Consider the following 43,034-nt stretch of genomic DNA (forward strand, 5'->3'; position numbering starts at 1 on the left):
GGTGGTCAGCCGACGCGGGTGACGGTCCTCGCGGAGAGGTCGACGATCAGGTCGCGGGTGTCGATCCAGGCCCCGTTGAGGACCTTGGTGACGAGCCGTACGCAGCGGTGCTCGCCGCAACGGGCGAGCTGTGCGGGCACGTTCGCCTCGCGGTAGGTGCGGTAGAGGTCGCCGTTGAACCACAACTGGGCGGTGGAGGTGAGCTCCTTGCCCGTGGCGTCCTTGTAGTCCTCCTTGACGCCCTTGCCGAGCGGGCTCGCGAGGATCAGCTCCAGGGCCTCGCGCAGCTCCTCGGGGTGGGCGGAGGGCTGGACCCCGCGCTGGGCGGCGGACTTCTCGATCTTCCCCGTGGTGAGGTTGACGGTCCGGGTGATGAGCTCGTCGCGCCCGTAGTCGTAGAAGCGGACCTCGGCGCGGCGGGTGCCGTCCCCCGGCAGCGGGTCGGCGAGGCCGGTGCCCAGGTGCTGGGGGCCCCGGCCGCCCTCGACGTTCTGCTGGGCGGCCGCGCCGGGCGGGGCGAGCGCCAGCGTCTCGGCCCGGGCGAGCTCGTCGTCGGTGAGCGGGTCGCTGCCCACGCCCTTCTCCCCCTCGGCGGCCACGGGGGCCTCGGTCGCCGGCGGGGGCGGGGCGCCCTGTGCCTGCGCGTCGCCGCCCTGTGTTCCACCCGTGCTCTGCTGTCCGGTCGCGCCGGGGGCTCCGGTCGATCCCGCGGTTCCGGCCGCTCCCGCCCCGACGGCGGCGCGGCCGCCCGGCGTGTCGTCCGCTCCCGCCGCGCCCGGCAGACTGATCGCGACCGCGACGGCGGTCCCCGTCACCGCCATGGCCGCTCCGGCCACCACCTTCCCCAGGTGGCGGCGCGCTATTTCGTACACACTTCCCCCTCTTTCCCCCTCCAGGTCTGCGGTCACCCGGTAGGACGGGGCGAAGTCCTAGGAGGTTGCGCCTCTTTCGGGCAGGATTCGGCCGAAGAACATCTACAAAACCCGGACAGAAGAGGAAGAGTCGTATCCATGCAGGTCTGGCCGGGACAGGCGTACCCTCTGGGCGCCACCTATGACGGTGCGGGAACCAACTTCGCGGTCTTCTCGGAGGCCGCCCACAGGATCGAGCTGTGTCTGCTCCACGACGACGGCTCGGAGACGGCGGTGGAGCTGCGCGAGACCGACGCGTTCGTGCGGCACGCCTATCTGCCGGGTGTGATGCCCGGTCAGCGGTACGGGTTCCGGGTGCACGGCCCGTACGCCCCGGAGCGCGGACTCCGCTGCAACGCGGCGAAGCTGCTCCTCGACCCCTACGCGCGCGCCGTGTCGGGGCAGGTCGAGTGGGGCGAGGCGGTGTACGGCTATCCCTTCGGGAAACCGGACGCGCGCAACGACCTCGACTCGGGCCCGCACACGATGACCTCGGTCGTGGTCAACCCGTACTTCGACTGGGGCGACGACCGGCGGCCGCGCACCGAGTACCACCACACGGTGATCTACGAGGCCCATGTGAAGGGCCTGACGATGCTCCATCCGGATCTGCCGGAGGAGCTGCGCGGCACGTACGCGGGGCTCGCGCACCCGTCGGTCATCGGGCACCTGAAGGAACTCGGCGTCACGGCCCTCGAACTGATGCCCGTCCACCAGTTCGTGAACGACCACCGGCTGGTCGACGCCGGGCTCTCCAACTACTGGGGCTACAACACCGTCGGCTTCTTCGCCCCGCACAACGCCTACGCCTCCTGGGGCGACCGGGGCCAGCAGGTCCTGGAGTTCAAGTCGGCGGTACGGGCACTGCACCAGGCGGGCATCGAGGTGATCCTCGACGTGGTCTACAACCACACCGCCGAGGGGAACCACCTGGGCCCGACGCTCTCCATGCGGGGCCTGGACAACCCCTCGTACTACCGGCTCGCCGACGACCCCCGCTACTACATGGACACCACCGGCACGGGGAACTCGCTGCTCATGCGCTCCCCGCACGTGCTGCAACTCATCATGGACAGCCTGCGGTACTGGGTGACCGAGATGCACGTGGACGGTTTCCGCTTCGACCTGGCGGCCACCCTGGCCCGCCAGTTCCACGAGGTGGACCGGCTGTCCTCGTTCTTCGACCTGGTGCAGCAGGACCCGGTGGTCAGCCAGGTGAAGCTGATCGCCGAGCCCTGGGACGTCGGCGAGGGCGGCTACCAGGTGGGCAACTTCCCGCCGCTGTGGACCGAGTGGAACGGCAAGTACCGGGACTGCGTACGGGACCTGTGGCGGGGCGAGCCGCGCACCCTCGCCGAGTTCGCCTCGCGGCTGACCGGCTCCTCCGACCTCTACCAGGACGACGGCCGGCGGCCGCTCGCCTCCGTCAACTTCGTGACCTGCCACGACGGTTTCACCCTGCGGGACCTCGTCTCGTACAACGACAAGCACAACGAGGCGAACGGCGAGGGCAACCGGGACGGCGAGAGCCACAACCGCTCGTGGAACTGCGGGGCCGAGGGCGAGAGCGAGGACGTCGGGATCGCCGAGCTGCGCGCCCGCCAGACCCGCAACTTCCTGGCCACCCTGATGCTTTCGCAGGGGGTGCCGATGCTCAGTCACGGTGACGAGTTCGGACGCACCCAGGGCGGCAACAACAACGCGTACTGCCAGGACAACGAGGTGTCCTGGGTGCGCTGGCCGAAGGAGAACAGCGAGGCGGAGGCCACCCTGCTCCGCTTCACCCGGGCCATGGTGCGGCTGCGCCGGGACCATCCGGTCTTCCGCCGCCGCCGCTTCTTCCACGGGCGGCCGGTGGAGGGCACCCACGACGAGCTCACCGACATCGCCTGGTTCACGCCCGAGGGCGAGGAGATGACCTCCCGCGACTGGCAGGCGGCGCACGCCCAGGCGCTGACCGTCTTCCTCAACGGCAACGCCATCTCGGAGCCGGGCACGCAGGGCGAGCGCATCGCCGACGACTCCTTCCTGCTGATGTTCAACGCCTCGTCGAAGGAGCTGGAGTTCGCCGTCCCCGACAGCCACGGGGCCCGCTGGCGCACGGTGGTGGACACCTCCGACCCGGAGGGCATGCCACCGCAGGAGGGCCCGGAGCTGGTGGGCGGCGAGCGGGTGACCCTCGCGCCGCTCAGCCTGACCGTTCTGCGCCGGCCGGCCTGAGTTCCCGTACGGGACCGGGCACCGCCGCCCGTGCCGTCCAGGACAGCAGCGCGCAGGCCACGGCCGCCCCCACCGCCACCGCGAAGGCGGCGGGGGCGCCGTGGCCTTCGGCGAGCCGGCCCGAGACGGCCAGGGCCAGGGCCTGACCGGCCACGACCCCGCTGGTGAGGAAGGCCATGGACTCGGCGAGGCGGGCGGCCGGCACGGTGCGCTCGGTGAGCCCGAAGACGGTGATCAGGTGCGGGGCGTAGGCGGCGCCCAGGACGACGACGACCGCGTACAGGGCGCCGAGGGAGCCGACGAACAGCAGCGGGACGGAGAGGACGACCAGCGCGGCGGTCGCCGCGCGCCAGCGGGTCGTCAGCCCGATCCGGGCGGGCACGGCCGCCATGGAGAGTCCGACGGCGGCGCTCATGACCCCCATCGCCGCGTAGACCAGACCGGCCTGGGCGGGTGCGCCGAGCTCCTCGGTGAGCGCGGTGATCCCGGCCTGCGAGGCACCGAACATCGCGCCCTGGAGGACCATCGTGCCGCGCAGGGCGTACGCGGATCCGGGCAGCCGCGTCCGTTCGGAGGCGCCCGTACGGGTGGACGCCGACGGCTCCGGAAGGGTGGCCCGCGCCGTCGGGTGGAGGGCGAAGGCCGTGCCGAAGACGGCGAGCAGGAGGGCCGCAAGGAGGAGCGCGGCCGCCGGGTGGGCGACGGCGGCGGCGAGACCGACGAACGCCGGGCCGAGGACGAAGGACACCTCGTCGAGGGTGCCCTCGAAGGAGAGCACCGTGCCGACGGTCCGGTCGTCGGCGCCGGAGCGGCGGGCGAGGGCCACCGAGCGGGTCCTGGCGAGCGGCCCGACCTGGGGGACGCTCGCCCCGGCGAGCCCGCCGAGGACCATCAGCCAGGCCGTGGGGGCGTGGGCGAGCGCGGCGAGGACCAGGGCGGTGACGGCGACGGCGTTGGCGAGGGAGGCCGCGAGGACGATCCCGCGCTGGCCGTGCCGGTCGGTGAGCCGTCCGATGACGGGCCCGCCGACGGTCTGCCCGGCCGCGAGCGCCCCGCCCGCCAGGCCGGCCGTCGCGAGGGAGCCGCTCGTCTCGGCGACCAGGAGCAGGCTGCCCAGCTGGCACATGGCGGTGGGCAGCCGGCCGAGGAAGGAGACGACCGGCAGGGCGGGGCCGAGCAGGGAGAGGGTGTCGCGATACATCCGGAGCATCGGGCGAACGTAACGTGATGCACACGAACGGGTGCATGGGGCGATGACACAGAAGCCCTCTCGCGGGGTACGTACGTTCGCATGACCTCCCTCCCGTCCGGCCCGACCCCCTTCCCGTCCGGTTCCGTCCCGCCCCGTCCCACGCTTCCCACCGCCACCTACCGGCTCCAGCTCCAGCCGGAGTTCCCGTTCGCGGCGGCCGAGCGGGCCGTGCCGCACCTCGCGGGCATCGGGGTCTCGCACCTCCACCTCTCCCCCGTCCTGGAGGCGGTCCCCGGCTCGACCCACGGGTACGACGTCACCGACCACCGGTCGGTGCGCACCGAGCTCGGCGGCGAGGAGGGGCTGCGGGCCCTCGCCGCGACCGCGCGGGCGCACGGGCTCGGCCTCGTCGTCGACCTGGTGCCCAACCACATGGCGGCCTCCGCCCGGCACAACCACGCACTGCGCGCCGTGCTCCGCGACGGTCCCGCCTCGCCGTACGCCCGCTGGTTCGACATCGACCTGTCCGCCGGGGACGGCCGGCTGCTGCTCCCGGTGCTGCCCGCGCGGCTCCCGGAGGTACGGGACCGGCTGCGGGTCGCGGACGGATCGCTGCACCTGGACGGCCAGGACTTCCCGCTGCGTCCCGGCACGGAGGGGCTGCCGCTGGACGAGCTGCTCGACGCCCAGTGGTACCGGCTCGCCTGGTGGCGGCTCGCCCGCACCGAGCTCAACTACCGGCGCTTCTTCACGATCTCGGAGCTGATCGGGGTACGGGTGGAGGACCCCGAGGTGTTCGGGGCGACCCACGCGAAGATCGTGGAGCTGGTCCGGGACGGGGTGGTCGAGGGGCTGCGGATCGACCATCCGGACGGACTCGCCGACCCCCAGGGCTACCTGGAGCGGCTCGCCGCGGCGACCGGCGGGCGCTGCTGGACGGTGGTCGAGAAGATCCTCACCGGCCCGGAGACCCTGCCCGCCGCCTGGCCGGTCGCCGGCACCACCGGGTACGACGCCCTGCGGCAGGTCGACGGGGTGTTCACCGATCCGATCGGTGCCCATGAACTGACCGATCTGTACCGCGAGTTCGTCTGTCGAGCAGGCGACAGGGGCGGCCACTGGGAGGCGACCGAGCGGCGCGCCGCGTACGAGGTGGTCGGCCACGACCTGGCCGCCGAGACGGCCGTGCTGACCCGGATCGCGGAGCGTGTCTGCGCCGCCGATCCCGCCCTGCGGGACCACGCGCCGTGGGCGTTGCGCACCGCCGTCCGCGAGCTCCTCGTCCGGGTCCCGGTCTACCGGACCTACCGGACCGGCGGCGAGGAGGTGCTGACCCCGGAGGCGGCGCGCGGTGCGAAGGCGGCCTTCGCGGTGCCGGAGGAGGCGGCGGCGGTCGACGTCGTACGGGGCCTGGCGCTCGGGACGCTCGGCGACGGTCCCGAACACCGCTCGTTCCGGGCCCGGTTCGCGCAGACCTCGTCGGCGCTGCGGGCCAAGTCCGTGGAGGACACGGCCTTCTACCGGTACACCCCGCTGCTCTCGGCGAACGAGGTGGGCGGTGACGCGGGGCGGCCGGCGGTGTCGGTGGAGGAGTTCCACGCGTACTGCGCGCGGATCTCACGGGACTGGCCGGGCACCGGCACCGTCCTGTCCACGCACGACACGAAGCGCAGCGCCGACGTCCGGGCCGCGATCGCGGTCCTCTCACAGTGCCCGCAGGTCTGGGCGGATCTCCTCGGCGAGGTCGCGGGAGTGCCGGCGCCGGACCCGCACGTGGCCTGGACGGCCTGGCAGACCGCCTTCGGCTTCGGCGTCCCCGACCCGGGACGACTCGGCCCGGCGATCCTCAAGTCCGTACGGGAGGCGGGGCTCAGGACCAGCTGGACGGAGCCCGACACGGAGTACGAGCGGGCGGTGCAGGAGTTCGCGGCGGCCGGTCCCGGCCGCATCCCGCTCCGGGCGGCCTCGGAGGCGGCCTTCGCCCTGGAGCCGCACATCCGGGCGCACGCGCTGGGCGCGCTCCTCACGCAGCTGACGATGCCGGGGGTGCCGGAGCTGTACCAGAACACGGAGCGGGAGTACCGGGCCCTGGTCGACCCGGACAACCGGGCCCCGTTCACGATCGGCGCGGACGACGACCGCACGGCCCTGGTGCGGGCGGCGCTGCGGCTGCGGCGCGAGCGCCCAGCGGCGTTCGGCGCCCGGGGGGCGTACACCCCGCTGACGGCCGAGGGGCCGACGGCCGCCCACTGCCTGGCCTTCAGCCGCTCCGACGAGGTGATCACCGCCGTCACGCGACTGTCGCTGCGTCTCTGGGAGGCGGGCGGCTGGCAGGATTCGGAGCTGGTCCTCCCGGAGGGTCGCTGGGCCGATGTCCTGGACGGCGTGCGGGAGTTCATCGGCGGACCGGCGACGGAGCTGAAACTGGCGGAGCTGTTCGCGGAGCGGCCGGTGGCCCTGCTGGCGCGGACGGAGTGAGCCGTGCGCGGCTCCCCGGGCGGGGGGACGCGAGGGACGGGACGCTCCTGGGAGTGCGTCCCGTCCCGTTCCGCTCCGACCGACAGGCCGTCAGGAGCGGGAGGCTCGCGAGACCTCGCACTTGGTGTACTCGGAGCCGTCGCCGGAGCCGGGGTACGGGGTGCTGAGTTCGGCGCTCGCGGAGGCGCCGGCGGCGACCGCGATGGCGGTCTTGGTCGCGGTCGCCGGGACCGCGGTGCCGCCGATGTCGCCCTTGAACTTCATGGTGACGCTGTAGTCGTAGTCGAGCGAGCCGCTGTTGTTCACGGTGACGCGGGCGACGAGGTTCTTGGTCGCCGCGTCGTACTTGCACTCGTTGATGGTCACGTCGCGGACGGCCTTGTCGGCACTGCTGGAGCCGCCGGGCAGGGAGCCGCCGGAGGTGCCGCCGGAAGTGGTGTCGTTGTCGCTGTTGTGGTTGCTGCTGCTCGAACTGCCGGAGCTGCTGCTGCCGCAGCTGCCGCCGTGCGAGCCGCGGGCACCGGTCAGGGCGACGACCGCGATGCCGAAGACAGCGATCGCGCGAACATGACGCATCTTCACGTTTGAATCCCCGTTGGAAGTGGTAAAGAAGAAGGCGCTCTTTGACGAGCACACGTCACCCTAGCAGCGGGCGGGCGAGCCCCTTCCCCACCTCGGACCAGCCACCGGGATCAGCCGCCGGGACGCACGATCAGGCTCCGCGGCGCCCGCGTGATGAGCCCGGCCCACACCGGACGGAAGCCGTCGGCGAGGCGGAGCCGGGGCATCGCCGTGAACAGGGCCCGCACGGCGTACTCGGCCTCCAGACCGGCCAGGATCACGGCCGGGCAGAAGCCGCTGCCGTAGGTGAGCTGCCCCGGGTCGTCGCGGAGCGGGTCGAAGCGGTCGGGCTCGCGGAAGCGCTCCGGGTCGCGGCCGGCCGAGCCGACGAGCAGGGCGACCGAGGCACCCGCGGGAAGGACGCCGCCGCTGACGGGAACCGACGCGGCGGTACGGCGCACGGCGATCTGCACGGGCGGGTCACGGCGCAGCGACTCCGACCAGGCCCGGCCCACGAGGCCGACGGGGGCGTCCCTCAGGGCGGCGACCTGGTCCGGGTCCGAGAGGACGTTGCCGAGGAAGGAGGCGAGGGCCTTCTCCCGTACGGCGATCTGCCCGCCGCACTCCCCCGCGAGAGCCCCGGCGGCCCGGCCGCGGACGAGCCGCATCATGTCGCGGTAGGGCACGCCCACGGCGGCGGCGACGGTCCCCGCGGGGAGCCAGTGGCAGAAGTCGGCGACCAGGTCGGCCTGGGGACGCTCGGCGATCCGGCGGGCCAGGACGTACGCCGTCCGCTCGGTGACCGAGCGGAGCGCGGCCACGTCGACGTCGACGTGGGCCCGTGCGCACGGCGGGTCGCCGGGCCGGTGCCCGTGTGTGAAACGGCTGTCGGTGAGGGCGGTGGCCACGTCCGCGTACCGGCTGAGCACCCAGGCCCGCAGCAGCGGGTCGTACGTCAGCGGGAACTCCTCGCGCAGGGTCCGGTGGATCCCGTGCGGGTCGCGCGAGGCACCGGGGTCGAGGGGGCTCGGCGCGACGACCCGGACCCCGGAGACACCCCGGCCCCCGGGTGCGGTCCGCACCCGCGCCGCCAGCGGCGCGAGACCACCCGGCACCACGGCACCCACGCCCTCACCGGCCCGGCCGTCACCCGCCCGGCCGTCGGCCGGGGGCGTCGCGGGCGCCATGGACGGCAGTCTGGTCCAGGGATCGGCGGGCGGCGCCCCCGGGGGTCGGTCGTCCCCTATGCCTCGGCCCGGCTCGCGGCTCTGCTCGTGGCTCATCGCGCCCCCTGTCGATCGGCGGTGGGTGCCGCGGCCGGAGAACGTGGCGCGCGTCCCCACAGCCCATCACCGCCCGCGCCGCACCGCCCGCCGCATACCGCCGAACGGGTGAACAGTGCGCGGGGCGCGCCCCGTGGCGCCGTGCCGTCCCCTCCGACCGCCCCGACCCGGGGCTCAGACCACCGGCCAGTCCAGGCCGGCGGTCGCCTCGCGCGTGATGCGACGCCACTCGGCCTCCCCACCGGGCAGGGGCAGGCACCACGTCGGACGCGCGCGCGTGCTCAGGTCGCCGAGGAGGCGGGCCAGCTCCGGGCCGGCGGTGGCGGCGCCGTCGGGGACGGTGGGCCCGTGGTCGGCACGGAGCTCGGCGAAGCGTGCCAGTTCGTCCTCGTAGCACCTCACGGCCTCATGGGTGCGCGCGGCCAGGTCGTCGCCCGGGACCGTGCGGTGCAGCTGCAGCAGCGGAGGCTCGACGGACTCGGCGATCGCCGCGGCGAGCCGCGCGTGGCCGTCCAGGACCAGATGGCAGTCCAGGCCGCTGACCCACCACAGCAGGACGGGCGGGAGTGTCCCCTCGCGGGCCTGCTTGCGGTACGCCTTGACCCGGCTGTCGTCCGCGGGGGGCACGGGCCTCAGCGGAAGGACCTCCCCACTCCCGGAATGCACGAACCAGTCGATGTACCCGTCCGTATGGCCTTCCACCAGCATCGAGCTCCAGTGCTCGGCATGCGAGGTGTCGGCAGGGCGCCATCGCGTGAGCGGACTCTCGTGCGAGAGGAACCACCGACCCGCGTGCAGCGGACTCTCCGGCGATTCGACGAGGTGCCCGGCGATGCGGTGGGCCCACCGTTCCGGGCTGCCCGCCAGGGCACGCGCCGTGTCGGCGCGGAGCGGCGGGACGACGGAGCGGTAGGCGTCGGTGCGCCAGAAGTCCACGCCCTGAAGGTGCTCGTCGACGACGGCGAGCAGGACCGGCCGCGACCGCTGGGAGATCAGCAGCCTTCGCCCGGCGCCGAACACGCACAGTCCCGGCTCGTGGCGGTCCCCCACGTCGAGTGACAGGCCCCGCCACGTGCCGTCGTCCCGAGTGACATCCTCACGCCGCATGCCGAGAGCGTAGACGGCCGGACGGCCCGGGCCTGCGGGCGCGTCGGCCGGGCCTGCGGGCGCGTCGGCCGGGCCTGCGGGCGCGTCGGCCGGGCCTGCGGGCGCGTCGGCCGGGCCTGCGGGCAGGGCCGGGCCCTACCCGTGCGACAGGCGGAACGACATCTGGCCGAAGCCGACCACGTCGCCCGACCGCACGACGACCGCTCCCGTGACCCGGCGGCCGTTGACCGTCGTGCCATTCGTCGAGCCGAGGTCGCGGAGGATCCACATGCCGCTCTGCATCGACAGTTCGGCGTGCATCCGGGAGGCCGTCTCGTGGCTGAGGCGGAGGCCGTTGACCGGGTCGCGGCCGATGCGCAGGGGGTGCGGGCCCGGCAGCGGCAGCAGCAGCTTCGGCAGCCGCTCCGCGGACCAGGCGCGCCCCAGCCTGGCCGTGAACGCGGACATCCGCTCGACCGCGCCGACCACCCGGCGGGTCCAGGTGCCCTCGGTCCTCAGATCGGCGGTGAGCACGGCGAGTTCGTCGGGGCGCCGGGCCTGGAGCGCGCGCTCCATCCGGTAGACGAACGTGTCGTGCGAGAGGCGGCCCTGGGCGGCGCCCTCACGGAGCAGCACCAGCGCGCGGTCCCGCTCGGCGTCGGTCAGCCGAGGGGTGTTCGCCGGAAGCTCGAAAGGGGTCGTCACACCTGTGATTGTCGGTCCGTCGGGCCATCAGTGTCCAGAAGGGCCTCCGTCCGGGAAACTCCGTACCCCCTCGTCGATGATCGCTGTTACGGTCTGCCGTCTCCACAGCACAGATCTCCAGGGAGAAACACGACGTGACCACGTCTTCTTCGAGCACCACCACGAGCGCGCCCGGCACCACCACGAGCACGCCCGGCACCACCGGCACGACCGGCACGACCACGAGCACGACCGGCGCGCCGGACACCGTCGGCGCGCACGATCTCGTCATACGTCCGCTCGCCGGACCCGAGGAACTCGACCTGTTCCTCCGCCTCGCCTACTCGCTCGACCACGAGCTCGCCGACGACCTCGCCACCGGCCGCCGCGTCCCCGAGTGGATGTGGGTCGCCCTCGACGGCGACCGGCTCCTCGGCCGGATCGCCTGGTGGACCAACACGGCCGGCTGCGCCCCGCAGGCCCTCGACTTCTTCGACCTCGCCCCGGAGCTGTCGGAGGAGGAGCGCGCCACGATCGGTCTGCGGCTCCTGGAGACCGCCACGGCCGCCGTGATCCCGGCGGGCACGCAGCGCCCCGAGTTCGGCCGCTTCATGCCGGCCGACTGGCGCGAGGTCCCGGAGACCCGGTCCCTCCTGGAGTCCGTCTTCGGCACCCTGGTGGCCACGGGGGCCCGCCCGCTCGTCGAACGGCTGCGCCTGGAGTGGCGGTCCGGCACCCCCGTACCGGAACCGAAGGGCCGTCTGGAGTTCCGCCCGGTGCGGGACCGCGAGGACCTGGTCACCCTGATGACGCCGGTCATGGAGGGCACCCTCGACGCGCACGGACAGGCCGACCTCGCCTCCGGCCTGTCGGCGCGGGAGGCCGCGGAGCTGCACTACGACGAGGAGTTCGCGCACTACTCCTCGCCGCAGGAGTGGTGGCGGGTGGCCCAGCTGCCGGAGAGCGGCGAGCCGGTCGGCTTCGTCGTCCCCGCACGCAACAACTACCACCACACGATCGCGTACGTCGGCGTGCTGCCCGCCCACCGCGGCCACGGCTACATCGACGACATCCTCGCCGAGGGGACGCGGATCCTGGCCGCCCACGACGTGCCCCGCATCCGGGCCGCGACGGACCTGGGGAACGTGCCGATGGCGGCCTCCTTCGCCCGTACGGGCTACATCACCTTCGAGCGCGCGATCAACTATGTGTGGGACGCGCCGGGCGCGGCGGTGTCCTGACTGCCAGGATGGGCACGGTGGTCATGCGTCGACTCGCTGATTCACCGAGTGGCTGGACCGTCGACGAGGGGATTTCCGTGCTCTTCGAGGTGTGGGCGCCGAACGCCCGTGACCGGGTGGCGCTGGAGCTGAACGGTTCCGCGCATCCCCTGGAGCGGGACGCCGAGCGGGAGGGCTGGTGGACGGGTGTCGTACCCGCCGAGGACGGCGACCGGTACGGCTTCTCGCTCGACGGGGGTCCCCTGCTGCCCGACCCGCGCTCCCGCCGGCAGCCCGACGGGCCCGACGGACCGAGCGCGGTCGTCGACCATTCCGCGTACGTCTGGCGGAACGAGTCCCCGAGGCTGCGGCTCCGCAGCAGCGTCCTTTACGAGCTGCACCTCGGCACCTTCACCCCGGAGGGGACCCTGGACGAGGCGGCCGCGCGCCTCGGAGAGCTCGCGGGCCTCGGCGTCACCCATGTGGAGCTGATGCCGCTGTGTCCGTTCCCCGGGGTGCGGGGCTGGGGGTACGACGGGGTGGCGCCGTGGGCGGTGCACGAGCCGTACGGCGGCCCCGGGGCGCTGAAGCGGTTCGTGGACGCGGCGCACGGTCTCGGCATGGGCGTGGTCCTGGACGTGGTGCACAACCACCTGGGGCCCGACGGCAACCATCTCCCGCTGTTCGGACCGTACTTCACGGAGACCCACCACACTCCGTGGGGCGCCGCGGTGAACCTGGACGCGCCCGGCTCGGACGAGGTCCGGGCGTACTTCCGGGGCAGCGCGCTCGCCTGGCTGCGGGACTACCGGATCGACGGGCTGCGGCTCGACGCCGTGCACGCGCTCGCCGACACCCGGGCCCTGACCTTCCTCGAGGAGCTGTCGGCGGCCGTCGACGAGCTGGCGAAGGAGCAGGGCCGCCCGCACTTCCTGATCGCCGAGTCGGATCTCGCCGACCCGCGCACGACCACCCCGCGCGCGCTCGGCGGACTCGGGATCCACGCCCAGTGGAACGACGACTTCCATCACTCGCTGCACACCGCTCTGACCGGTGAGTCCCAGGGCTACTACGCGGACTTCGCCCGCGCCCCGATGGCCGCGCTCGCGAAGACGCTCACCCATGTCTTCTTCCACGACGGCACGTACTCGGCGTTCCGGGGCCGCCGGCACGGGCGTCCGGTGGACCGGGAGCGCACCCCCGCCCACCGCTTCCTCGGGTACGCGCAGACCCACGACCAGATCGGCAACCGGGCCCTGGGCGACCGTCTTTCGGCCTCCCTCTCCCCCGGGCTCCTCGCCTGCGCGGCGACCCTCGTCCTCACCGGCCCCTCGGTGCCGATGCTCTTCATGGGCGAGGAGTGGGGGGCGAAGACGCCCTGGCAGTACTTCACCGACCACACCGACCCGGAGCTCGCGGAGGCCGTACGGCGGGGCAGGCGACGGGAGTTCGCGGAGCACGGCTGGGACGAGAACGAGGTCCCCGACCCGCAGGAGCCCGCCACCCGCGACCGTTCGGTCCTCGACCGGGCCGAGCGCGAGCGGGACCCGCACAAGCGGCTGCTCACCTGGTACCGCCGGCTCATCGCGCTGCGCCGCACCCTGCCCGACCTGACGGACCCGGACCTGGCGGGTGTGAAGGCGGCCTTCGACGAGGAGGCCCGCTGGCTGGTCTTCCGGCGAGGGGTGCTGCGGGTGGCCGTCAACCTGGGCAAGGACCCGGCGGTGATCCCGCTCGGCTCCAACGGCCGCGACCGGGTCCTGGCGGCGTGGGAGCCGGTGGAGACCCCGGCGGGGGACGGGGTCCTGCGGCTCCCCGGCGAGTCGGCGGTCGTCCTGACGGACGGCTGAGCCGACCGGGCGCGGGCGACGACCGAGCCGGCACGGGCCCGGGTGACGACCGAGCCCGCCGCCGTACGCGCCTACTCGACGATCGCCATCTCGTGCGGGGTGTTGTTGAAGCGGCGCCCCGCGCCGTCCTCGGTCGCCGTCACGATGTCCTCGATCCGGACGCCGAAGCGGCCGGGCAGATAGACGCCCGGCTCGATGGAGAAGCACATGCCCGGCACGATCGGGAGCTCCTCGCCCTCGATCATGTACGGCGGTTCGTGGGTGGTGACACCGATGCCGTGGCCGGTCCGATGGATGAAGTACTCGCCGTACCCGGCGTCCTCGATGACCTTGCGGGCCGCCCGGTCGACGTCCTGGCAGGCCACCCCGGGCCGTACGGCCTCGAAGCCGGCCTGCTGCGCCTCCCGTACGAGGTCGTGGACGCGCCGCTCCTCGTCGGTGGGTTCCCCGACGTGGACGGTACGGGTGGTGTCGGAGCCGTACCCGTGCTTGAGGCCGCCGAAGTCGAGGACGACCATGTCGCCGCGCTCGATGACCCGGTCGCCGGCCTCGTGGTGCGGGTTGGCGCCGTTGGGGCCCGAGCCGACGACGGTGAAGTCGACCTGCGAGTGTCCGAAGCGCAGCAGCAGCGCGGCCAGGTCGGCGGCGACGTCGGTCTCCCGGCGGCCGGCGAACCGGACCTGGAGGATCTCGCCGTACGCCCGGTCGGCGGCTGCTCCGGCGGCGGCGATCCGGGCCAGCTCGTGGGCGTCCTTGACGCCGCGGAGCATCGGCAGTGCCTCGGTGAGGGAGACGTACGAGGTGCCCGGGAGGGCCTTCTGGAGGCCGAGGAGGTGCATGGCCCAGGCGTTGTCGCTGACGCCGAACCTGCCGTCGACGGCGAGGAGGGGCGCGGTGACGGCGTACGGGTCCTTGCCGTCGGTCCAGTCCCGCAGGGTCAGCGCGGCGGCCCCGGTGGCCTTCTCCGCGTCGGGGGCCTCCAGGGTGGGGACGACGAGGACGGGTTCCTGTCCGGGGGCGATGACGAGGGCGGTGAGCCGCTCGGTGATCGCTGTGGGCTGGTAGCCGGTGAGGTAGACGAGGTCGGGGCCCGGGGCGACGATCACGCCCGCGAGTCCGGCGTCGGCGGCGGACTCGGCGGCGCGGGCCATCCGGGCCCGGTAGTCGTCCGCGGTGAACGGGACGGGGGTCTCGCCGTGCTCCTCGGCCGCTTCGGGGGCGGGGGTGCTCGACATGGGGTCTCCTTCTCGGCTCCGCTGCATCCTGGACGTACAGCATCCTGCCGGGCGGCGCCCCGGGCCGCGACCGCTCAGCGGAGGTCCGGGCCCTGGGCGATGAGCCGCTCCAGGAGTTCCTGGAAGTCGTCGCCGACGACGATCCGCAGGTCCCCCCGTTCCTCGTCGTGCTCGCTGAGCTGGGTGAGCGTGCCGCCGCGCCACCAGAAGACGTACGGGCTGATGGCGCCCGGCGTGTCCTCGTACCCGGAGGCGGCGAACGAGGCCATCGCGCCGAGGGCCGGGATGATCGAGGTGTCGCGGATGGGGTGGAAGGCGAGCTGGTGCCGGAACGGCATCGCGACCAGGGCGCCGTGCTCGCCTATCGGCAGGCCGGTGACCCGGCGGACGACGCCGTCCAGGTCGAGGACGCGGCTCGCCGTGTAGAAGGAGTCGCCGAGGATGATCTCGAAGCACATGCCGTCGGCGTCACGGACGGTCTCGTGCTCCTCGACGGGCAGCCCGCGCAGATTGCGCAGGGCCCGGTCGCGCAGCTGGGCGTGGTCGCCGAGGCGTGCGAGCGCTTCGTCGGTGAGCATCATGACGCTCTCGGGCAGGTCGAGGGCGAGGATCTCGTAGAGGCCGGGGCCGACGGTCCGCGCGTACCCGAAGGCGGCCGCGTCGATGCCGTCGCCGCTGACGACCCGCGGGTACAACTGGGAGCGGATCTGCTCGGGCGGCAGGGTGTCGAGCGCGGACGGGCCGTCCATGGCGCGGACGACGAGGCCGATGTGGCGGTTGATCATGCCGGGCCAGACGCGGGGGCCCCGCCGGTCCTGGTGGCAGACGGCGGCGAGGTTGCCGAGGCCGAAGCGGCGGCCCTTGTCGTCGACGACGTGGTCGGCGTAGACGCTGACCTCCAGGCCGAGCTCGGCGAAGGTCTCCCGGACGCGGCCGCGGAAGAGCGCGGCCTCACGCTGTGAGAAGTACGCGAACTCGGGGTCCCTCGGTGCGTCGTCGCCGTCCCGCCTGGGTCCTCGTCGCAGCCACCCCACGCCCGCCCGCCTTCCGTCGCCGTTGCGCACAGGGTAGCGACTGCCGGTGTCAGCTCTTGAGCCGTCGGGTGAACTCGGCCACCGGCCCACCGGGTTCGGCCCGCGAACCGGCCGGGAGGAGGAGTTCGGTGCGGTGGACGAGGCGGGGGGCGACCAGGGGGACGGCGGTGGCGCCGGAGACGTCCGCGGCGACCGGCGCGGGCAGCAGGGCGAGGCCGTGGCCGGCGGCGGCCAGCGCGGCGAGGGTACGGGTGTCGGTGCCCTCGTAGCGCAGGGCGGTGCGGAAGCCCCGCCCGGCCGGCCCGCCGTGGACGCCCCGCAGCCGGTCGAGGGGGAGGCCCGCGGCGGGCGCGTCGAGCCAGCGGGCGTCCACGAGGTCGTCGAGGCGGAGCCCCGAGCGCCCGGCGAGCGGGTGGTTCGTGGGCAGGACGACGGCGAGCGGCTCCTCGGCGACGCCGGTCGCGGCGAGCGGGGCGACGTCGGGGAGCCGCAGCGGGTCGCTGGGGGCGGCGATGCCGTCGACGAGCCCGGCGTCGGCCTCGCCGGTGGCGACGGCGGCGGGCACCGCCTCGCGGGGCAGGGCCCGCAGGGTGACGCCGATGGCGGGCAGCGCGGCGAGGGTACGGGCGTGCAGGGCGAGCGGGGAGGCGGCGACGCTCAGGGTGGCGCGGGGCGCGGCGGCGAACCGGTCGAGGTCGGCGCGGGCCGCGTCGAGCCGGAGCAGCAGCGCCCCGGCGTGTTCGAGGAGTCGCTCCCCGGCCGGGGTCGGGGCGACCGGCCGGCGGGTGAGCAGCGGCAGCCCGAGGTCGGCCTCCAGGGCGGCGATGTGCTGGGAGACGGCGGACTGGGTGTAGCCCAGCTCGCGGGCGGCCTCGGAGAAGGAGGCGAGCCGGGCGACGGTGACGTACGTACGGAGGAGGTGCGGGTCCATGGGGTGCGCGCCCGGGGCCCGTCAGGATCCGTCGGGGGCGGTGAGGAGGGCCTGCGCGTAGTGGGTGAGGGAGCGGTTGTAGCGGGGCAGCAGGGGCGCGAGGGCGCCGAGGGCGAGGGCCGCGGCCTCGCGGTCGCGGCCGGTGTCGGCGAGGGCGAGGGCGAGGAAGGCGTCGACGGCGCCGGAGAGCGCGGTCTCGTCGGCGTCGAGCTCGGCGGCGGGGACGGCGCGCTCGGCGGTGAGGAGTTCGACGCTGCGGTCGGGGCGGCCGAGGTTGCGCAGGCTGCTGGCGAGCTGGATGACGGCCCGTCGGCGGCGCAGTCCGGTGAGGCCCTGTTCGAGGGCCCGCCGGTAGAGGCGCACGGCCTCCTCCGGCTCACCGGTGGAGTCGTGGGCGGCACCCCGTTCGAAGAGGGCGGCAGCGTCGTCCTCGGGGCGTTCGGCGGCGAGGGCGGTGACACGGGCCCGGAAGTCGGCGGGCTCGTAGGTGTCGAGCCGCTCCCAGAGGGCGGCGACGCGACCCTCCCAGCCGAGCGGTTCCTGATCGGGGGTCATGTCGGTGGTCATACGGCCACCTTATCCAGGCCGGCATAAGCATTGCTGATGGAGAGTGCAGTGATCATCGTTGGACGTGAACGGGCGGCGGCGCCAAGGATGGTCCCCATGAACAGCGTGAACACCCTCCCGCACACCCCTCGGATCGCTCTGGTCGGCGACCGCTCCCCGCACGTCCGCTCCCACGTCCGGATCCCCGTCCTCCTGGACGCCCTCGCCGAGCGCGACGGCCTCGCCCTCGACGCCTACTGGATTCCGACCGGGGACGCGGAGACACCCGGCGCGGTGCGGGGCTTCGACGCGGTGTGGGTGCTCCCGGGGAGCCCGTACGCGAGCGAGGCGGGGGCGCTGGCGGCGATCCGCACGGCCCGCGAGGACGGCATCCCGTTCCTCGGCACCTGCGGCGGCTTCCAGCACGCGCTCCTGGAGTACGCGCGGGACGTGTGCGGCCTGACGGGCGCGGCGCACGCGGAGAACGACCCGTCGGCGGACGAGGGGGATCTGCTCATCGCCCCGCTGGCCTGTTCGCTGGTGGGCCACGAGGGAGTCGTGCGGGTCACCCCCGGCTCGCTCGCGGAGCGGGCGCTGGGCGCGGAGCGGACCACCGAGCGGTACCACTGCGACTACGGCCCCGACAGCCGTCGCCTGGACACCCTGCGGGCACACGGCATGCGGTTCACGGGCGCGGACGAGGAGGGCGGCATCCGCATCGCCGAACTCCCCTCGCACCCCTTCTTCCTCGCGACCCTCTTCCAGCCGGAACTGGCCGGAGACGGCACCCGCCCGCACCCGCTGATCCGGGCGCTCGCGAGGGCGGCGGCGCGGCACACGGCGGGCTGACCGGCAGGACGGCCCCTGGGCCGGCGTCAGGCCATCGGCACCACGAGGTGGGCGCGGTCGCGGCCGCGGGCGACCAGGCGGGCGTTCGCCTCGTCCGAGTCACGGACCCAGCGTTCGGCGCGGGCACGGTCCTTGCCGAAGCGGACGTGGCGGTCGACGAGCCGGGGGACGCGGCGCCGGGCGTCCAGGTCGAGGTACCAGGCCTCGTCGAGGAGCGGCAGGACACCGGCCCAGGCACCCTCGTCGTGCAGCAGGTAGTTGCCCTCGGTGACGACCAGCGGGATCTCGGGGCCGACGGGTATCGCCCCGGCGATCGGCTCCTCCAGGGCACGGTCGAAGGCGGGGGCGTAGACCGTGGTGCCGGGCGCGGGGGCGCGCAGCCGGGCGAGGAGCGCGAGGTACCCGGCGGCGTCGAAGGTGTCGGGCGCGCCCTTCCTGTCGGCCCGGCCGAGGCGTTCCAGCTCGGCCTGGGCGAGGTGGAAGCCGTCCATGGGGACGAGGACGGCGAGCCCGTCGAGGCGGGCGACGAGCCGGGCGGCGAGCGTCGACTTCCCGGCGCCGGGGGCGCCGGCGAGCCCGAGGACGCGGCGGGGCGGGCGGCCGTCCCCGGGGCGCTCGGCGAGGGCCCGCGCCCGGGCGGCGAGGCGGTCGAACTGCTGCGCGTCCATGCGGGGCATTCTCGCACCGGGCGCGGGCGCGGCCCTGGGGGCGCCCAGGGGCCGCGGAATCCGGTCACCCGCCCCCGCCCCGACCCTCGTCCGGCCCTCTCCGGACCCTCGTTCGGACCCTCCCACAGGCAAGGGTCGTGCCGGGGTCGACACGGGTTGACGCGGGTAGATTCCTGCCGCTTCCACGTATTACGTTGGGGTAATGCCGTCCATCGCACTTGTGACCCTTGTCGTCCGTGACTACGACGAGGCCATCGCCTTCTACACCGACTCCCTCGGCTTCGACCTGGTCGAGGACACCGACCGGGGCGAGGGCAACCGCTGGGTCGTCGTCCGCCCGCGCAGTGCGGCCGGGGTCGGCGGCCTCGGGAACGCGGGCCTGCTCCTGGCCCGCGCCAAGAACGATTCCGAGGAGGCCTCCGTCGGCAACCAGACGGGAGGCCGGGTCGGCTTCTTCCTCCACACCGAGGACTTCGCCCGCGACCACGCGCGGATGACGGAGGCGGGCGTGAAGTTCCTGGAGGAGCCCCGGCACGAGCCCTACGGCTCGGTCGCCGTCTTCGAGGACCTGTACGGCAACCGCTGGGACCTCCTCCAGCCGGCGGACCCGGCCGCGTAGGCCCGGGCCGCCGGCGTCCCGTCCGCCGGTGCCGGTGGCCTCCGCTTCCGCCTAGGCCAGGAGCGCGATCACTTGTCCGACCGCGTCCACGACGGGCTGGCCCACGGTGCCGACGGCGGCGGCGATCTGCACGACGGACGCCAGGACGAGGCCGCGCTGCCGCAGGGCGGCGCGGTCGGGAGTGAGCTCGGGCAACGCCTCGTCGACGGTCTGGGCCTGCTCAGGGGTGAGGTGGGGCCGCAGGCCCTGGAGGAGGTGGGTGAGCTCTTCGACGGCGGCGTGGAGCCGGTCGTCGGCTGCGCCGCCGACGGTGCCGTAGTTGATGCCGACGTTGCCCTGGCCGCCGTTCACGTTGACCACGTTGCCGTAGTTGTTCGCCGTGTCGCCGCTCACAGGTTGATCCCCTTGTTGTTCCGGCCGCCGTTCATGTTGACGACAGTGCCGTAGTTGTTCGTGTTGCTGGTGATCTGCTGCACGACTCTGTCGAACTCGGCTGCCGGGTTGTCGATGGCGCGGGCGATCAGTCCGGCGATGTCCCGCAGTTCGTCCACGCTCGGCAGGGTCACGGCCACGGTGGAGCCGCTGGCCAGCTCGATGTCCAGCACCGGCTTCGCCTTCTCGAACAGCTCCCTGAGGAGGTAGACGGACAGCACGATCAGGAGGACGACGACGAGCGGGCTGGCGTCCTCGACATCGGCATTGCTGCCGCTCCCCTGGTTGATCACGGCGAAAACCACCACGGCCACGGCGAACCATTTGAGGAAGCGCAGGACGGCCGCGGCCCGGTCGGGCTGTTGCTTGTACGCCTCGACGCGGGTGATGTTGTGCAGCGGGAAGGCCGCCGTACCCACCCACAGCATCCGGCGACTGACGAAGAGGCGCAGGACGCGTCCCTTACGGAGATCCAGCTCTGGCGAGTCCGGTGGCTCCGGCGGACCGGACGGCGGACCCGGCGGCGGACCCGGCGGCGGCGTGGACGGCGGACCGGACGGCGGACCCGGCGGCGGACCGGACGGCGGACCCCCCGTTCTTCCTGTGACAGCCATACGTCCCCCGTGTTCTCGCCACTCCCACCCGCACCGTGCGGGAGCACCATTAAGCGCCCGAGCCGACTCACGAGGCAGACGAGATACAGCCAATTCACCTACCCTGGCCGGTAGTTGGCCACCAGCACCCTGTGCCACGCGCTCCGGCCGCGGCACACCGACCCCGGAAAAACCGCTGTCGCGTCTCCCCTCCCCCTCCCTACACTCACGTCTCGCGGCACATCGCCCGATGTGCCGTCCGACGTCCGACCGAGGGGAGACGACCGTGCGTTGCCGTAACGCCGCCGCCGTGTCGTCCGCCCGTGCCCGGTACGACGTGATCCTCGCCTCTCCCTCCGGCCGGTGGCGGCTGCGCGCCCGCCATCGCCGACCCGTGACGCTCCCGCCGTCCTTCTGACGGCCCGCGTACCGGAATCGCGCTGCCCTGTCTCCATCCAGCAGCAGCGAAAGGCACGACACCGTGCGTACCCACCTCGTCGACCGCGTCCGCAACCTCGGCATCCTCGCCCACGTCGACGCCGGCAAGACCACCGTCACCGAGCGGTTCCTGTACCTCACCGGCGCCACCCACAAGCGCGGCGAGGTCCACGACGGCACCACCGTCACCGACTTCGACCCGCAGGAACGCGACCGCGGCATCACGATCTTCGCCGCGGCCGTCAGCTGCGACTGGGCCGGACACCGGATCAACCTCATCGACACCCCGGGGCACGTCGACTTCTCCGACGAGGTCGAACGCTCGCTGCGCGTCCTCGACGGCGCCGTCGCCGTCTTCGACGCGGTCGCGGGTGTCGAGCCGCAGAGCGAGACGGTGTGGCGGCAGGCCGACCGGCACGGCGTTCCGCGCATCGCGTTCGTCAACAAGCTGGACCGCGCGGGCGCGGAGCTCGACAGCGCCGTGGAGTCGATCCGTACCCGTCTCGGCACCGTCCCGCTGCCCGTCCAGCTGCCCATCGGGCGCGAGGACGGCTTCACCGGCGTCGTGGATCTGGTCGCGATGCGGGCGTACGTGTGGGCCGACGGCGCCGACACGTACACCGATCAGCCGGTCCCCGACGAGCTCCGGGACGAGGCCCGGCACCGCAGGCGACTCCTGGAGGAGACCGTGGCGGAGCTGCATCCGGGCGCCCTGGAGGAGTTCTGCACCGAGGGCGCGCTCTCGGCCGGGACCCTCACGGGCGCGCTCCGCGACCTCACCCTCACCGGCGAGGCCGTGGTCGTGCTCTGCGGCTCGGCGTACCGCAACCGGGGTGTCGAGCCCCTGCTCGACGCCGTCGTCGCGTACCTCCCGGCGCCGTCGGACATGCCTCCGGTACGCGGTGAGGTGCCGGCCGACCCGGAGGCGCCGTTCACCGCACTCGCGTTCAAGGTGAGCGCGACGGCCACCGGCCGGATGACCTACGTCCGCGTCTACGCGGGCACGATCGGGAAGGGGGACACCGTGCTCGACGCCGTCAGCGGCCGCACCGAGCGGATCTCCCGCATCCTGCGGGTCCAGGCCGACCGGGCGACCGAGGTCGACGTGGCGCGCGCCGGCGACATCGTCGCCGTCGTGGGCCCGAAGGGCGCCCGCGCCGGGGCGACCCTGTGCTCCCAGGACGCGCCGATCGTCCTCGAACCGCCGACGACCGCCGACCCGGTGGTCTCGGTAGCGGTCGAGGCCCGCCGGAGCACGGACACCGGCCGCCTGGCGACGGCCCTCGCGCGGCTCTCCGAGGAGGACCCGTCGATCGTCGTGCGGTCCGACCCGGAGACGGGCCAGACCGTTCTTTCGGGCCTGGGCGAACTCCACCTGGAGGTCGCGGTGGAGAAGCTGCGGCGCGACCGGGGTCTGGAGGTCACGGTCGGCCGCCCGCAGGTCGCGTACCGGGAGACGGTGGCGAAGGGCGTCACCGGACTGCTCCACCGCCATGTCAAACAGGACGGCGGCGCGGGCCAGTTCGCCCATGTCGTCATCGACGTCGAACCGCTCGCGGACACCGAGGAGGCGGAGTTCGCGTTCACGTCGACCGTCACGGGCGGCCGGGTCCCGCAGGAGTACGTCCGCGCGGTCGAGGCCGGTTGCCGTGACGCGCTCGTCGAGGGGCCCCTCGGCGGCCACCCGGTGACGGGTGTCCGGGTCACGCTCACGGACGGCGCCACGCACTCCAAGGACTCCTCGGAGATGGCGTTCCGCACGGCGGGCCGCTTCGCGCTGCGCGAGGCGCTCCGCGCGAGCGTGATGACCCTCCTGGAGCCGGTGACCGATGTGACGGTCACCGTCCCCGCGGAGTCCGTCGGCTCGGTCCTCGGCGACCTCGCGGCCCGCCGCGGCCGGGTCACGGACCAGACGACCCGCTCCGGTACGGCGGTGGTGGAGGCGACGGTGCCGCTGGCCGAGCTCTTCGGCTACGCGTCCCGCCTGCGCGGCCGCACCCAGGGCCGGGGCACGTTCACGACCCGCCCGGCGGGTTACGCCCCCGCACCCCGGGGTCAGGTCGACTGAGTGAGGGGTGTCCGGTCCGTGGTGACCCCACGGACCGGACACCCGCTCAGGCGCCGCTCCCCGTCGCCCCGGCCTCGGGAACGGGAGTCTGGCCGGCCTCCGTGCGCCGTTGCCGCCTCAGGTGGACCAGCGACCACACCAGCGCCAGCGCGAAGAGCACGGCACCGGCGCCGAACACGACGGTGGCCACGGCCGGCCCACCGCCACCGACGTCATCCTGGGAAGCGACCACCTGCGGATCGTCCTCCCGGTACCGGACGGTCAGACGTTCACCGGCCACGTTCTCCCCGTGGCCGCTCCCCACCGGGAGGTTCGCCACCACGGTCCGCCCCTCGGCCTCGAACCTGACCTTGCATCCCCCCAGGAAGCATCCAGAGCCCGCGGCCACCAGCGTCGCGTCGGCCTGTCGGCCGTCCTGGAGGGAACGCAGGTGCTGGGCCGCCGGATACATCACGAGGCCCGACAGAGCCGCCAGCAGCAGTGTGAGCACCAGCGCGAAGACGATCGCCACCCGTGGCCTCAGGACTCCGTCGCCCGCCTTGTTCTCCGCGTCCAAGTCGTCTACCCCCTCCGGTTGTTCCCTCCCGATCAAGGTACGTCAGGAGCCGAGGTCGAGCTCTGCCCGTACGGTCTTGCCGACCGGTACGCGGTCGAGCACCGCCCACCGGGACGCCAGCGCGTCCACGAGGAGCAGGCCGCGACCGCCCTCGTCGAGGAGACCGGGGACGGCGGCGGCCGGGCGGCGTTCGCCCCTGGTGTCGGAGACGTCGATCCGCAGCCGCAGTCCGGGGGTGTACGAGAGCGTCAGCTCGAAGTCCCGCCCGGGAACCCGCCCGTGGGTGACGGCGTTGGCGGCGAGTTCGGCGACGAGGATCCCGACGGTGTCGGATACGTCGGAGCCGTACGGCAGGCTCCAGCGGTCGAGCTGGTGGAGCGAGAGACGGCGGGCGAGGCGCGCGCCGCGCGGCGTCGAGCTGAAGCGCTGGGTGAACACACGTACGGTGACGGCGGCTTCGCGGGTCTGGGGGGAGGTCATGGGGCCAATGTGGCGCCGGAAGGGGCAGGTTGCCAGGTCAGAAACCCGTACGCTCCGACAGCGTACGGGTCCACGCTCTGGACGGTACCGGTAACAACCCGTGAGCATGGGTGCGTTCAGCGCGAGCGCACGGGTGCGGGAGGTGGCCGGGGTGATGGATGAGGTTCCGGACGAGGTTCACGGCGGCAGCGAGCCGGAGGCGTCGGACAGCCTGAAGGCCTTCGGTGAGGTGGTCAAGGCCTTCAGGAGGCGGGCGGGCCTCACACAGGAGCGCTTCGCGCCGATGGTGGGGTACTCGGTGCCGACCGTCGCCTCGATCGAGCAGGGACGCCGCTTACCGCCCGTCGCCTTCGTGGAGCGTTCGGAAGAGGTCCTCGACGCGTTCGGCGCGATCCGGGGCGCGGCGAAGCACGTGGCACGGAAGCCGGGTCTGGCGAAGTGGTTCCGCCAGTGGGCGAAGCTGGAGCTTCAGGCGGCGACGCTCTACACGTACGAGAACCGGTTGGTGCCGGGACTGCTGCAGACACCGGCGTACGCGAAAACGCTGTTCGACGAGCAGATCCCGGCTCTGGGCGACGAGGAGATCGAGGCCCTGCTTGCCGCTCGCGTGGAACGGATGCAGCTGTTGACGGACCGACCCCACACGATCTACAGCTTCATCGTCGATGAGCATGTGTTGCGACGTCAGACCGGCGGTCCGGAGGTCATGCGGGAGCAGGCCAGCCACATCCTCGACATCTGCACCCGGCGCAACATCGACATCCAGATCATGCCGCAGTCGCGCGGGCACCACGCCGGGCTCAACGGCCCGTTGTGTCTCCTGGAGACTGCGGAAAACAGGTGGTACGCCTACTGCGAGGGACAGGAGACCGGCCAGCTCATCCCCGACCCGAAAGTGGTCAGCATCCTCCAGAAGCGGTATGCCAGGATGCGGGCACAGGCTCTCTCCTTCGAGGAGTCCGTGAGTCTGTTGCGGGAGATGCGAGGAGCAGCATGAGCACCACAGACCTGGCCTGGTTCAAGAGCAGCTACAGCGGTGGCAGCGGCGACGACTGCGTCGAGGTCGCCCTCGCCTGGCACAAGTCCAGCTACAGCAGCGGCAGCGGCGACAACTGCGTCGAAGTCGCCTCCTGCCCCTCCACCGTCCACGTCCGCGACTCCAAGAACCCCACCGGCCCCCAGCTCGCGCTGGCCCCCGCCGCCTGGACGGAGTTCCTCGCCCGTCTGGTCTGAGCACGCGTGTGCCAGGATGCGTGTACCGGCCCTCCATCCGTACGTGGAGCGGCCGGTGCCGTGCGACGCGAGGAGCGACATCCATGAGCACCACTCCGGGCGGATACCTCTCCGGCCTCTTCTCCCTCGAAGGGCGCACCGCCCTCGTCACCGGTGGCAGCTCCGGCATCGGCCGTGCCATCGCCGGGGCCCTGGCCCGTGCCGGGGCGCGTGTCGTCGTCCTCGCCCGCAAGGAGTCCGAACTCGCCGCGACCGTCGACGAGCTGACGGCCGACGGCTGCCGGGCGGCCTGGGTGAGCGCCGACCTGGGTACGCGCGAGGGGATCAAGGCGGGGGCCGAGGAGGCGGCGGCCGTGTTCGGCGAGCCGGACATCCTGGTCAACTCGGCCGGCATCAACCTCCGTCCCCCGCTGAACGACCTCTCCGACGAGGTCTGGGACACGACGATGACGGTGAACCTGGAGGCGCCGTTCCTCCTGGGCCGGCGGTTCGGCCCGGGGATGGCGGAGCGCGGCTTCGGGCGGATCATCCACATCACCTCGCAGCAGGCGCACCGCGCGTTCGTGCAGAGCGGTGCGTACGGGGTGTCCAAGGGCGCCCTGGAGTCCCTCGCGCGTTCGCAGGCGGAGGCCTGGTCCTCGTTCGGCGTCACGGCCAACACCCTGGTCCCGGGCTTCGTGATGACCCCGCTCAACCAGCGGCTCTCCTCCGACCCGGAGAAGGTGGCCGCGCTGGCGGCCCGCACGATGGTCGGCCGCAACGGTCTCGCCGAGGACTTCGCGGGCGCGGCCGTCTTCCTGGCGAGCACCTCGTCCGCGTACGTCACGGGCCAGTCCCTCTTCGTGGACGGCGGCTTCTCCGTCCACTGACCGGTAGGGCGTCAGCGAGCGGCTGCGGCGTCGGTCGGGGTTCCGGACCAGTCACCGAGGGCCTGGGCACAGGCGCCCAGGCCCTTCGCCGTGGGGTCGAAGGAGGCGGACAGGCCGGCCGACAGGAGCAGGGCGGGGCCTTCGGCAGAACCCCCCACCGTCACGGCGCACTCCACGGTGGCCGTCGCCCCCTCCGTACCGGCGGGGGCGGGAACCGTCAGGACCAACTCGCAGCCGCCCGCGCGCACGCCGGCCGCGTCGAGACGGCCGTTCATGGCCTCCGTGAGTGGTTCGGCGTTGCGCTCCAACGATCCACCAATCAGCGGGAATTCCTCGTCGACCGCCACGACGCCGACGCCTCGCAGGGTCGTCGCCCGCAGGTGCACTCCTCGGGCGCTGAACACGCCCGTGCTGTGCAGGGCGAACACGGCGACGAGCGCGGCCCGTACGGCCGCGTCGAGATCGGCGGGGCCGCCGGGGAGTGGGAAGCGCCACCGGGGAGCGCGGAGCCGTACCGGGGCGATCCCGGTAGCGAGGGCCGAGAGACCGTCGTGGACCGTGTCACCGAGGAGCCAGGGCCCGCCGGGGCCGAGGTTCGTGTGGCTGGTGATCGTGCCGTTGAGGAGCAGCGATGCGGCCGTACCGGGGATCAGGTCAGACATAGAAGTCCTCCGCGTCCTTCATGGGGCTGTGGAAGAGGGAGATCATGGCTTCGTGCTTGTCGGCGCCCATGTAGTAGTTGCCGGTGTGGTGCATGAAGAAGAACCGCCCCTGCTCGTCCACGACCATCACCTCGCCCTCTGAGGAGTCCCAGCCCACCGGGAAGAGCCTCACGCCCAGGTGGCGACTCAGCTCCGCGATGTCCTCGGACGTACCGTCCCAGACGATGACCGGCGTGAAGTGCAGGTACTCCTCGCGCCGGGCGTCGAGGGTCAGGCGGAGCCCCGCGTGCTCCGCGATGAAGTCCGTGGCGGCGGCGAACGGCTCCATCGGGAACCCGTCGTTCCGGCTCTCCTCGGTGATCTCCGCCACGATGGCGGGAACCTGGTCGGCGACGTTGCGGCCGGGGTACCAGCCGTGCTCGGTCAACCATGCGTCCACGTCCGCGGGGGCATTGAGGTGGGGCACAGGAAGGCTCCTATCCGGTATGAGCATGGATGCCGGCCATGCCGAGGGCGATCTCACACGAGCGGCGGGCGAAGCGGTCACGGAGGTTGTCGTCGGTGTTCTTGTGGTCGACGGAGATCTGCCTGACGACCTTGGGAAGGGTCTGGCCCACGTGGTCGCCCATGTTCTTGGCGGCCTTGGTGAGGGCCTCAAGCGCCTTGTCGGCGACCGGGTCGATCGCATCGGCGATCGAGTCACGGCCCCGGGCCCTGCCGTGCGCGCTCTTCGCCTTGGTGAGCTTGCCGGTCGTCTTCCCGTGGATGCCGGCACTCACCCCGTTCAACTGGGTGGAGGCGTGGGTGTGCTCGGAGTGTTCGATGTGCAGGTTCTTCCACCCGCTGCCCGGCCCCTTGCCGCCCCCGCCGCCCGCGGAGGCCAGGTTCATGGCCTCCTTGCCGGACTTCATTCCTCGTCGAAGCCGTCCTTGCCCGCGTCCTTGGTCTGGTCGAGGTCGCCGCCGTCCTGGAGCCCGGTCGCCACGGCGCCGAGCTGGACGACGAGGTCGGCCGCCATGCCCTCCAGGGCCGCCACGGCAGGCTCGGTCATCGCGGCGACGACGTACCCGACGGCCTCCTCCACGCACTCCTTGATCAGCCGTTTGATGACCTCCTGCGTGGCGCGCATCGCGCCCGCGTCGATCAGGGCGGACAGACCACCGGTCACCGGGATGAGGGAGATCGCGATGCCCGCCTCGGCGGCGAGGTATCCGAGCCCCCCCACCCCCGTCGGGGATTCTTTGCAATCCGGAACAGTCCTACCACAGAGGATGTCTGACGGTGGGTCCGAGGTTCCCCGCCGGAACGACACGACGGCGGCAAGGGAAGGATCCCCTGCCGCCGTCGTCTTCTCTGCGGCTCAGCTCTCGGCGGGCTCCAGGCGCAGCGAGATCGAGTTGATGCAGTACCGCTGGTCCGTCGGGGTGGGGTAGCCCTCGCCCTCGAAGACATGGCCCAGGTGCGAGCCGCAGCGGGAGCAGCGGACCTCGGTGCGGACCATGCCGTGGGAGGTGTCAGAGATCAGCTCGACGGCGGAGCTGTCCTTCGGGTCGAAGAAGGACGGCCAGCCGCAGTGCGACTCGAACTTCTCGTTCGACGTGAACAGCTCCGCGCCACAGGCCCGGCAGGAATACACGCCCTTGGTGGTGGTGTCCGTGTACTCACCCCGGAACGCGGGCTCGGTGCCCGCCTGGCGCAGCACCTGGTACTCCGCCGGGGTCAGTTCCGCACGCCACTGCTCGTCCGGCTTCTCGACGTCGTACGCCATGAGCTCGCTCCCTCTGCTACTTCGACAGGTGGTCCAGGATGAGCGGGCCGAGGTCCGTGACGTCGCCCGCGCCCATGGTGAGAACGAGATCGCCGGGTCCGGCCATTCCCGCCACGACCTGCGGCACCGTCGCCTTGTCGTGGACGGGCGTCACGTCGGCGCCCGCCTTCCGTGCGGCGTCGATGATCAGCTCGCTGGTGATGCCCGGGATCGGGTCCTCGCGGGCCGGGTAGATGTCGAGGACGACGGACGCGTCGGCGAGGGCCAGGGCGTCGCCCATCTCCCTGCCCAGTTCCTGGGTGCGGGAGAAGAGGTGCGGCTGGAAGACGACCAGGAGGCGGGAGGCCCCGGCGGCGCCGCGCATGGCCTCCAGGTCGGCGGTCATCTCGGTGGGGTGGTGCGCGTACGAGTCGATGACCTGGACGCCCTGTGCCTCGCCCTTGAGCTGGAGGCGGCGGCCGACGCCGGTGTAGGCGGTGAGGGCCTGGGCGAGCTCGGCCGGGTCGATGCCGACGCGGGCGCCGGCGGCGAGGGCCGCGGCGGCGTTGTGGGCGTAGTGGCGGCCGGGCACGGAGACGGTGAAGGTGTGCTCGACACCGTCGAGGGCGACCGTCACCTCGCTCTTCATCCCGCTCGGGACGATCTTGAGGATGTGGGCGTCGGAGCCCTCGGTCTCACCGACCGTGACGATGTTCAGGCCGTCGCGGTCCGCGACTCGGCGGGCCAGCTCGCGGGCGCCCGCGTGCTCGCCGACGACCAGGGTGCCGCCGGGGCGGATCTTGGCCGTGAAGGCCTCGAAGGACTCGTAGATCTCGTCCATGGAGGCGTAGTTCGCGTGGTGGTCCAGCTCGACGTTGAGGACGATCGCGACCTCGGGGTCGTACTTCTGGAAGCTGCGGTCGCTCTCGTCGGCCTCGGCGACGAAGACCGCTCCGTCGCCGTGCAGCGCGTTGGTGCCGGGACCCGCGAGGTCGCCGCCGATGGCGTACGAGGGGTCGAGACCGAGCTCGGTGAGCGCGACGGCCAGCATGGAGGTGGTCGTCGTCTTGCCGTGCGTACCGGCGACGGCGATCGCGCGCAGGCCGTCCATGAGGGAGGCGAGCGCGTCGGAGCGGTGGACGACGGGGATGCCGAGCTCGGCGGCGCGGGCCAGCTCGGGGTTGTCGGCGCGGATGGCGCTGGAGACGACGACGGCGGAGGCGTCGTCGGCGAGGTGCTCGGCGGCGTGTCCGATGTGCACGGTGGCGCCGAGGGCGCGCAGCGACTGGGCGGTCGCGGACTCCTTGGCGTCACTGCCGGCGACCTTGGCGCCGCGCTGGGCGAGGATCTTCGCGATGCCCGACATTCCGGCACCGCCGATGCCGATGAAGTGCGGCCGTTCCATGGCGGCAGGGATGGCGGGTGCCATGCGGATCTCTCCCCGGGGTGCGTCGTGCGTGGAAGACCCCAGCCTAGTGGCTCCGGCCGGATGGCCCCGGCGGCGGTGGCGGGGTCGGTGCGTGGCGGCCGGCCGTGGCGGGTCCGGGTCCGCGCCCCCTGCACGGGGCGCGGACCCGGCCGACCGTACGTCTGCTCGATCGGTCGGCCGTACGTCTGCTCGATCGGTCGGTTGCTCGGCTGCCGGGTTACTCGGCGGCTTCCTCGCTGTGGGCGAAGAGCTTGAGGACGGGGACCCCCACCTTGTGGCGGGCCCGGGAGGCCCAGTCACGGTGGAAGAACTCCTCCACGTAGTGCGGGGCGGTCAGCACGATCACCTCGTCCGCCTCCGACTCCTCGACCACCGCCTTCATCTTGGTGAGCGGGTGATCCTCGACGACCTGGCCGACCGCTTCGCAGCCGGCGCCCCTCAGCGCCCGGAGCGAGTGCTCCAGGGCCAGCTCGGCGGGGCCCCTGGCCTCCTTGCCCTCCGGTTCGTCGCCCTCGCGGGCGGCTTCCTTCAGTTCGCCCATGGCCACGTCGTCGATGGCACGCAGCAGTACATCGGCCTGGTCACCACGGGGCTGCATCAGAACGATGAAGGACACGCCCTCGTCGCCGTGCAGGGTGGTGACGAATTCCACGTCGACGGACGTCAGGGGCTTCTCGATCATCAGAACGCTTGTGAACACCTCAGGAGCCCTTCTGCGGAAACCATCCTTCCCCGTGCCCGCACGGGGTCTGCGACAGTAAGTGTGCCCAGCGGACGGTAAGCGGAACGACAAATTCCGCCGATTGTCAGATCCGACGGTAGCGGGTGAAGAGGAAGCCGTCCTGCTCCAGCAGCGAAGCCACGGCGAAGCGTGTCGGGACGGCCACCGCAGGGCCCCCGGCGATCCGCTGGGCGTCACCCGCCGTCATCGTCGGCGAGACCGTCAGACACAGCTCGTCGAGGACCTCCGCAGCCACGAACTGGCCGAGCAGCCGGGGCCCGCCCTCGGTCAGCTGCCGCCGGAACCCGCGCTCCGCGAGCACCGCCTTCACACGGGCCGGCTCCACCCCGGCCCCGTCGCCCGCCACCAGCACCTCGGCGCCCGCCTCCCGCGCGGCCCGCACCCGCTCGGCGGGCGCGGCGGCGCCCGTGAGGATCAGGGTCGGCACCAGCGGCCCGGTGAAGAGCGGAAGCGAGAAGTCCAGGTTCAGCGAGGCACTGACCACGGCGATCACCGGGGCCGGCCCCTGTCCGGCGGCGGCGCGGCGGGCCGCGAAGGCCTCACGGGCGCGTGCGGGGCGGTACCCCTCCAGGCGGACCGTTTCCGCACCGACGACGACCACGTCGGCGAGGCCCCGCAGGATGCCGAAGATCCGCATGTCGGTCTCGGAGGAGAGCGGCTGGGAGCGCCCGTCGTGCTGCCCCGCCCCGTCGAGCGAGGAGACCATGTTGGCCCGCAGCCAGGCGGTCTCCCCCGCGGGAAGCTCCGGGTACGCGTAGGCGTCGGCGAGCGCGTCGAGCGACCACTCCTCGCCGGCTCCCGCCCCGGTCTCGTGGGCTGTCATGTCCGTCACAGGGAACAGGCGTCGCATCCTTCGAGTCTGACATGGCGCTTACAGTGGGGAACTGTGTCCACCCGTGCCCTCTCCGAAGCCGCATCCACCTCAGCGGCCCCGCTCTCGCTCTGCTCCCGAGAGCCCCACGTCCCCGCCGACCGACTCGTCGCGGAGATGGTGCCGCCGCCGCGCTTCGACTCCGTACGGTTCGACACGTACCTCCCGGACCCGAACCAGCCCAGCCAGACGGACGCCGTCAAGGCGCTGAGCTCCTTCGCCGGAGGCCTGGGCGGAGCGCATGCCTCCGGCGCCGGGAAGCGCCGCTGGTTCGCTCGGAAGCCGGCCGCCCCCACCGGGCCGCGCGGGGTCTACCTGGACGGCGGGTACGGCGTCGGCAAGACCCACCTGCTCGCCTCGCTCTGGCACGCGACCCCCGCCGAGCCCGCCCTGAAGGCCTTCGGCACCTTCGTCGAGCTGACCAACCTGGTCGGCGCGCTGGGCTTCCAGCAGACCGTGAAGACCCTCGGCGAGCACCGTCTCCTCTGCATCGACGAGTTCGAGCTCGACGACCCGGGCGACACCGTCCTCGTCTCCAGCCTGCTCGGCAAGCTGGTCGAGTCGGGCGTGGCGCTCGCCGCCACCTCCAACACGCTCCCGGGCAAGCTCGGCGAGGGCCGCTTCGCCGCCGCCGACTTCCTGCGCGAGATCCAGGGCCTCTCGGCCCACTTCCGGCCGCTGCGGATCGACGGCGAGGACTACCGCCACCGCGGGCTGCCCGAGGCTCCGTCCCCGTACTCCGACCAGGTCGTCACGGCGACCGCGTACGCGACGCCGGGTGCCTCCCTCGACGACTTCCCGCACCTGCTCGAACACCTGGCCAGGGTTCACCCGAGCCGGTACGGCGCGCTCACCGACGACCTCGGCGCCGTCTGCCTCACCGACGTCCAGCCCGTCCCGGACCAGTCGACGGCCCTCCGGCTGGTCGTCCTGGCCGACCGGCTGTACGACCGCGAGATACCCGTGCTCGCCTCCGGACTGCCCTTCGACCGGCTGTTCAGCGACGAGATGCTGAACGGCGGATACCGCAAGAAGTACTTCCGGGCGATCTCCCGGCTCACCGCGCTCGCCCGCGACGCCAAGGGGCTTGTGGCGCAGTAGGTTGGAGGCCGTTACCCGATCGAAGGGATTCACCATGGCCACCGTGCGTCACGCCCACACCGTCTGGGAGGGCGACCTCCTCAAGGGTTCCGGCGTCGTCTCGCTCGACTCCTCCGGTCTCGGCTCGTACGACGTCTCCTGGCCGTCCCGCGCCGAGCAGGCCAACGGGAAGACCAGCCCCGAGGAGCTCATCGCGGCCGCGCACTCCTCCTGCTACTCCATGGCCTTCTCGCACGCCCTGGCCGGCGCCGGCCACGCGCCGACCCGCCTGGAGACCAAGGCCGACGTCACCTTCCAGCCGGGTGAGGGCATCACCGGCATCCACCTCACCGTGCGCGGCGAGGTCTCTGGCGTGGACGCGGACAAGTTCCAGGAGCTCGCCGAGGACGCGAAGAAGAACTGACCGGTCAGCCAGGCGCTCACGGGCACGACGATCACCCTCACGGCCGAGCTCCTCGGTTCCTGACTTCAGGTCACAGAACGCGCCACATGAGGCAGTTGTGGCCCGCATGGTTCACGCGTCACGACAGTGCGTGGTACACACATGCGGGTCACGCGTCACACACCTGTCCGCCAACAGGGAGTTGTTGCCTCCATGTCCGCGACTCGACGTCAGATCCTGTCCCGCACCGGCGCCACCGCCGCCGGGATCGCCTTCACCGGCGCCCTCTCCGAACTCTTCGCCGGCAGCGCGAGCGCCGCGCCCGGCGGCCACACGGGACGGGCCGGCTACGGCCCCCTGGTCCCCGACCCCGAGGGACTCCTCGACCTCCCGGCCGGCTTCCGCTACAAGGTCCTCTCCCGCCAGGGCGATCCGCTCCGCTCCGGCGAGGGCCCCGTCCCCAGCAACCCCGACGGCATGGCCGCCTTCGCCGGCCGTCGCGGCCGCGTGCACCTCGTCCGCAACCACGAGAACCGGGTGACCGGCAAGATCGGCGTCCCGACCGTACCCGGCCTGACGTACGACCCCGCCGGCCTGGGCGGCTGTACGGCCCTGGAACTCGACGGCCGGAACAACGTCCTCGGCGAGCGGGTCGCCATCGCCGGTACGGCCGTCAACTGCGCGGGCGGGCCCACTCCCTGGCGCACCTGGCTGACCTGCGAGGAGACCGAGGACAAGGCCGGGACCAACGGATACACCAAGGACCACGGCTTCATCTTCGAGGTCGACGGGGCAGACCCGCACCGCACCGGCGCCGTCCCGCTCACCGCGATGGGCCGCTTCCAGCACGAGGCGATCGCGATCGACCCGACGAGCGGCATCGTCTACGAGACGGAGGACGCCTTCGAGCGCCCCTTCGGCCTCTTCTACCGCTTCCTCCCCCACCGGCCGCTCGGCGGCACGGGCTCGCTGCGTGCGGGCGGCGCCCTGGAGGCCATGCGGGTACCGGGCGTCGCCGACCTCTCGGTGATCCAGGAGACCGGCACCCGCTTCGAGGGGATCGAATGGGTCCCCGTACCGGACCCGCAGGCGGCGGAAACCCCCATCAGGCTCCAGGACTTCGGGCCCCGGGGCATCACGCACGCCCAGAAGCTGGAGGGCTGCTACTGGGGCGGCAGGGCCGTGTACTTCGTGTCCTCGTTCGCGCGCGTGAACGACGGTTCCGGCGCGACCCACTTCGGTCAGGTCTGGAAGTACGAGCCGCACCGGCGCCGGCTCACCCTCGTCGTCGTCTTCGGCCCGGACACCGACATCCAGCTCCCCGGCGAGTCACCGGACAACATCTGTCTGGCGCCGAGCGGCGGCCTGATGGTCTGCGAGGACGGCGACGGGGCGCAGCACGTCTTCGGGGTGAGCGAGCGGGGAGAGGTGTACGCGCTCGCCCGGGGCGCGCAGAACATCGGCAGGCCCGAGGCGCCGGAGTGGGGCGAGTTCGCGGGCGTCACCTTCTCGCCCGACCGGGGAACCATGTACGTCAACTGCTACGCGCCGGGGACGACGTTCGCAGTGACGGGCCCGTGGTGCTGACCTGAGGGCGGCGCCCGGTCGCGCGCACTCGCGGGCGGCCGGGTTCCGTCGCAGGATCGGGGGGAGGACGGACGCGCGGCGCGCGCGACGGAACTTCCTCCACATCTCGCACGAGGAACAGCGCAGCCGCCTGCTGGAGCGGCTGGAGGCGCTGGACCCGGCGTACCCGCCGGGGGACTTCGACGTGGCCGAGAGCCGACGGCTACTGGCCACGTGAGCGGCGCCGCCAGTCCCTCACGGCCTCCGCCGGCGTCGTGGACATCCCGAGGTCGAGCAGGCTCGACCTCCCCTGATCCGCCATCGTGGCGAGCAGTCGGTCGAAGAGGTGCGTCTCGTCCTCGTGGGCCAGCCACACGGCGAAGGCGGTCATGACGCGCGTGTCGTCGAGCCATGCCACCAGATCGAACAGGCTGCCGATCTGGACGGCATCGAGCTGCCGCACGGCCGCCCCGAGGCGGAGGGCGGCCGCGCTCCGGACACTCGCCTTCGTGCCCGCCCTGCTCGTCCTCCCCTTCCGGCGGGAGCGGGCCGCGCATGCCGACGCGATGGTGCGTCAGCTCAGTGCGTGGACTCGGGTGCTGCTGCTGTCGAGTCGCGAGCGTTAGACACTTTGATCAGTTAACTTCCGGACGTGAACACTTCTGTACGAAACCTGGCGGCACTCGGTCTTCTGGGTGCCGTTCTCGTCGGCTGTGGCCGGGAAGCCGTCGAAACACCCCCGGCCCCGCCGGCGAAGGAACCGGCCGCCGCCACCAGCCCGTCGCCCCGGTCCAGCGCCGCGGCGGCCGGGCCCAGGCCCGCGCGCCCCGCCGCACCGCCCACCATGGCCCCGGGGCCCGGCGGCCTCACCCCCGTGTACACGCGCCGGGCGAAGGGCGCGGGAACGGGCACGGGGAAAGACGCGGGGAAGGGCGCGGAGAAGGTCGTCGCGCTCACCTTCGACGCCGACATGACGGCCGATCAGGGACCCCGGGCCGCGCAGGGCGAGCACTTCGACAACCCGCAGCTCATCGCGACCCTGCGCCGGCTCAAGGTGGACGCGACCGTGTTCATGACCGGCCGCTGGGCGGAGGAGTACCCGGACCAGGCGAAGTCCATCGGCCGCGACCCTCGCTTCGAGATCGCCAACCACTCCTACAGCCACTACGCCTTCGCCTCCCCCTGCTACGGCCTCCCGACCGTCGCCGGGCCCGACATGGCGGACGACGTCCAGCGGGCCTTCGACGCGTTCCGCGACGCCGGAGCGGTGAACGTCGTCCCGTACTTCCGCTTCCCCGGCGGCTGCTACGACGACGCGGCCCTCCGCGCGCTCGCCCCGGCCGGGGTGACGGCGGTCCAGTGGGACGTGGTCAGCGGCGACGCCTTCGCGCAGGACGCGGACGCGGTGGCCGAGCAGGTCCTCGACGGCGTGAAGCCGGGCTCCCTGGTGGTCATGCACTGCACGCGCAGCGCGGCCCCGGTCACGGAGCAGGCGATCCGCCGCATCGTCCCGGAACTCCGGGCCCGCGGCTACCGCTTCGTGAAGGTCTCGGAGCTGATGAGCGAGAGCTGACGAGCGCGCGGCGGACGCGCCGCCGCTCAGCCCGAGCAGGCCGTGCGCTCCGCCTCCCGCCACTCACAGACCGGGCACAGGGTGATGCCCTTCGTGGACTCCGGGTACTCGGTCGGCTCCTGGCACAGCACACAGGCGGCGAAGGGACCCTCGGCGGCCGGTTCGGGCTTCGGACCGGACTCCGGGCCGGCACAGTACGACGTGGACTCGGTGGATTCGGTCATGTCGTTCATGTCTTCGAGCGTACTCACTCCAGACGCGCCGTGGCCCCGCACGCGAGGGCCGCGCACGCCGCCGCGAGGAGCACGGCGCCCCCACAGGCGAGCCACGGCGGGTGAGCGGCCGCCGTGCGGGCCCCGGTGATCAGGGCCGTCATCGCGTGCTTCGCCGGAGAGCCGGTGGTCACCAGGGCGAGCAGCGAGCCCGGGACCAGGGCCGCGACGGACCAGCCGGGCGCCCGGACGAAGGGGCGGGACGCCAGCGCGCCCACGGCGGCGCCCGTCAGGGCGCAGGCCAGAGCCGCCAGGAGCCCCGTCGTCACGGCGGCTGGCGCGGTGACACCCCGCCGGTCTCCGGTCGCCGTCACCGCGAGGACCGCGACCGCGCCGACGAGGGCGGGCAGGACGGTCCCGGTGACGAGCGCAGCGAGATGTGCGCGGCCCCGGCCGGCCGCCGCCGCGACGACGCTCCGGGCGGCGGACGGCTCCTGCGTGACGCAGATCCGTACGGACCAGGCGGTGACGGGGAGCAGCGCGGCGGCGGTGAAGCCGAGCGCGCCGAGGACGGGCTCGCCCGCGTTGACGCCGACGGCGAGGAAGGCCGCGTACAGGAGGAGCGGTGCGAGCCAGCGCTGCGAGCGGAGCAGCAGGCCGGTCTGGTAGCGCAGGAGCGCCGTCATACGCGTACGCCTTCGGAGCCGAGGTGGTGGACGTGCCAGGAGGCGGCGAGGAGCGCACTCAGCAGGGCGTCGGAGTGGGCGCCGTCGACGACGAGGACGGTGGTGCCGTCGCCCTCGCCGCCGGGTCCGGGGGCGACGTCGGGGTGACCGGGAAGTCGCTCCGGGGGCGGGAGGGGGCGCGGGCCGCCGGAGACGGTGATCCGCACGCGCGGCCGCGGCCCGGCGCCCGCGCGGACCGCGCCCTCGGCCTCCCGCACCCGTCCCTCCCGCACCTCGTACACCGCGGACGGCTCCCCCGCCAGCCGCCGCGGGTCGTGGTCGACGAAGACGACGGTTGCGCCGGCCGCCCTGCGGGCGCGGACGGCCGCGTCCAGTTCCGCACGCGCGCCCGTGTCGAGGCCGGTCCAGGCCTCGTCGAGGACGAGGAGGGACGGGCCTGCGAGGAAGGCCTGGGCCACGGCGACCTTCTGGCTCGTGCCTTTGGAGAGCTCCGCCATGGCCGTACGGGCGTGCTCGCCCGCCCCGAAACGCTCCAGCCACTCCGACGCCCCGGCCCGCGCCGCCCGCGCGCCCAGCCCCTGGACGCGTCCCAGGTGGACCAGGTAGTCGGCGGCCGTGAAGGGCAGCGCGGCAGGGAAGCGTTCGGGGACGTACGCCGTGCGGGGCGGGCGACCCGTGACGCGCCCCGCGGTGGGCGCGTCGACGCCGGCGACGAGCCGGAGCAGGGTCGACTTACCGGTGCCGTTCGTGCCGACGATCCGGACGAGGGTCCCGGCGGGCAGGTCGAGGTCCACCTCGCGGAGGATCCACGCCCCTCGGAGGCCGTGCCGGCGCCCGACCCGCTCCAGCCTCAATTCGAGGTCTTCTGCGGGGTGAGCTCGCTGGGCCGGACGACGACGAAGCCCTGGCCCTCCAGCTTGAGCTGCACCGCCTCGCCCGAGCCGCCGCGGATCATCGAGCCGACGGACTGCGAGCGGTGGAGCGAGGTGTGCAGCTGCTCGCTCCAGCCGACGACGGCGTCGGTGTCGACGAAGACCGGGGCCTGCGGGGTGACGGGGATGACGATCGGGGTGCCCTCGCACATGAGGGCGACCTTGCCGTATCCGGAGAAGACGGAGTTGAAGAGGCCGCCGCTGGTCATGCCGGCGCCCTTCACGGTCTTGATCTCGTAGTGGAGGGAGGCGTCGAAGCAGAGCACGTTGCGGCCGTTGACCGAGAAGGCGTCGCCCTGCTCGATCTCGACGATGAAGCAGTTCTGCGCCTCGTGGGCGAACCACGCCTCGCCCTGGCCGCGCACGGCCATCAGGGCCAGGCCCTCGCCGGTGACGGCCCGCTTGAGCAGGCCGCCGATGCCCTGGCTCTTGCGCTCGAACTGGAGGTTGCCGCGGAAGGCGATCATCGATCCCTGGCGGGCGTGCATCTCGCCGTTGACGGTGTATTTGACGGATTTGGCGTTCTGGAGGGTCATCCCCGGGAAATCTGCGGTCTCGGCGAGGTGTTCGCCGGTGAAAAGATCACTCTTCATGAGGGGCATCCTGGCCCGGAACTGCTCGTTCCTCCAAGAACCGCTTGTGACGGCAGTGGCAGACTTGCCCGGTGAGCAGCAATGAGACCGATCTTCGTGATGAGAAGCCCCAGTTCGTCCTGCCGTTGGTCGTGCGGATCGAACGGGACGCGCCGCCGTCCCGTACCGACGCCCTGGAGACCGCCGCGCGCGCCGTCCTGGAGATCCTCACCGACGACCGCTCGCTCGGCGAGGGCGAGTGGGCACAGGCCATGACCGACTGGGAGGACGCCAGGATCCGCAAGGTGGTGCGCCGGGCGCGCGGCGCGGAGTGGCGGCGCGCGGGCGCGCTCCCGGGGATCACCGTCGACGGCCTGGAGGCGGAGGTACGGGTCTTCCCGCCCGTCCCGCTCGACGGCTGGCCCAGGGAACTCGCCAAGCTCCAGGTCTCGGGCACCGATCTCGACGACCCGGCGGCACCCGGACCCGTACCGGACGGTGCGGTGGTGCTGTGGATCAACCCCGAACTCGACATGTCGGCGGGCAAGACGATGGCCCAGGCCGGGCACGGGGCGCAGCTTCTGTGGTGGGCGATGGACGACGCCGAACGGAAGGCCTGGCACGAGGCCGGTTTCCCGCTCGCGGTCCGCACCGCGTCGGCCGAGGAGTGGCCCGCCCTGACAGCGAGCGGTCTCCCGCTGGTCCGTGACGCGGGATTCACGGAGATCGCCCCCGGCCCCACCGTGGTGGCCGAGGGAAGCGACCGATTCGCCCGGGGGCTGCGGCTGCCTCGGCCGTAGCGCCGCGGACGGTCGCGGTGGCCACCCCGTGCCGGACCGTTCAGCCTCACGCGTCACGCGGTCCGGCGCACCGGTGCGGTCCCCCCGCCGGTGCGGAGGGCCGGCCCCCCGTTCCGCGTGACCGAAACGGAACCTCAAATCAACCTCTGAACGTGACCCTCCCTGGATTCGAACGGTTTCGCCGGGGCCATCACGAGGGTGACTGAGGACCGAAGGAGGGGGACATGACGGAACTCGGCATCGGCATCGGCTGGCGTCCCGAGATCGCTGACGCGGTGGAGGGACTGTCCGGCATCGACTGGGTGGAGGTCGTCGCGGAGAACATCTGCGCCGACCATCTGCCCGACTCCCTGACGCGGCTGCGCGAGCGCGGCGTCACCGTCGTGCCGCACGGCGTCTCGCTGGGACTCGGGGGCGCGGACCGCCCCGACCCGGCGCGGCTCGCCGCGCTCGGCGAGAAGGCGGTGGCGCTCGGGGCGCCGCTGGTCACGGAACACATCGCGTTCGTCCGGGCCGGGGGGCCGCTCACGGCGACCCCGCAGCTCGAAGCGGGCCATCTGCTTCCCGTACCCAGGACCCGGGACGCGCTCGACGTGCTCTGCGAGAACGTACGGATCGCGCAGGACGCGCTGCCCGTACCGCTCGCCCTGGAGAACATCGCGGCCCTCGTCTCGTGGCCCGGCGAGGAGATGTCGGAGGGACGCTTCCTGGCGGAGCTCGTGGAGCGTACGGGGGTACGGCTCCTCATCGACGTCGCCAATCTGCACACCAACCACGTCAACCGGGGCGAGGACCCGGTGCGGGCCCTGTCGGAGCTCCCGGTGGAGGCGATCGCGTACGTGCACGTGGCGGGCGGTGTCGAGCGGGACGGGGTCTGGCACGACACGCACGCGCATCCCGTGCCGGCGGCGGTGCTCGACGTACTGGCGGACCTCGCGTCCCGGGTCGCGCCGCCCGGTGTGCTGCTGGAGCGGGACGACGACTTTCCTCCCGCGGAGGAGTTGGCGGACGAACTCCGGGCGATCCGCGCGACCCTGACCGGCGCCGGGGACTCGGCCCCGGCCGGGGGGCGCCGGGGTGCGGGCCACGGGATGAGGGTGCCGCGCGGTGCGGCGGTACCGGCGCAGCCGCTGCTCATCGGCGCCGGGGCCCGGGTCTCCGGCGGGTTCATGCCCAGTGCCGTGCCGGTCGCGCCCGACGTCCCCGACGTCCCCGACGCCGCAGCGGAGACCGCGCCCACGCCCGGCGCTCGGCAGCGCGTCGCCGTCGCCCAGGCCGCTCTGCTGTCCGCGCTCGTCGCCGGGACTCCCGTGCCCGAGGGATTCGACAGCAGACGGCTCGGCGTGCAGAGCCGGGCGCTCGCGGCGAAGCGGGCCGGGGTCGTCGCGAAGGTCGCGCCGGAGCTCCCCGAGATCCTGGGCAGGGGCTTCCGGCCGGCGTTCCTCACGTACGCCAGATCCCGGCCCATGACCGGCGGCTACCGCCGCGACGCACTCGACTTCGCCGAGCATCTGCTGGTCGCCGGGCGGCCGGAGGATCCGGCGGCCCGGCGGCGGCTCACGGAGTGGTGGCAGGACCGTTCGGGCAGCCGCCCGCCGGGCCGCGCCGCCCGGTTCGTGCGGGCCGCCCGGCACGCACTGGTAAGGAAGTGAGGTGCTCGTGAACGCCCTGGTCGCTCTCTTCTACGTCGCCGGCATCACCGGCATCACGGTGCTCGTCACCCGGGTCGTCCGCACCCGCGGGGGCTCCGGCGGACCCGTCCACGACCGGTACGAGGCCGCCTTCCTCAACGGCGGTCCCGCCAGGGTCGTCGACACCGCCCTGACCGCCCTCCAGGCGGACGGCAGGCTGGCGATCGGCGGCCCCGGCATCGTGGCCGTCGTCCGTCCCGTCGCGCACGACCCGGTGGAGCGCGCCGTGCTCCAGGCGCACGCCGCCGCCCCGCACGGGGCCCTGCACCACCTGCGGACGGCCGTCATGCGGCACCCGGCGGTCCAGGAGATCGGCGACGGGCTCGCGACGCGCGGGCTCGTCGTCGATCCGGCGGTCCGGCGCACCACGCTCCGGTGGTGCGCCGTGCTCGGCATCACGGCCCTGGCGCTGTTCCCCGTGTCGATCATCCTCACGGCGATGGACCTGGCCACCACCGCCGGGCCCTCGTTCCCCTTCGTCTTCAAGGTGGTGCCGGTGGTGCTCGCCGCCGGTGTCACGGCGCTCGTCTGCGGGTCGCTCGCCGCCGGGCAGGTGACCCCGGCCGGCCGGCGCGCGGTCTTCGCGTACGGGCGGGACCACGCCCATCTCCCGGACGCCGCCCTGCTCGTGGCCCTGCACGGGCTCCGGGCGCTGCCCGATCCGGTACTGCGGGGGCAGCTCGTGGCCGCCGCCCGGATCTACGGGCCGCCGCGGCGACGCGGAGGCGGCAGGCGCCCCGTGCCGTACGCGCACGCCACCACGGACTCGGACGCGGACGACGCCTTCGCGGTGCCCGTCGTGTGGTGCGCGGGGACCAGCGCCTGTGGCGGCGGGGGAGGTGGCGGGGGCGGAAGCTCCTGCTCCGGCGGCGGGTCCGGCTCGTCCTGCTCGTCCGCCTGTTCCGGGGGCGGCCCCAGCTGCGGTGGAGGCGGGGGCGGGGGCGGGAGTTCCTGCTCCAGTTCGAGCTCCAGCTCGTGCTCCAGCTCCAGTTCCAGTTCCAGCGGGAGTTCGTGTTCCAGCTCCAGCAGCTGACCACCCGTTCGGGTGGCGGGCCCGCCCCGCCTCCCGTACAACTCGGACATGGTCTGGGTTCCGTTGCTGCTCGTGGCGTGTGTGGTGGCCGGTGCCGGCTGCGCGCGGCTCTGCCGGGCGACGCTCGCGGCGGCCCGGCCCGCGCTCGGTGACGCGCCCGCCGCGGAAGGGCCCGGACTCACCGTCGGCGAAGCGGCCTATCTCGCCGGAGGGCCGCTGCGGGTCACCGATCTCACCCTCGTGTCCATGCACCGGGAACGGCGGCTGTTCCTCGCCCGTACCGGCTGGGCGACGCTCGTGGACGGCGACGCGTGCGCGGGGGACGAGCTGGAGCGGGCCGTGATCGGTGCCCTGGGCCCTGCGGGGCAGGCGCCGATTCCCGCCGTACGTCCGCTGGTCGCCGCCGCCGATCCCGTCCACCTGCTCGCGGAGCGGCTCGTCGCACGGGGGCTCGCCGTGTCCGCGGCGGGCCGGCAGGAGGTCGCCGCCGGGCTGCGCACGGTGCGGGCGGGCCTTCTGCTGAGCCTGGTTCTCGGGACGGTGTCCGCGCTGCTCGTACCGGCCGCCGAGCGGGCCCCGGTCCTCGCCGGGTTCGCGCTGCCGCTGCTCGCGTCGGGGCTCTGTCTGCTGATCGGGCGGACCGAGGTGTACCCGTACACCCGCTGGGCGTCACCCGTCGGGCAGCGACTGCTCGCGGGGCTCTCCCCCGCCGATCCGCTGACGGCCCTCGCCACGCGCGGGCCCGGAGTGCTGGAACCGGAGCTCCGCGCCGCGCTGCGCGGCGGGGGCTGAGGGCGCACGGCCCGGGGAAGGGCGAGAAAGCCCGGGGGCCCTCGGGCTTCAAGGGCGAAAAGGCCCCGGAAATGACGCCGGTGGGGGGGGGGGGGGGGGGGGGGGGAGCGGGGGAGGGGAGGGGGGGGGGGGGGGGGGGGGGGGGTGGGCGCTGCGAGGGGGGCAGGAGGGGGGGGGGGGGGGGGGCACGGGGGGGGGGGGGGGGCC

General features: G+C 73.2%; 47 protein-coding genes. 19 read left to right on the top strand and 28 right to left on the bottom strand.

Annotated features, from left to right (window positions below; genetic code table 11):
* Nucleotides 1-5: 5 nt before the first annotated feature.
* On the bottom strand, nt 6-821 hold the full coding sequence (locus tag ACZ4XX_RS01480; RefSeq protein WP_468506143.1) for a Tat pathway signal sequence domain protein: 816 nt from the start codon (nt 819-821) through the stop codon (nt 6-8).
* A 189-nt stretch (nt 822-1,010) separates the two neighbouring features.
* On the opposite strand from ACZ4XX_RS01480, the gene glgX reads away from it, so the two are divergent.
* Nucleotides 1,011-3,131, top strand: coding sequence for a glycogen debranching protein GlgX (glgX, locus tag ACZ4XX_RS01485; RefSeq protein WP_468505977.1), 2,121 nt, complete (start codon nt 1,011-1,013; stop codon nt 3,129-3,131).
* Here the strand turns inward: glgX and ACZ4XX_RS01490 are convergent.
* A complete protein-coding gene (locus ACZ4XX_RS01490) occupies nt 3,100-4,332 on the bottom strand; it encodes an MFS transporter (protein ID WP_468506144.1) in 1,233 nt (410 codons plus the stop codon). The genes glgX and ACZ4XX_RS01490 overlap by 32 nt on opposite strands.
* Before the next feature lie 90 nt (nt 4,333-4,422).
* On the opposite strand from ACZ4XX_RS01490, the gene treY reads away from it, so the two are divergent.
* Nucleotides 4,423-6,801 carry a malto-oligosyltrehalose synthase gene (gene treY, locus ACZ4XX_RS01495; protein ID WP_468505978.1) on the top strand — a complete coding sequence of 793 codons (2,379 nt, stop codon included), beginning with the start codon at nt 4,423-4,425 and terminating at the stop codon, nt 6,799-6,801.
* Between the two features lie 90 nt (nt 6,802-6,891).
* Here the strand turns inward: treY and ACZ4XX_RS01500 are convergent, their stop codons facing one another.
* From ACZ4XX_RS01500 to ACZ4XX_RS01515, 4 genes are all read right to left on the bottom strand, one after another.
* Nucleotides 6,892-7,377: a hypothetical protein gene (locus tag ACZ4XX_RS01500; RefSeq protein ID WP_468505979.1), complete on the bottom strand. Its 486-nt coding sequence runs from the start codon at nt 7,375-7,377 to the stop codon at nt 6,892-6,894.
* Nucleotides 7,378-7,493: 116 nt separating this feature from the next.
* Nucleotides 7,494-8,645, bottom strand: a complete 1,152-nt coding sequence (locus ACZ4XX_RS01505; protein WP_468505980.1) for a cytochrome P450 — start codon at nt 8,643-8,645, stop codon at nt 7,494-7,496.
* Nucleotides 8,646-8,819: 174 nt separating this feature from the next.
* Entirely contained in the window at nt 8,820-9,752 is a 933-nt protein-coding gene (locus tag ACZ4XX_RS01510; protein ID WP_468505981.1) for a hypothetical protein, read from the bottom strand.
* A 135-nt stretch (nt 9,753-9,887) separates the two neighbouring features.
* A complete protein-coding gene (locus tag ACZ4XX_RS01515) occupies nt 9,888-10,436 on the bottom strand; it encodes a DUF1707 and FHA domain-containing protein (protein WP_468505982.1) in 549 nt (182 codons plus the stop codon).
* 302 nt (nt 10,437-10,738) lie between these two features.
* Between ACZ4XX_RS01515 and ACZ4XX_RS01520 the strand changes: the two genes are divergently transcribed.
* Together ACZ4XX_RS01520 and treZ are read left to right on the top strand one after the other, a co-directional pair.
* Nucleotides 10,739-11,656, top strand: a complete 918-nt coding sequence (locus ACZ4XX_RS01520; protein WP_468506145.1) for a GNAT family N-acetyltransferase — start codon at nt 10,739-10,741, stop codon at nt 11,654-11,656.
* A 77-nt stretch (nt 11,657-11,733) separates the two neighbouring features.
* Complete coding sequence (gene treZ / locus ACZ4XX_RS01525; protein ID WP_468505983.1) at nt 11,734-13,485, top strand: malto-oligosyltrehalose trehalohydrolase; 1,752 nt, start codon at nt 11,734-11,736, stop codon at nt 13,483-13,485.
* 71 nt (nt 13,486-13,556) lie between these two features.
* Here the strand turns inward: treZ and ACZ4XX_RS01530 are convergent, their stop codons facing one another.
* The 4 genes from ACZ4XX_RS01530 to ACZ4XX_RS01545 form a co-directional block, all read right to left on the bottom strand.
* Nucleotides 13,557-14,720: an aminopeptidase P family protein gene (locus ACZ4XX_RS01530; protein ID WP_468505984.1), complete on the bottom strand. Its 1,164-nt coding sequence runs from the start codon at nt 14,718-14,720 to the stop codon at nt 13,557-13,559.
* Between the two features lie 74 nt (nt 14,721-14,794).
* Entirely contained in the window at nt 14,795-15,754 is a 960-nt protein-coding gene (locus ACZ4XX_RS01535) for a DUF1444 domain-containing protein (protein WP_468505985.1), read from the bottom strand.
* Nucleotides 15,755-15,803: 49 nt separating this feature from the next.
* Entirely contained in the window at nt 15,804-16,685 is an 882-nt protein-coding gene (locus ACZ4XX_RS01540) for a LysR family transcriptional regulator (protein ID WP_468505986.1), read from the bottom strand.
* 21 nt (nt 16,686-16,706) lie between these two features.
* Nucleotides 16,707-17,252: a tetratricopeptide repeat protein gene (locus tag ACZ4XX_RS01545; protein WP_468505987.1), complete on the bottom strand. Its 546-nt coding sequence runs from the start codon at nt 17,250-17,252 to the stop codon at nt 16,707-16,709.
* A gap of 96 nt (nt 17,253-17,348) precedes the next feature.
* On the opposite strand from ACZ4XX_RS01545, the gene ACZ4XX_RS01550 reads away from it, so the two are divergent.
* Nucleotides 17,349-18,080 carry a CTP synthase C-terminal region-related (seleno)protein gene (locus ACZ4XX_RS01550; protein ID WP_468505988.1) on the top strand — a complete coding sequence of 244 codons (732 nt, stop codon included), beginning with the start codon at nt 17,349-17,351 and terminating at the stop codon, nt 18,078-18,080.
* A 26-nt stretch (nt 18,081-18,106) separates the two neighbouring features.
* Here the strand turns inward: ACZ4XX_RS01550 and ACZ4XX_RS01555 are convergent, their stop codons facing one another.
* Complete coding sequence (locus ACZ4XX_RS01555; protein ID WP_468505989.1) at nt 18,107-18,757, bottom strand: nucleoside/nucleotide kinase family protein; 651 nt, start codon at nt 18,755-18,757, stop codon at nt 18,107-18,109.
* A 193-nt stretch (nt 18,758-18,950) separates the two neighbouring features.
* On the opposite strand from ACZ4XX_RS01555, the gene ACZ4XX_RS01560 reads away from it, so the two are divergent.
* Nucleotides 18,951-19,367, top strand: a complete 417-nt coding sequence (locus ACZ4XX_RS01560) for a VOC family protein (RefSeq protein ID WP_468505990.1) — start codon at nt 18,951-18,953, stop codon at nt 19,365-19,367.
* A 51-nt stretch (nt 19,368-19,418) separates the two neighbouring features.
* Here the strand turns inward: ACZ4XX_RS01560 and ACZ4XX_RS01565 are convergent, their stop codons facing one another.
* The gene (locus tag ACZ4XX_RS01565) at nt 19,419-19,760 is read right to left on the bottom strand and encodes a hypothetical protein (RefSeq protein WP_468505991.1); all 342 of its coding nucleotides are present in this window, start codon (nt 19,758-19,760) and stop codon (nt 19,419-19,421) included.
* A complete protein-coding gene (locus ACZ4XX_RS01570; RefSeq protein WP_468505992.1) occupies nt 19,757-20,227 on the bottom strand; it encodes a DUF6232 family protein in 471 nt (156 codons plus the stop codon). The genes ACZ4XX_RS01565 and ACZ4XX_RS01570 overlap by 4 nt, the downstream gene beginning before the upstream one ends.
* Nucleotides 20,228-20,678: 451 nt before the next feature.
* Here ACZ4XX_RS01570 and ACZ4XX_RS01575 point away from each other — a divergent pair, with 451 nt between their 5' ends.
* Nucleotides 20,679-20,810, top strand: coding sequence for a hypothetical protein (locus tag ACZ4XX_RS01575; protein WP_395364709.1), 132 nt, complete (start codon nt 20,679-20,681; stop codon nt 20,808-20,810).
* Between the two features lie 63 nt (nt 20,811-20,873).
* Nucleotides 20,874-22,898 (top strand): elongation factor G, encoded by a 2,025-nt coding sequence (fusA, locus tag ACZ4XX_RS01580; protein ID WP_468505993.1) that lies wholly within the window; start codon nt 20,874-20,876, stop codon nt 22,896-22,898.
* 46 nt (nt 22,899-22,944) lie between these two features.
* Here the strand turns inward: fusA and ACZ4XX_RS01585 are convergent, their stop codons facing one another.
* Both ACZ4XX_RS01585 and ACZ4XX_RS01590 read right to left on the bottom strand, forming a co-directional pair.
* A complete protein-coding gene (locus ACZ4XX_RS01585; RefSeq protein ID WP_468505994.1) occupies nt 22,945-23,454 on the bottom strand; it encodes a hypothetical protein in 510 nt (169 codons plus the stop codon).
* Nucleotides 23,455-23,496: 42 nt separating this feature from the next.
* Entirely contained in the window at nt 23,497-23,934 is a 438-nt protein-coding gene (locus ACZ4XX_RS01590; protein ID WP_468505995.1) for an ATP-binding protein, read from the bottom strand.
* A 154-nt stretch (nt 23,935-24,088) separates the two neighbouring features.
* Between ACZ4XX_RS01590 and ACZ4XX_RS01595 the strand changes: the two genes are divergently transcribed.
* The 3 genes from ACZ4XX_RS01595 (at nt 24,089) to ACZ4XX_RS01605 (ending at nt 26,036) form a co-directional block, all read left to right on the top strand.
* Nucleotides 24,089-24,931, top strand: coding sequence for a helix-turn-helix domain-containing protein (locus ACZ4XX_RS01595; RefSeq protein ID WP_468506146.1), 843 nt, complete (start codon nt 24,089-24,091; stop codon nt 24,929-24,931).
* On the top strand, nt 24,928-25,167 hold the full coding sequence (locus ACZ4XX_RS01600) for a DUF397 domain-containing protein (protein ID WP_468505996.1): 240 nt from the start codon (nt 24,928-24,930) through the stop codon (nt 25,165-25,167). Before ACZ4XX_RS01595 ends, ACZ4XX_RS01600 begins: the two co-directional genes overlap by 4 nt.
* A gap of 83 nt (nt 25,168-25,250) precedes the next feature.
* On the top strand, nt 25,251-26,036 hold the full coding sequence (locus ACZ4XX_RS01605; RefSeq protein WP_468505997.1) for an SDR family NAD(P)-dependent oxidoreductase: 786 nt from the start codon (nt 25,251-25,253) through the stop codon (nt 26,034-26,036).
* 11 nt (nt 26,037-26,047) lie between these two features.
* Here the strand turns inward: ACZ4XX_RS01605 and ACZ4XX_RS01610 are convergent, their stop codons facing one another.
* The 8 genes from ACZ4XX_RS01610 to ACZ4XX_RS01645 form a co-directional block, all read right to left on the bottom strand.
* Nucleotides 26,048-26,698 carry a hypothetical protein gene (locus ACZ4XX_RS01610; RefSeq protein WP_468505998.1) on the bottom strand — a complete coding sequence of 217 codons (651 nt, stop codon included), beginning with the start codon at nt 26,696-26,698 and terminating at the stop codon, nt 26,048-26,050.
* Nucleotides 26,691-27,164 carry an SUKH-3 domain-containing protein gene (locus tag ACZ4XX_RS01615; RefSeq protein ID WP_468505999.1) on the bottom strand — a complete coding sequence of 158 codons (474 nt, stop codon included), beginning with the start codon at nt 27,162-27,164 and terminating at the stop codon, nt 26,691-26,693. Before ACZ4XX_RS01615 ends, ACZ4XX_RS01610 begins: the two co-directional genes overlap by 8 nt.
* Nucleotides 27,165-27,174: 10 nt before the next feature.
* Nucleotides 27,175-27,609, bottom strand: a complete 435-nt coding sequence (locus ACZ4XX_RS01620; RefSeq protein WP_468506000.1) for a hypothetical protein — start codon at nt 27,607-27,609, stop codon at nt 27,175-27,177.
* Nucleotides 27,606-27,923 carry a hypothetical protein gene (locus tag ACZ4XX_RS01625; RefSeq protein ID WP_468506001.1) on the bottom strand — a complete coding sequence of 106 codons (318 nt, stop codon included), beginning with the start codon at nt 27,921-27,923 and terminating at the stop codon, nt 27,606-27,608. Before ACZ4XX_RS01625 ends, ACZ4XX_RS01620 begins: the two co-directional genes overlap by 4 nt.
* A gap of 135 nt (nt 27,924-28,058) precedes the next feature.
* Complete coding sequence (gene msrB / locus ACZ4XX_RS01630; RefSeq protein ID WP_386475404.1) at nt 28,059-28,466, bottom strand: peptide-methionine (R)-S-oxide reductase MsrB; 408 nt, start codon at nt 28,464-28,466, stop codon at nt 28,059-28,061.
* Nucleotides 28,467-28,482: 16 nt separating this feature from the next.
* Nucleotides 28,483-29,874, bottom strand: a complete 1,392-nt coding sequence (gene murC / locus ACZ4XX_RS01635) for a UDP-N-acetylmuramate--L-alanine ligase (protein ID WP_468506002.1) — start codon at nt 29,872-29,874, stop codon at nt 28,483-28,485.
* A 217-nt stretch (nt 29,875-30,091) separates the two neighbouring features.
* On the bottom strand, nt 30,092-30,574 hold the full coding sequence (locus ACZ4XX_RS01640; RefSeq protein ID WP_468506003.1) for an indole-3-glycerol phosphate synthase: 483 nt from the start codon (nt 30,572-30,574) through the stop codon (nt 30,092-30,094).
* 106 nt (nt 30,575-30,680) lie between these two features.
* Nucleotides 30,681-31,466 carry a pyrimidine reductase family protein gene (locus tag ACZ4XX_RS01645; RefSeq protein WP_468506004.1) on the bottom strand — a complete coding sequence of 262 codons (786 nt, stop codon included), beginning with the start codon at nt 31,464-31,466 and terminating at the stop codon, nt 30,681-30,683.
* A gap of 36 nt (nt 31,467-31,502) precedes the next feature.
* Here ACZ4XX_RS01645 and zapE point away from each other — a divergent pair, with 36 nt between their 5' ends.
* The 3 genes from zapE to ACZ4XX_RS01660 all read left to right on the top strand — a co-directional run bounded on the left by zapE (nt 31,503) and on the right by ACZ4XX_RS01660 (nt 34,557).
* The gene (gene zapE / locus ACZ4XX_RS01650; RefSeq protein WP_468506005.1) at nt 31,503-32,588 is read left to right on the top strand and encodes a cell division protein ZapE; all 1,086 of its coding nucleotides are present in this window, start codon (nt 31,503-31,505) and stop codon (nt 32,586-32,588) included.
* Between the two features lie 34 nt (nt 32,589-32,622).
* Entirely contained in the window at nt 32,623-32,991 is a 369-nt protein-coding gene (locus ACZ4XX_RS01655; protein WP_468506006.1) for an OsmC family peroxiredoxin, read from the top strand.
* 192 nt (nt 32,992-33,183) lie between these two features.
* Nucleotides 33,184-34,557 (top strand): alkaline phosphatase PhoX, encoded by a 1,374-nt coding sequence (locus ACZ4XX_RS01660; RefSeq protein ID WP_468506007.1) that lies wholly within the window; start codon nt 33,184-33,186, stop codon nt 34,555-34,557.
* Nucleotides 34,558-34,759: 202 nt separating this feature from the next.
* On the opposite strand, the gene ACZ4XX_RS01665 is transcribed toward ACZ4XX_RS01660, so the two are convergent.
* The gene (locus ACZ4XX_RS01665) at nt 34,760-34,999 is read right to left on the bottom strand and encodes a hypothetical protein (protein WP_468506008.1); all 240 of its coding nucleotides are present in this window, start codon (nt 34,997-34,999) and stop codon (nt 34,760-34,762) included.
* Nucleotides 35,000-35,188: 189 nt separating this feature from the next.
* On the opposite strand from ACZ4XX_RS01665, the gene ACZ4XX_RS01670 reads away from it, so the two are divergent.
* Nucleotides 35,189-36,109, top strand: coding sequence for a polysaccharide deacetylase family protein (locus ACZ4XX_RS01670; protein WP_468506009.1), 921 nt, complete (start codon nt 35,189-35,191; stop codon nt 36,107-36,109).
* A 26-nt stretch (nt 36,110-36,135) separates the two neighbouring features.
* Here the strand turns inward: ACZ4XX_RS01670 and ACZ4XX_RS01675 are convergent, their stop codons facing one another.
* The 4 genes from ACZ4XX_RS01675 to ACZ4XX_RS01690 are packed head-to-tail and all read right to left on the bottom strand — an operon-like array spanning nt 36,136 to nt 38,532.
* The gene (locus tag ACZ4XX_RS01675) at nt 36,136-36,333 is read right to left on the bottom strand and encodes a hypothetical protein (protein WP_468506147.1); all 198 of its coding nucleotides are present in this window, start codon (nt 36,331-36,333) and stop codon (nt 36,136-36,138) included.
* A gap of 23 nt (nt 36,334-36,356) precedes the next feature.
* Complete coding sequence (locus tag ACZ4XX_RS01680; protein WP_468506010.1) at nt 36,357-37,007, bottom strand: ABC transporter; 651 nt, start codon at nt 37,005-37,007, stop codon at nt 36,357-36,359.
* Complete coding sequence (locus ACZ4XX_RS01685; RefSeq protein ID WP_468506011.1) at nt 37,004-37,861, bottom strand: ATP-binding cassette domain-containing protein; 858 nt, start codon at nt 37,859-37,861, stop codon at nt 37,004-37,006. The genes ACZ4XX_RS01680 and ACZ4XX_RS01685 overlap by 4 nt, the downstream gene beginning before the upstream one ends.
* A complete protein-coding gene (locus ACZ4XX_RS01690; RefSeq protein WP_468506012.1) occupies nt 37,858-38,532 on the bottom strand; it encodes an AIM24 family protein in 675 nt (224 codons plus the stop codon). The genes ACZ4XX_RS01685 and ACZ4XX_RS01690 overlap by 4 nt, the downstream gene beginning before the upstream one ends.
* A 71-nt stretch (nt 38,533-38,603) precedes the next feature.
* Here ACZ4XX_RS01690 and ACZ4XX_RS01695 point away from each other — a divergent pair, with 71 nt between their 5' ends.
* The 4 genes from ACZ4XX_RS01695 to ACZ4XX_RS01710 all read left to right on the top strand — a co-directional run bounded on the left by ACZ4XX_RS01695 (nt 38,604) and on the right by ACZ4XX_RS01710 (nt 42,827).
* The gene (locus ACZ4XX_RS01695) at nt 38,604-39,311 is read left to right on the top strand and encodes a peptidyl-tRNA hydrolase (protein WP_468506013.1); all 708 of its coding nucleotides are present in this window, start codon (nt 38,604-38,606) and stop codon (nt 39,309-39,311) included.
* 224 nt (nt 39,312-39,535) lie between these two features.
* Entirely contained in the window at nt 39,536-40,963 is a 1,428-nt protein-coding gene (locus ACZ4XX_RS01700) for a multinuclear nonheme iron-dependent oxidase (protein WP_468506014.1), read from the top strand.
* A 7-nt stretch (nt 40,964-40,970) separates the two neighbouring features.
* Nucleotides 40,971-42,035 (top strand): TIGR04222 domain-containing membrane protein, encoded by a 1,065-nt coding sequence (locus tag ACZ4XX_RS01705; RefSeq protein ID WP_468506148.1) that lies wholly within the window; start codon nt 40,971-40,973, stop codon nt 42,033-42,035.
* A 48-nt stretch (nt 42,036-42,083) separates the two neighbouring features.
* Entirely contained in the window at nt 42,084-42,827 is a 744-nt protein-coding gene (locus tag ACZ4XX_RS01710; RefSeq protein WP_468506015.1) for a TIGR04222 domain-containing membrane protein, read from the top strand.
* The last annotated feature ends 207 nt before the right edge of the window (nt 42,828-43,034 follow it).

This window comes from Streptomyces sp. NPDC029956 (assembly GCF_055574655.1).

Excerpts from the sequence above, each read along its gene's own strand:
- ACZ4XX_RS01700 (WP_468506014.1), top strand. The coding sequence starts at position 39,536 with ATGACGGAACTCGGCATCGGCATCGGCTGGCGTCCCGAGATCGCTGAC.
- glgX (WP_468505977.1), top strand. The coding sequence starts at position 1,011 with ATGCAGGTCTGGCCGGGACAGGCGTACCCTCTGGGCGCCACCTATGAC.
- ACZ4XX_RS01530 (WP_468505984.1), bottom strand. The coding sequence starts at position 14,720 with ATGTCGAGCACCCCCGCCCCCGAAGCGGCCGAGGAGCACGGCGAGACC.
- msrB (WP_386475404.1), bottom strand. The coding sequence starts at position 28,466 with ATGGCGTACGACGTCGAGAAGCCGGACGAGCAGTGGCGTGCGGAACTG.
- ACZ4XX_RS01510 (WP_468505981.1), bottom strand. The coding sequence starts at position 9,752 with ATGCGGCGTGAGGATGTCACTCGGGACGACGGCACGTGGCGGGGCCTG.
- treY (WP_468505978.1), top strand. The coding sequence starts at position 4,423 with ATGACCTCCCTCCCGTCCGGCCCGACCCCCTTCCCGTCCGGTTCCGTC.
- ACZ4XX_RS01505 (WP_468505980.1), bottom strand. The coding sequence starts at position 8,645 with ATGAGCCACGAGCAGAGCCGCGAGCCGGGCCGAGGCATAGGGGACGAC.
- ACZ4XX_RS01680 (WP_468506010.1), bottom strand. The coding sequence starts at position 37,007 with ATGACGGCGCTCCTGCGCTACCAGACCGGCCTGCTGCTCCGCTCGCAG.
- ACZ4XX_RS01655 (WP_468506006.1), top strand. The coding sequence starts at position 32,623 with ATGGCCACCGTGCGTCACGCCCACACCGTCTGGGAGGGCGACCTCCTC.
- ACZ4XX_RS01660 (WP_468506007.1), top strand. The coding sequence starts at position 33,184 with ATGTCCGCGACTCGACGTCAGATCCTGTCCCGCACCGGCGCCACCGCC.
- ACZ4XX_RS01645 (WP_468506004.1), bottom strand. The coding sequence starts at position 31,466 with ATGCGACGCCTGTTCCCTGTGACGGACATGACAGCCCACGAGACCGGG.
- ACZ4XX_RS01560 (WP_468505990.1), top strand. The coding sequence starts at position 18,951 with ATGCCGTCCATCGCACTTGTGACCCTTGTCGTCCGTGACTACGACGAG.
- murC (WP_468506002.1), bottom strand. The coding sequence starts at position 29,874 with ATGGCACCCGCCATCCCTGCCGCCATGGAACGGCCGCACTTCATCGGC.
- ACZ4XX_RS01540 (WP_468505986.1), bottom strand. The coding sequence starts at position 16,685 with ATGGACCCGCACCTCCTCCGTACGTACGTCACCGTCGCCCGGCTCGCC.
- ACZ4XX_RS01690 (WP_468506012.1), bottom strand. The coding sequence starts at position 38,532 with ATGAAGAGTGATCTTTTCACCGGCGAACACCTCGCCGAGACCGCAGAT.
- ACZ4XX_RS01610 (WP_468505998.1), bottom strand. The coding sequence starts at position 26,698 with ATGTCTGACCTGATCCCCGGTACGGCCGCATCGCTGCTCCTCAACGGC.
- ACZ4XX_RS01595 (WP_468506146.1), top strand. The coding sequence starts at position 24,089 with ATGGATGAGGTTCCGGACGAGGTTCACGGCGGCAGCGAGCCGGAGGCG.
- ACZ4XX_RS01550 (WP_468505988.1), top strand. The coding sequence starts at position 17,349 with ATGAACAGCGTGAACACCCTCCCGCACACCCCTCGGATCGCTCTGGTC.
- ACZ4XX_RS01710 (WP_468506015.1), top strand. The coding sequence starts at position 42,084 with ATGGTCTGGGTTCCGTTGCTGCTCGTGGCGTGTGTGGTGGCCGGTGCC.
- ACZ4XX_RS01620 (WP_468506000.1), bottom strand. The coding sequence starts at position 27,609 with ATGAAGTCCGGCAAGGAGGCCATGAACCTGGCCTCCGCGGGCGGCGGG.
- ACZ4XX_RS01490 (WP_468506144.1), bottom strand. The coding sequence starts at position 4,332 with ATGTATCGCGACACCCTCTCCCTGCTCGGCCCCGCCCTGCCGGTCGTC.
- ACZ4XX_RS01570 (WP_468505992.1), bottom strand. The coding sequence starts at position 20,227 with ATGCTGTGGGTGGGTACGGCGGCCTTCCCGCTGCACAACATCACCCGC.
- ACZ4XX_RS01675 (WP_468506147.1), bottom strand. The coding sequence starts at position 36,333 with ATGACCGAATCCACCGAGTCCACGTCGTACTGTGCCGGCCCGGAGTCC.
- ACZ4XX_RS01600 (WP_468505996.1), top strand. The coding sequence starts at position 24,928 with ATGAGCACCACAGACCTGGCCTGGTTCAAGAGCAGCTACAGCGGTGGC.
- ACZ4XX_RS01500 (WP_468505979.1), bottom strand. The coding sequence starts at position 7,377 with ATGCGTCATGTTCGCGCGATCGCTGTCTTCGGCATCGCGGTCGTCGCC.
- ACZ4XX_RS01545 (WP_468505987.1), bottom strand. The coding sequence starts at position 17,252 with ATGACCACCGACATGACCCCCGATCAGGAACCGCTCGGCTGGGAGGGT.
- ACZ4XX_RS01555 (WP_468505989.1), bottom strand. The coding sequence starts at position 18,757 with ATGCCCCGCATGGACGCGCAGCAGTTCGACCGCCTCGCCGCCCGGGCG.
- ACZ4XX_RS01590 (WP_468505995.1), bottom strand. The coding sequence starts at position 23,934 with ATGACCTCCCCCCAGACCCGCGAAGCCGCCGTCACCGTACGTGTGTTC.
- ACZ4XX_RS01605 (WP_468505997.1), top strand. The coding sequence starts at position 25,251 with ATGAGCACCACTCCGGGCGGATACCTCTCCGGCCTCTTCTCCCTCGAA.
- ACZ4XX_RS01480 (WP_468506143.1), bottom strand. The coding sequence starts at position 821 with ATGGCGGTGACGGGGACCGCCGTCGCGGTCGCGATCAGTCTGCCGGGC.